Annotated in this window: 59 protein-coding genes and 5 pseudogenes (2 of these 64 only partly in view); 57 read left to right on the top strand and 7 right to left on the bottom strand. The window is 69.0% G+C overall.

What is annotated here, in order from left to right; translation table 11 throughout:
• The 40 genes and pseudogenes from OHT57_RS16625 to OHT57_RS16430 all read left to right on the top strand — a co-directional run.
• Nucleotides 1-160 carry the end of a nucleoside-diphosphate kinase gene (locus OHT57_RS16625; protein WP_328747187.1) on the top strand. Its footprint begins 890 nt before the window's first position, so 160 of the gene's 1,050 nt are visible here — the last part of the coding sequence; its start codon lies off the left edge, out of view; its stop codon occupies nt 158-160.
• Nucleotides 161-183: 23 nt separating this feature from the next.
• Nucleotides 184-1,377, top strand: a complete 1,194-nt coding sequence (locus OHT57_RS16620) for a radical SAM protein (RefSeq protein ID WP_328747186.1) — start codon at nt 184-186, stop codon at nt 1,375-1,377.
• The gene (locus tag OHT57_RS16615; protein ID WP_328747185.1) at nt 1,374-1,979 is read left to right on the top strand and encodes a 3'-5' exonuclease; all 606 of its coding nucleotides are present in this window, start codon (nt 1,374-1,376) and stop codon (nt 1,977-1,979) included. Before OHT57_RS16620 ends, OHT57_RS16615 begins: the two co-directional genes overlap by 4 nt.
• Entirely contained in the window at nt 1,976-2,572 is a 597-nt protein-coding gene (locus OHT57_RS16610) for an AAA family ATPase (protein ID WP_328747184.1), read from the top strand. Before OHT57_RS16615 ends, OHT57_RS16610 begins: the two co-directional genes overlap by 4 nt.
• The gene (locus tag OHT57_RS16605; RefSeq protein WP_328747183.1) at nt 2,569-3,345 is read left to right on the top strand and encodes an aldo/keto reductase; all 777 of its coding nucleotides are present in this window, start codon (nt 2,569-2,571) and stop codon (nt 3,343-3,345) included. Before OHT57_RS16610 ends, OHT57_RS16605 begins: the two co-directional genes overlap by 4 nt.
• A 697-nt stretch (nt 3,346-4,042) precedes the next feature.
• Nucleotides 4,043-4,420, top strand: a complete 378-nt coding sequence (locus tag OHT57_RS16600; RefSeq protein WP_328747182.1) for a hypothetical protein — start codon at nt 4,043-4,045, stop codon at nt 4,418-4,420.
• Nucleotides 4,410-4,841 (top strand): DUF6093 family protein, encoded by a 432-nt coding sequence (locus tag OHT57_RS16595; protein WP_328747181.1) that lies wholly within the window; start codon nt 4,410-4,412, stop codon nt 4,839-4,841. Before OHT57_RS16600 ends, OHT57_RS16595 begins: the two co-directional genes overlap by 11 nt.
• Nucleotides 4,841-5,269: an HK97 gp10 family phage protein gene (locus OHT57_RS16590; protein ID WP_328747180.1), complete on the top strand. Its 429-nt coding sequence runs from the start codon at nt 4,841-4,843 to the stop codon at nt 5,267-5,269. The genes OHT57_RS16595 and OHT57_RS16590 overlap by 1 nt, the downstream gene beginning before the upstream one ends.
• Nucleotides 5,266-5,709, top strand: a complete 444-nt coding sequence (locus OHT57_RS16585; RefSeq protein WP_328747179.1) for a hypothetical protein — start codon at nt 5,266-5,268, stop codon at nt 5,707-5,709. Before OHT57_RS16590 ends, OHT57_RS16585 begins: the two co-directional genes overlap by 4 nt.
• Before the next feature lie 125 nt (nt 5,710-5,834).
• The gene (locus OHT57_RS16580) at nt 5,835-6,509 is read left to right on the top strand and encodes a phage tail tube protein (RefSeq protein WP_328747178.1); all 675 of its coding nucleotides are present in this window, start codon (nt 5,835-5,837) and stop codon (nt 6,507-6,509) included.
• Between the two features lie 2 nt (nt 6,510-6,511).
• Nucleotides 6,512-7,066, top strand: coding sequence for a hypothetical protein (locus OHT57_RS16575; RefSeq protein WP_328747177.1), 555 nt, complete (start codon nt 6,512-6,514; stop codon nt 7,064-7,066).
• The gene (locus tag OHT57_RS16570; protein ID WP_328747176.1) at nt 7,009-7,407 is read left to right on the top strand and encodes a hypothetical protein; all 399 of its coding nucleotides are present in this window, start codon (nt 7,009-7,011) and stop codon (nt 7,405-7,407) included. Before OHT57_RS16575 ends, OHT57_RS16570 begins: the two co-directional genes overlap by 58 nt.
• Before the next feature lie 33 nt (nt 7,408-7,440).
• Nucleotides 7,441-11,709: a phage tail tape measure protein gene (locus OHT57_RS16565; RefSeq protein ID WP_328747175.1), complete on the top strand. Its 4,269-nt coding sequence runs from the start codon at nt 7,441-7,443 to the stop codon at nt 11,707-11,709.
• The gene (locus tag OHT57_RS16560; protein WP_328747174.1) at nt 11,709-12,665 is read left to right on the top strand and encodes a hypothetical protein; all 957 of its coding nucleotides are present in this window, start codon (nt 11,709-11,711) and stop codon (nt 12,663-12,665) included. Before OHT57_RS16565 ends, OHT57_RS16560 begins: the two co-directional genes overlap by 1 nt.
• A 13-nt stretch (nt 12,666-12,678) precedes the next feature.
• Nucleotides 12,679-13,605 carry a hypothetical protein gene (locus tag OHT57_RS16555; RefSeq protein WP_328747173.1) on the top strand — a complete coding sequence of 309 codons (927 nt, stop codon included), beginning with the start codon at nt 12,679-12,681 and terminating at the stop codon, nt 13,603-13,605.
• Entirely contained in the window at nt 13,602-14,708 is a 1,107-nt protein-coding gene (locus OHT57_RS16550) for a hypothetical protein (protein ID WP_328747172.1), read from the top strand. Before OHT57_RS16555 ends, OHT57_RS16550 begins: the two co-directional genes overlap by 4 nt.
• Nucleotides 14,709-15,146, top strand: a complete 438-nt coding sequence (locus OHT57_RS16545; protein WP_328747171.1) for a hypothetical protein — start codon at nt 14,709-14,711, stop codon at nt 15,144-15,146.
• 147 nt (nt 15,147-15,293) lie between these two features.
• Nucleotides 15,294-16,214, top strand: a pseudogene (locus OHT57_RS16540) (peptidoglycan-binding protein); the annotation flags it as partial.
• Between the two features lie 304 nt (nt 16,215-16,518).
• A complete protein-coding gene (locus OHT57_RS16535) occupies nt 16,519-16,785 on the top strand; it encodes a hypothetical protein (protein ID WP_328747170.1) in 267 nt (88 codons plus the stop codon).
• A gap of 170 nt (nt 16,786-16,955) precedes the next feature.
• A complete protein-coding gene (locus OHT57_RS16530) occupies nt 16,956-17,525 on the top strand; it encodes a hypothetical protein (protein ID WP_328747169.1) in 570 nt (189 codons plus the stop codon).
• A gap of 87 nt (nt 17,526-17,612) precedes the next feature.
• The gene (locus tag OHT57_RS16525; protein WP_328747168.1) at nt 17,613-17,816 is read left to right on the top strand and encodes a hypothetical protein; all 204 of its coding nucleotides are present in this window, start codon (nt 17,613-17,615) and stop codon (nt 17,814-17,816) included.
• Nucleotides 17,817-17,921: 105 nt separating this feature from the next.
• The gene (locus OHT57_RS16520) at nt 17,922-18,266 is read left to right on the top strand and encodes a hypothetical protein (RefSeq protein WP_328747167.1); all 345 of its coding nucleotides are present in this window, start codon (nt 17,922-17,924) and stop codon (nt 18,264-18,266) included.
• Nucleotides 18,267-18,281: 15 nt separating this feature from the next.
• A complete protein-coding gene (locus tag OHT57_RS16515; RefSeq protein ID WP_328747166.1) occupies nt 18,282-19,277 on the top strand; it encodes a recombinase RecT in 996 nt (331 codons plus the stop codon).
• Between the two features lie 68 nt (nt 19,278-19,345).
• Nucleotides 19,346-20,488: a PD-(D/E)XK nuclease family protein gene (locus tag OHT57_RS16510; RefSeq protein WP_328747165.1), complete on the top strand. Its 1,143-nt coding sequence runs from the start codon at nt 19,346-19,348 to the stop codon at nt 20,486-20,488.
• A gap of 83 nt (nt 20,489-20,571) precedes the next feature.
• The gene (locus OHT57_RS16505; protein WP_328747164.1) at nt 20,572-21,525 is read left to right on the top strand and encodes a helix-turn-helix domain-containing protein; all 954 of its coding nucleotides are present in this window, start codon (nt 20,572-20,574) and stop codon (nt 21,523-21,525) included.
• 76 nt (nt 21,526-21,601) lie between these two features.
• Nucleotides 21,602-21,880, top strand: a complete 279-nt coding sequence (locus OHT57_RS16500; protein ID WP_328747163.1) for a hypothetical protein — start codon at nt 21,602-21,604, stop codon at nt 21,878-21,880.
• A 92-nt stretch (nt 21,881-21,972) separates the two neighbouring features.
• Nucleotides 21,973-22,590, top strand: a complete 618-nt coding sequence (locus OHT57_RS16495; protein WP_328747162.1) for a hypothetical protein — start codon at nt 21,973-21,975, stop codon at nt 22,588-22,590.
• A gap of 204 nt (nt 22,591-22,794) precedes the next feature.
• Nucleotides 22,795-24,285 (top strand): DNA cytosine methyltransferase, encoded by a 1,491-nt coding sequence (locus OHT57_RS16490; RefSeq protein WP_328747161.1) that lies wholly within the window; start codon nt 22,795-22,797, stop codon nt 24,283-24,285.
• Between the two features lie 32 nt (nt 24,286-24,317).
• Nucleotides 24,318-25,049, top strand: coding sequence for a hypothetical protein (locus OHT57_RS16485; protein WP_328747160.1), 732 nt, complete (start codon nt 24,318-24,320; stop codon nt 25,047-25,049).
• Nucleotides 25,050-25,069: 20 nt separating this feature from the next.
• The gene (locus OHT57_RS16480) at nt 25,070-25,480 is read left to right on the top strand and encodes a hypothetical protein (protein ID WP_328747159.1); all 411 of its coding nucleotides are present in this window, start codon (nt 25,070-25,072) and stop codon (nt 25,478-25,480) included.
• Nucleotides 25,481-25,514: 34 nt separating this feature from the next.
• The gene (locus tag OHT57_RS16475) at nt 25,515-26,318 is read left to right on the top strand and encodes a hypothetical protein (protein WP_328747158.1); all 804 of its coding nucleotides are present in this window, start codon (nt 25,515-25,517) and stop codon (nt 26,316-26,318) included.
• A gap of 19 nt (nt 26,319-26,337) precedes the next feature.
• Nucleotides 26,338-26,817: an HU family DNA-binding protein gene (locus tag OHT57_RS16470; protein WP_328747157.1), complete on the top strand. Its 480-nt coding sequence runs from the start codon at nt 26,338-26,340 to the stop codon at nt 26,815-26,817.
• 61 nt (nt 26,818-26,878) lie between these two features.
• Nucleotides 26,879-27,379, top strand: a complete 501-nt coding sequence (locus OHT57_RS16465) for a hypothetical protein (RefSeq protein WP_328747156.1) — start codon at nt 26,879-26,881, stop codon at nt 27,377-27,379.
• The gene (locus OHT57_RS16460; protein WP_328747155.1) at nt 27,376-28,014 is read left to right on the top strand and encodes a hypothetical protein; all 639 of its coding nucleotides are present in this window, start codon (nt 27,376-27,378) and stop codon (nt 28,012-28,014) included. The genes OHT57_RS16465 and OHT57_RS16460 overlap by 4 nt, the downstream gene beginning before the upstream one ends.
• A 306-nt stretch (nt 28,015-28,320) precedes the next feature.
• Nucleotides 28,321-28,947: a hypothetical protein gene (locus OHT57_RS16455; protein WP_328747154.1), complete on the top strand. Its 627-nt coding sequence runs from the start codon at nt 28,321-28,323 to the stop codon at nt 28,945-28,947.
• A 68-nt stretch (nt 28,948-29,015) separates the two neighbouring features.
• A complete protein-coding gene (locus OHT57_RS16450) occupies nt 29,016-29,318 on the top strand; it encodes a hypothetical protein (RefSeq protein WP_328747153.1) in 303 nt (100 codons plus the stop codon).
• 82 nt (nt 29,319-29,400) lie between these two features.
• The gene (locus OHT57_RS16445) at nt 29,401-30,432 is read left to right on the top strand and encodes an N-6 DNA methylase (RefSeq protein ID WP_328747152.1); all 1,032 of its coding nucleotides are present in this window, start codon (nt 29,401-29,403) and stop codon (nt 30,430-30,432) included.
• Complete coding sequence (locus tag OHT57_RS16440) at nt 30,429-30,968, top strand: hypothetical protein (RefSeq protein ID WP_328747151.1); 540 nt, start codon at nt 30,429-30,431, stop codon at nt 30,966-30,968. The genes OHT57_RS16445 and OHT57_RS16440 overlap by 4 nt, the downstream gene beginning before the upstream one ends.
• Nucleotides 30,965-32,071, top strand: a complete 1,107-nt coding sequence (locus OHT57_RS16435; RefSeq protein ID WP_328747150.1) for a DUF4192 domain-containing protein — start codon at nt 30,965-30,967, stop codon at nt 32,069-32,071. The genes OHT57_RS16440 and OHT57_RS16435 overlap by 4 nt, the downstream gene beginning before the upstream one ends.
• Nucleotides 32,072-32,130: 59 nt before the next feature.
• Nucleotides 32,131-32,670 carry a hypothetical protein gene (locus tag OHT57_RS16430; RefSeq protein WP_328747149.1) on the top strand — a complete coding sequence of 180 codons (540 nt, stop codon included), beginning with the start codon at nt 32,131-32,133 and terminating at the stop codon, nt 32,668-32,670.
• Between the two features lie 1,274 nt (nt 32,671-33,944).
• Here OHT57_RS16430 and OHT57_RS16425 read toward each other — a convergent pair.
• On the bottom strand, nt 33,945-34,616 hold the full coding sequence (locus tag OHT57_RS16425; protein WP_143606564.1) for a recombinase family protein: 672 nt from the start codon (nt 34,614-34,616) through the stop codon (nt 33,945-33,947).
• Between the two features lie 277 nt (nt 34,617-34,893).
• Nucleotides 34,894-35,367 carry a MarR family winged helix-turn-helix transcriptional regulator gene (locus tag OHT57_RS16420; protein ID WP_328747148.1) on the bottom strand — a complete coding sequence of 158 codons (474 nt, stop codon included), beginning with the start codon at nt 35,365-35,367 and terminating at the stop codon, nt 34,894-34,896.
• 184 nt (nt 35,368-35,551) lie between these two features.
• Between OHT57_RS16420 and OHT57_RS16415 the strand changes: the two genes are divergently transcribed.
• From OHT57_RS16415 to OHT57_RS16375, 9 genes are all read left to right on the top strand, one after another.
• A complete protein-coding gene (locus OHT57_RS16415) occupies nt 35,552-36,163 on the top strand; it encodes an NADPH-dependent F420 reductase (RefSeq protein WP_319751767.1) in 612 nt (203 codons plus the stop codon).
• 263 nt (nt 36,164-36,426) lie between these two features.
• On the top strand, nt 36,427-36,798 hold the full coding sequence (locus OHT57_RS16410; RefSeq protein ID WP_057582123.1) for a DoxX family protein: 372 nt from the start codon (nt 36,427-36,429) through the stop codon (nt 36,796-36,798).
• 138 nt (nt 36,799-36,936) lie between these two features.
• Complete coding sequence (locus OHT57_RS16405; RefSeq protein WP_230193429.1) at nt 36,937-37,590, top strand: FMN-dependent NADH-azoreductase; 654 nt, start codon at nt 36,937-36,939, stop codon at nt 37,588-37,590.
• 364 nt (nt 37,591-37,954) lie between these two features.
• Nucleotides 37,955-38,236 carry a hypothetical protein gene (locus OHT57_RS16400; RefSeq protein WP_328747147.1) on the top strand — a complete coding sequence of 94 codons (282 nt, stop codon included), beginning with the start codon at nt 37,955-37,957 and terminating at the stop codon, nt 38,234-38,236.
• A gap of 24 nt (nt 38,237-38,260) precedes the next feature.
• Nucleotides 38,261-39,244 (top strand): LuxR C-terminal-related transcriptional regulator, encoded by a 984-nt coding sequence (locus OHT57_RS16395; protein ID WP_328747146.1) that lies wholly within the window; start codon nt 38,261-38,263, stop codon nt 39,242-39,244.
• 195 nt (nt 39,245-39,439) lie between these two features.
• Entirely contained in the window at nt 39,440-40,846 is a 1,407-nt protein-coding gene (locus tag OHT57_RS16390) for an APC family permease (protein WP_328747145.1), read from the top strand.
• Between the two features lie 185 nt (nt 40,847-41,031).
• Nucleotides 41,032-41,379 (top strand): hypothetical protein, encoded by a 348-nt coding sequence (locus OHT57_RS16385; RefSeq protein ID WP_328747144.1) that lies wholly within the window; start codon nt 41,032-41,034, stop codon nt 41,377-41,379.
• Nucleotides 41,380-41,396: 17 nt separating this feature from the next.
• Entirely contained in the window at nt 41,397-43,703 is a 2,307-nt protein-coding gene (locus tag OHT57_RS16380) for a N,N-dimethylformamidase beta subunit family domain-containing protein (RefSeq protein WP_328747143.1), read from the top strand.
• Nucleotides 43,704-43,979: 276 nt separating this feature from the next.
• The gene (locus OHT57_RS16375) at nt 43,980-45,419 is read left to right on the top strand and encodes a gamma-aminobutyraldehyde dehydrogenase (RefSeq protein ID WP_328747141.1); all 1,440 of its coding nucleotides are present in this window, start codon (nt 43,980-43,982) and stop codon (nt 45,417-45,419) included.
• Nucleotides 45,420-45,604: 185 nt separating this feature from the next.
• On the opposite strand, the pseudogene OHT57_RS16370 reads toward OHT57_RS16375, so the two are convergent.
• Together OHT57_RS16370 and OHT57_RS16360 are read right to left on the bottom strand one after the other, a co-directional pair.
• Nucleotides 45,605-46,249 (bottom strand): annotated as a pseudogene (locus tag OHT57_RS16370) (transposase); the annotation flags it as partial.
• A gap of 222 nt (nt 46,250-46,471) precedes the next feature.
• A complete protein-coding gene (locus tag OHT57_RS16360) occupies nt 46,472-46,672 on the bottom strand; it encodes a hypothetical protein (RefSeq protein WP_328747140.1) in 201 nt (66 codons plus the stop codon).
• Between the two features lie 864 nt (nt 46,673-47,536).
• Here OHT57_RS16360 and OHT57_RS16355 point away from each other — a divergent pair.
• Nucleotides 47,537-47,686, top strand: a complete 150-nt coding sequence (locus OHT57_RS16355; RefSeq protein WP_006379254.1) for a hypothetical protein — start codon at nt 47,537-47,539, stop codon at nt 47,684-47,686.
• Nucleotides 47,687-47,706: 20 nt separating this feature from the next.
• On the opposite strand, the gene OHT57_RS16350 is transcribed toward OHT57_RS16355, so the two are convergent.
• On the bottom strand, nt 47,707-48,399 hold the full coding sequence (locus OHT57_RS16350) for a TetR/AcrR family transcriptional regulator (protein ID WP_328747139.1): 693 nt from the start codon (nt 48,397-48,399) through the stop codon (nt 47,707-47,709).
• A 149-nt stretch (nt 48,400-48,548) separates the two neighbouring features.
• Here OHT57_RS16350 and OHT57_RS16345 point away from each other — a divergent pair, with 149 nt between their 5' ends.
• The 5 genes and pseudogenes from OHT57_RS16345 (at nt 48,549) to OHT57_RS16325 (ending at nt 52,992) form a co-directional block, all read left to right on the top strand.
• Entirely contained in the window at nt 48,549-49,220 is a 672-nt protein-coding gene (locus tag OHT57_RS16345; RefSeq protein WP_266727885.1) for an SDR family NAD(P)-dependent oxidoreductase, read from the top strand.
• Nucleotides 49,221-49,261: 41 nt separating this feature from the next.
• Entirely contained in the window at nt 49,262-49,735 is a 474-nt protein-coding gene (locus OHT57_RS16340) for a hypothetical protein (RefSeq protein ID WP_142270093.1), read from the top strand.
• A gap of 172 nt (nt 49,736-49,907) precedes the next feature.
• Nucleotides 49,908-51,026: pseudogene (locus OHT57_RS16335) on the top strand (IS630 family transposase); the annotation flags it as partial.
• Nucleotides 51,027-51,104: 78 nt separating this feature from the next.
• Nucleotides 51,105-52,244 (top strand): RHS repeat-associated core domain-containing protein, encoded by a 1,140-nt coding sequence (locus tag OHT57_RS16330; RefSeq protein WP_328753217.1) that lies wholly within the window; start codon nt 51,105-51,107, stop codon nt 52,242-52,244.
• 25 nt (nt 52,245-52,269) lie between these two features.
• A complete protein-coding gene (locus tag OHT57_RS16325; RefSeq protein WP_328747137.1) occupies nt 52,270-52,992 on the top strand; it encodes a hypothetical protein in 723 nt (240 codons plus the stop codon).
• 706 nt (nt 52,993-53,698) lie between these two features.
• Here OHT57_RS16325 and OHT57_RS16320 read toward each other — a convergent pair.
• Together OHT57_RS16320 and OHT57_RS16315 are read right to left on the bottom strand one after the other, a co-directional pair.
• Nucleotides 53,699-54,311: pseudogene (locus OHT57_RS16320) on the bottom strand (SDR family oxidoreductase); the annotation flags it as partial.
• 16 nt (nt 54,312-54,327) lie between these two features.
• Nucleotides 54,328-55,506, bottom strand: coding sequence for a phytanoyl-CoA dioxygenase family protein (locus tag OHT57_RS16315; RefSeq protein WP_328747136.1), 1,179 nt, complete (start codon nt 55,504-55,506; stop codon nt 54,328-54,330).
• Between the two features lie 109 nt (nt 55,507-55,615).
• Here OHT57_RS16315 and OHT57_RS16310 point away from each other — a divergent pair, with 109 nt between their 5' ends.
• Both OHT57_RS16310 and OHT57_RS16305 read left to right on the top strand, forming a co-directional pair.
• Entirely contained in the window at nt 55,616-56,638 is a 1,023-nt protein-coding gene (locus OHT57_RS16310; RefSeq protein WP_328747135.1) for a LacI family DNA-binding transcriptional regulator, read from the top strand.
• Between the two features lie 144 nt (nt 56,639-56,782).
• Nucleotides 56,783-56,981 (top strand): annotated as a pseudogene (locus tag OHT57_RS16305) (thiolase family protein); its annotated part runs 755 nt beyond the window's last position; the annotation flags it as partial.

Genomic DNA, 56,981 nt, shown 5'->3' with positions numbered 1-56,981 from the left:
CGCCCTTGACGAGAAGCGCCTCGTGCACAACCTCGTGCACACCTCGGACGACGCGGACGCCGCCCGCCGCGACTTCGGCACCTGGTTCGGCGCCAACCGCCGCGGCCTGCTCATCGCCCCCACACCCATTCCCGCTCAGCCCACACCCACCGACCGCTGAACAGTCCGCGCTTGGAGGTCCTGATGACCGTTCCCGTCGTACCGCGCCGCCGTCTGCTTCCGCTCCTGACCGTGGAGCAGATCGGTGAGTTGAAGCCCGCGCTTGCTGACGTGATCGAGTACCGCAAGTCGGGGTTGTCGCTCAACCACATCGTCGGCTGCCCGCTGGAGTGCGGTTACTGCGTCCGCCACCTGTTCGACAACTTCGGTATGAAGACGCCGAAGCGCCTGATGAGCGATGAAGCCGCCGTCGCCCTCCTGGTCGGCCACCCTTACTTCCGGCCGCACCTGACACCGATCCAGTTGTTCAACCGGGCCACGGACCCGATGCTGCCGGTGGTCAAACCGCACTTGTTCGCAGTGCTGCGCGACCTCGACGACCGGGGTCTGACCAACCACGTCCTGGTCATCACGCGGTGGCGCGTGAGCGCCGAGGACTGCGCCGTCCTCAACTCGTACACGAAACTGCGCCTGACCGTTCTGGTGACGCACTCCGGCATCGACGACCCGGCCATCGAGCCGGTCAACTCGACGTACGCGGCCGACAGCTTGCGCATGCTGTACGAGCACGCCGACCGCTACCGGACCGTCCTGTACTGGCGTCCGATCGTGCCGGGTCTCAATGACTCCGACGAGCACCTGGAGCGGGCCCGCGAACTGTCCCTGCACGCCCACGCCACGGTGTTCACGGGCCTGTTCTTCCGTGACGAGATCAGGGCCTACTACGAGGCGCACGGCCTGCCGACGCCGTACGACGGGACGGCGCGGCGGAAGATCATGCCGGAGCTGGCCGAGCAGCGGATCATGGAGGCGTACGCGTCCCGGAATGAGCCCGGCGGCGCCCCGTGGGGGGCCTTGTTCCTCAAGACGAGCTGCGGCGTCGCCTACGCACACGGTGAGGCCGACTACAACGGCCACTTCGGAATCGACGAGCTGTGCCGAATCTGCCCGCCCGGGCAGATCGCCTTGTGCAAAGAGGCTTGGGTCAGGCCGGATCTGGCGGAGGTCACCCGGCAGGCGCGCGCCCTCGGCGCGACCGGCGACGTTGAGATCAACGAGCGTGCCATCGTCGTGGAGGGACTGGACGAGCCGCCCCGCTACTTCCTCCAGCACGGGTTCGGCTACCAGTGCCACGACCGCGAGAAGCCCCACCTCCACCGCCAGCACGGCCGGGCCCCCATCGGCTGGGAGGCGGAGAACGGAACCACCACGCCATGAACTTCGCCTCCTGGCCCACGCTGTTCGTCGTCGATGTCGAGGGCAACGGCACCAACCCGCCCGACCTCGTCGAGATCGCCGCACTGCCCGTCCGTGCCGGAGTCCCCGACACCACCACGGCCGGGGCATGGCTGATCCGGCCCGAACGGCCGGTCACAGCACGCGCGGCCGGCATCCACGGCCTGACCAACGAAGTCCTCGCCGACCAGCCCGTCTGGGCGCAACTCGCGGACGCGGTGCACGACTTCCTCGGCCAGAACTGGATCAGTGCCCACAACGCCCACGTCGATTACCGGGAGTTGCACCGGCACCTCCCCACGTGGAAGCCGGCCGGGGTCATCGACACCCTGCGCCTCGCCAAGGCGACCTACACGGGCCTACCCTCCTACACCCTCGACGCCCTGATCAAGCACGTAGCACCAGACCTGTCGCAGGCCCCACGGGTCGGACGACACCGCGCGACCTACGACGCCTACGCCACGGCGCAGCTCCTGCTTGCCATGGCCGGCCACTACGAGACCTGGGACCAACTGGTCGCTGCGGCCGTGCCGCCCAGTCTGCCCGGAGCCCCCGAACCAGAAGAGGAACCAACCCTGTGGTGACCACTGACCAGCCCATCCGTATCGGCTTGCTCGGCACCCACTCCACCGGCAAGACCACGCTCCTGAAGCGCATAGAGATGGAACTGCGCGCCGAAGGAATCACCGTGGGACGCACCGGCCGACTCGGCAAGCGCGCGGCAGCGGCCGGCCTTCCCAAGATGCAGCACCACACCGCCCAGTCCACCGAGTGGATCATCGCCCAGGGCATCGCCGACGAGATCGCGGCGATGGCGCAGGGCGCCGAAGTCGTCCTGGTCGATCGAGCCGCTCACGACGCCGTCGCCTACTTCCACGCCGCGCTGGAGTACCGCAGAGAAACCGCTCCCCGGGTGGAACGCGAGCGCCTTCTCACGCTCGCCGCCACCCAACTGCCTAAGTACCACCTGCTGTTGGCAACGGTTCTCGACGAGAGCGTGCCCGTCGACACCAGCCATGACTACGACCCGCGCTACCGGCGCCTCGTCGACCAGCACGTGCACCAGCTCCTGGACCGCGACGACATCCCCCACCTGCGTGTCCACAGCGACCCCGACAGCCAGGCCCACATCGTCGACGAAGCCGTGCAGAGCTGCCTGAAGGAGGCCCTCGTATGACATCCGCGCTGCCCGGGGGCACCATCACCATCGCCGGGAAGACCGTATCCAGACTCGGCTTCGGCACCATGAGCCTGACCGGCCCCGGCACGTGGGGCGAGCCTTCAGACCGTGAGACCGCGCTCAGCATCCTGCGTCAAGCCGTGAACACGTACGGCATCAGCCACATCGATACCGCCGACGCCTACGGCCCCCACACCGCCGAGCAGTTGATCCGGGACGCGCTCTACCCGTACGCGGAGCACGTGCTGATCGCCACGAAGGTCGGCATGGTGCGCCCCGGACCAGGTCAGTGGATGTCCCTCGGTAGCCCCTACTACCTGCGGGCCTGTGCGGAAGCGAGCCTGCGCCGCCTGCGAGTCGAGCGGCTGGAGTTGTGCTACCTGCACCGCATCGATCCAGAGGTGGCCCTCGACGACCAGATCGCCGTCCTGCAGGCGCTGCAAGACGAGGGCAAGATCGGGCACATCGGCCTGTCCAAGGTCACCCCCGAGGTCATCCATCGTGTGGGCAAGGATCTGACCATCGCCGCGGTGCAGAACGTCCTCAACACCACCGACCGCTTCGATGACGCGGTAGAGGTGTGCGGCGAACTCGGCATTCCGTACGTGGCCTACCGACCGCTCGACGCCGGCCTCCTCGCCCGTACCAACGGGCCAGCCGCACCCCTGCAATGGCTCCTCGACCACGGCAGCCACATCGCTCCCATTCCCAGCACCAGTCAGCCGAGCCACCTCGAAGAGATCGTGGCTGCTGCGACGGGCGGAGCCTGATGACAACAGCCGTAGCGAGTACGTTGACCAGCCCCATAGCGAGGTGCGCCGAGCAGCCGCTGATACGTGGGCGAGCGCCCTACGAGAACTGGAGGCCCCCGATCGTCTGGGCTGCGGTCCTCGTACGAGTCGAACCGGACCACCTACTCTTCAACGACATCGGTCGCGGCATGTTCGTGCTGCCCGGCGCGACACCCGAGAACGACCGGGAAGCCGAGAGCGCGGCGAGTCACGCCATGAGCGGCGTGGAGCACGGCTTGCCGATCCGTCGCCAGGTCGGGATCGACGTGACTCAGATGCGCCGAAGGAAAGTCATCGTCCATCTCTTCGCGACGGAATGGCTCACACGCGCTGACGTCTCTCTGCTTCGCTCGCTGGATCCCCGAGCAGTTCCGTCCGTGCTTCCGGTGTCGAGCTGCCTTACAGACCTGCCCGACCGGGCTCTTGGGCGGGTGGCTCTAGGGTTGATCGCCTTTCAAACCGGGCTATTCGTCCGGCTTGAGGGCGGAGTGCTACGAGCCTTTGAACCTCCGGCAGCGAGCACCTGCCCGTCGGCTGGGCCCGTGAGCTGTTCGAGGAAACCGGCCTGACCGCCCACCTCGACTATCTGCGGCGTGTTCAAGTCGTCCGCGTTGCGGCCATGAGCTGAGGCGGTACTCGCATTCCGTTGTCCGACAGCTCTCCTAGCGTCGGTTGAATGGATCGGACGAACGACACAGCCGCCGCCCGGCGCGTAGAGATCACCGCGCAGGGCGGTCGGGCCGACATCGAGATCGACGGCAACCCGATCGAACCGAGTGCCGTCAAGGCGTACTCCGTCAGCCACTTTGCTGGTGAACGGCCGGAGGTCCTGCTGCACGTCGCGGACCGCGGCGACACCCGATGGTCCGGGATGGCCCGCGTCACGGTCGCCGACGTGCCTGACCCCGGCCCGGCGGCGGCCGTCTTCCTCGACTCGATCGACCCGGAGGCACTGGAGCGTGCCGCGCTCGCGCGCCCCGACCTTGGCACCGAGCCGTTCTCACTCACGACAGCGATGCTCACCCAACTCGGGGAGTGGGCGCGTGGCCTTTGACGTGGAAGGTGTGCGGCGGGTCGTCGACCGCATCCTCGACGACAAGCTGGAGGCGTGGCGCGACAGCGCGGGCCGCGTCGACGATGTCCTTGACGAGGCCACGGGCCAGCTGGTGCAGCCGGTACCGGACGAGGAGTTGGTGTGGGACGGCCTCGGCGCGGTGATGCCGTACGGTCGCCCCGCGATCACGCAGCCGGTCGCCGGATCGGCCTCCGTCGAGCCGCCGACCACCGAGTACCAGGCCGTGTTGCCCGTCGATGCGCCCGAGTTGCGGCGGGACGACGTAATCCGGGTCGCCGGGTCCGCCCGGCCCAAGGGCCCCCGTGACCCGCAGTTGGTTGGCCGCCGGTTTCGTGTCTCCGACGAAGCGGTGGGCACCTACAGCGTGGTGCGCATCGTCCGTGTCCAGGTGATCGACTGATGGCCACCGTGAACCCGCACCCCAATACGCACCCAGATGCGGCCGCGTTCCGCGACCCGATCGCGCTGGCCGCCGCGCTCGCCCGGATGGGCCCGGCCACCCGCGCTCGCACCAGGACGATCACCCGGCATCACGCGATGCTGCTGCGGGTCCGTATCCAGCGCAACGCCAGTGGTAGGCCCGGCCCGAACGTGATCACCGGGCACTACCGGGCCTCCTGGGACGTGAGGATGCGTACGGGCGGCGGTGAGGTCACCGCCGAGGTGTTCTCCGACGCCCCGCAGGCGCGACGGCTGGAGTACGGCTTCGTCGGCGTGGACTCGATCGGGCGGCACTACCGGCAACCGCCGTTCCCGCACGTCGAGCCCGCGTTCCGGCAGACCGAGCCGGAGTTCATCCAGGCCCTCGCGGCCGGGGTACTGCCGTGACCGCCCGTCTGCCGGTGACCCGCGCGCTGGCCGCACTCGTCGAGCAGACCACCGGCCGCCCCTGCGGGATGGGTGAACTCCCGCGCGTCCAGGGCAAGTCCGGCTGGGAGCCCGCCACCGCCCCGTACACGATCCTCGATTCCCTGCCTGCCGAGTTCTCAGGTCCGCCCCTGTGGGACTGGCACGCGGACGCGGCATGGTCGTATCAGGTCACCTCCGTCGGCGAACGGGCCGATCAGGTCGAGTGGCTGGCCGACCGCGTGCGTGCCGGCCTCGTCGGCCGCGACGACGAGGGCTGGACCCATGACCTGCGCATTCCTCAACTCCGGGTCATCGACCGTGAGTTGACCTATGACGCCGGAGGAGAGCCGTCGGTGTCGGCGGCAGGAGCTATCGTGTCCTATGTACAACGCGTCACGATCACCGTGACGCCCGCCTGAAGACTCTTCAGGTTCCTCACCGCGGAGGCCCGCGCGGACGCTAGGCCCCAGGCCAGGCGACCCCCTTGGAAGTCAAGGGGCAGGGCCTCGGTACGGGACGCTGCCCCGGAAGCGGGAGCGGACCTGTGTCCCCGAAGAAGCCCACCCAGACCCGATTCCTTCGGCGCGGTATCTCCAAGATCCTCTGGGCGACGGAGATCAACGACCCGAAGTACCCCAGCCGCCGGGAGATCACGAACGCGTTCGTCCTGACCGACGCCGTCTCGGACATCGAGGGCTGGGCGCTGGAGAACGAGCCGATCGAGACCCCCGACATGGGGAGCACCTTCAACTCGTCGATCCCCGGCAACGACAAGGCCGAGAGCAGCTCGCTGACCTTCTACGAGGACCGGTTCTCCGACGAGGTCGAGCAGCAGCTGCCCAAGGGCGCCGAAGGCTACGTGATCCTGCTGCGCAAGGGCGATCTGCCCGGCTCGCGCTCGGTCGACGTGTTCCCCGTCCAGGTCGCCACACGCGCCGCGACCTACTCCACCGGCAACGAGGCCGCCAAGTTCAAGGTCGACTACACGATCACCGACGAACCGTCGCTCGACCGGCCGGTACCGCCCGCCGCTCACCCACACCCGCTGCCGGAAGACGACTGCGACCCCGAGCACGCACACGACCACAGCGACGACCATGGTCACGGGCACGACCACGGTCACGGCCCGGACGGTGATGACCGCACGGTGACCCTGTCCGACATCGTCACCACCAAGACCGCTGTCACGGTCAGCGAGCACGACAGCGACGAGGGCTGATCGTGACGCGCCGCACCCCGGACAGCCGGCCGCCTTCCTCCGCCACGTCGGCGGAGGGGGCGTGGTCGGCCAAGATGGACCGTCTCCGCCGCAGGGCCCGCCCGCAGAACCGGCTGCGGATCTGCGACGACGATGACCTGCGTCAGCGGTACGAGGACGCCGAACAGCAGGCCCGCCGCGCTCGGTTCGTCGCCGAAGCGAACCCGGGTGACGAACCGGCCGCCCGGCAGTCGGCCGACGCTGACACTGCACGGGACGAGATCCGTCAACTCCTCGACGCTGCCTCGGAGTTCCTGACCTTCCGGGCCCTGCCCCGTCCCGTGCTGGAAGAGCTGATCTCCCAGCATCCGCCGACCGAACAGCAGGCGGAAGACGGGTCGATCTTCAACCCGGACACCTTCCCCGCCGCTCTGGTGGCGGCTGCCTCCGTGGACGGCATGAGCCGCGAGGAAGCCGAGGAACTGCTCGACGGCTGGTCGACGCCGGACGCGAACGCCCTGTGGGACGCGGCCTGGAAGGTTCAGCAGGAGAGCCGGGTCGAGCTGGGAAAAGGCTGAGCCGTGATGCCGGTCTGCGCGCCGAGCTGGAGCTGTGCGAGCAGTACCGCATCCCGCACTCGCAGTTCCTCGGTGGCGACGGCCGCTGGTCCGACCTCGACCGGGCCAAGGCGATGGCGTGGGCGCAGTGGCAGCGGTCGGTGTGCCCGGAGTGCCGTACCCGGCTGCAGGAGTGGGACCACCAGCGCGGCGGCGACCCGCACGCCTACGTCACCGACACCCTGCGCTGCCCCGGCTGCGAGCTGATCGAGCAGGAACGCGATCACGTCCCCACCGACCGGTCCGGCTACGGCGTGAAGATCCAGCTCCTCCCGCGCGAGCAGTACGAACAGCGCCCCTGAACACCCCCGCACCCTGTTAGGAGGCCGCCTGCGGTGGCCGGGTTCACCCTCACGGTCGCGATGCGCGCCGAGGTCCGCGACCTGATCGCGGGAACCCGTGCTGCCTCCGGACAGATGCGCACGTTCGCTGACCGGACCGACGCCGCGAACCGTTCCCTGGCCCAGCTGGACGCCAACGGGGCACGGCTGGCTACGCAGTTCGCCGCGCTGAACCGTTCCTCCCGCGCGGCTGTGGGGGAGTTGAACCGGATCACCGCCCGCGCCGGGGCCGCCCGTACGGCACTGCGCGCAGCCGGAAACGACGGAGCCCGGTCCATGTCCCGGCTCCAGCGGGCCACCGCCGGGGCCGGTCGGCGCGGCCTGTCCACCACGAACATGCTCGCCGGCGGCGCCCTCGTGCTGGGCACCGGAGAGATCATCGAGGAGGGCAACCGCTACCAGCGGCAGATGAACCTCTTCGGTGCGGTGACCGATGCGACCGCCGCACAGATGAAGCGGGCGGCCGCCGTTGCCGAGGAACTCGGCAACGACCTGACCCTGCCCACCACGACGTCGGCCGACGCCGCCGAGGGCATGGTCGAGCTGAGCAGGGCGGGTTTCCGCGCGGACCAGTCGATCGACGCCGTACGCGCCTCGCTCCAGCTCGCATCGGCGGCCGACGTCAACGCGGCCACATCCGCCCGCTACTTGGGCGACATCATGGATCAGTACGGCCTGGGTGCTGATCAGGCGGCCAAGGCGTCGGACACGCTCGCGGCCACGGCGAACAACGCGTCCGGCTCCATCACCGACATCTACTACTCGATGCGGTACGCGGGCCCGGTCGCGAACGCGCTCGGCGTCAGCCTCCAGGACACTGCGGCCGCCGTCGGCATGCTCGGCAAGAGCGGCATCCTCGGCCAGACCGCCGGCACGAGCCTGCGCGGGATCTTCGCCAACCTGGCGGCGCCGACGCCGACGATGAAGAAGGGCCTGAAGGACCTGGGGATCGAGGCCTGGGATGCCCAGGGGCGTTTCCGCGGGCTGCGCACGGTGATCGACGGCTTGTCGAAGGCCGAACACTCCATGTCCGAGCAGGATTTCACCGCCGCCGTCACCCGTGCCTTCGGCAAGCCCGCGCTCAGTGGTGCGGTCGCGCTTGCCCATCAGGGCACCGAGAGCTTCGACGCCTTGGCCATGGCGGTCGACCAGACCGGGTCGGCCGCGTCCATCACCGCCTCGCGCGGCCAGGGCCTCGCCGGTGCGATGACGCAGCTGCGCACCCAGGCCAGGCAGACCGGCATCGCCCTGTATGAGGGGATGGCGCCCGGCCTGGAATGGGTGACCCGCCTGCTCACCCGCGGGATGTCCGGGGCCACGCCCTACCTGACCACGGCCCTGGCCTACGGCCGCGACATCGCCACCCTGTACGGCCCGGACCTGAAGGAGTCCACGAAGAACGGGATCGGGTCGCTCATCGATGAGGCCCAGCGGCTCATCGGGCCGCTCAAGGACATCGGCGAGCACACGCTGGCCACCGGACTCAACCTGCTGATCAACGCCGCGAGCACGCTGGGCGACGTCCTGGACAACGCCGCTGACGGCGCGGAACCGCTCCTGAAGGCGATCGCCGGGCTCGGTGACGATGGAGGCGCGGCGGCCGGAACGCTCGACATCATCGCCACCGTCGCGAACGTGGCGATGGACGCGGTCTCCGGGCTCTCCCTGGTTCTGGTGCCCGTCGGTCACCTCGTCGGGGGACTGGTCAGCGCGTTCGGCGCGCTGCCCGCGCCGATCCAGTCCGCCGCCCTGGCGATGCTCCTGTTCCGCCGCGTCCAGCCGACCCTGACGGGCATCGCGAACACCGTCAGTGGCCCGGTCCGCTCCGGCTTCGCCTCGGCCAACGAACAGATGCGCCTCCAGCAGTCCCTGGCGGCCGCATCCGGCGTCACCCTGTCCCGGTACGGGGCCGCCTGGGCCGCCCTCCAGGCCCGGGTCGGCTTCCTCGGCACCATGACCGCCGCCTTCCGCAGCGCGAACGGCGCCGGGGCCACGTTCACCGGCACCCTCAACGGCGTCGGCCGGGCCGCCGGTTCGGGACTGCGCTCGGCGCTCGGCGGCGTGACGAACGCGCTCGGCGGCCCGTTCGGCGTCGTCATGGCCGGGGTGTCGGTCGGCCTGGGGCTGTTGGCCGCCCGCCAGCAGAAGGCCGCGCAGGCCGCCGCCGAACACCAGCAGCGCATCTCCACCCTCACCTCGGCGTTGCGTGAGTCCGGCGGACAGATCGACTCCAACGTCCGCAACCAGGCGGCCCAGGCCCTGCTGGACACCAAGACCGGGCAGGGCCAGTTGACCAAGGTCATGGAGCAGGCCGGCGTGCCGCTGGCCAGCCTCACCGACGCGTACCTCGGACAGGGCACGAGCCTGGACGCGCTGCAGAAGCAGCTCCTCACGACCGCGAACGCCCACCGGGAGTACAGGGACCAGGCGGGTGGCAAGGTGTCCGTCCTCGACTACACCGACGTCGGTCAGCAGTACAAGGACGCCGCCGACGCGCTCGGCAGCGTCAAGGGCGAGATGGCCGAGTCGGTGAAGAACGCGCGCGACCTCGCGGCGGCGACGAAGGGGGCTGGGGACGGTACGTCGGCGTACGACCGGTTGAAGGCTGCCGTCGGGGGCCTGGCCGACCAGACGGCCGACGCCGACACCCGCACCCGGTCCCTGAAGTCGGCGCTCGACCTGCTCTCGGGCGGCCAGATCTCCCTCCAGGCCGCCGAGGCCAAGGTCAACAGCGCGGTCCTCGACCTCCAGGAGGGCGGCAAGGGCGTCAACCGCGGCCAGGGCTACGGCGGGCGACAGCTCGTCAACGAGGACAAGACCCTCAACACCACGACGAGGAACGGCCAGCAGCTCTACACCCAGCTCACCGCCCTGTCCGACGCGGCGGCCGACGCCTCCGTGGCCACCTTCGATCTCGCCCAGCGCAACGGCGAGACGCTGCCCGCCGCGCTCGCGAAGGCACGTGAGCAGATGAGCCGTGCCCGTACGGAGGCGATCGCGGCCGCGCGCGGCTATGGCCTGACCAAGACCCAGGCCGAAGGTGTCGCCGACACGCTCGGCCTGCTGCCGTCGAAGGTGTCGCTGCTGCTCCAGACGAAGGGCATGGACAGCACGTTGGCGAACCTGATCGCCGTCCAGGCGGAGTTCCAGCGGCTCCCCAACGCCAAGACGATCAAGGTGGATTCGCTCAGCGACGGTGCGCAGCAGAAGCTCCGCGATCTCGGGTTCACCGTGAAGACCGTTCCGGGCACCCGGCAGATCAGGATCACCGCGCCGACGCAGGGAGCGAAGAAGAACCTCGACACCCTGATCGACACCTTGGGTCGGACTCCGAACAGCAAGAACATCCCGGTGTCCGCGCCGACGGGCGCCGCGATCAAGAGCCTTCAGGCCGTCCAGGCGAAGCTCCGGGCCACACCGGGCGCCAAGTCCGTCATCGTCCGCGCGCCAACAGCCCAGGCGCGCAAGGAACTTGAAGCCTTGGGTTTCCGGGTGGAGAAGGTTCCCGGCACGAAGAACGTCAAGGTCACCGTCCCGACCTCGGGGCCGCGCAAGGCGGCGGACTCGATCCAGCGGCGCATCGACGCACTGCGCGGCAAGGAACTGACGGTCACCACCCGCCAAGTCACGGTCTTCGACCAGCTCACCAAGCAGACCGGAAGCACCGCCGACGCGATCGAGAAGCAGGCCGAGAACCTGCGCAAGAACGCCAACCGGCATGCCGACGGCGCCGTGGTCGACTACTTCGCCGACGGCGGCCTCACCGGCAGCACGCGCCGTGAACAGCACGTCGCGCAGATCGCACCGGCCGGGAGCTACCGCATATGGGGTGAGCTGGAGACCGGCGGCGAGGCCTATGTGCCGCTGGCGGCTTCGAAGCGTGAGCGGAGCAAGGCCATCGTGGAGACCGTCGTCGACCGGTTCGGCGGCCAGGTCGAATGGTTCGCCGACGGCGGCGTCGGCAGTGCCCGCAGCCGTGACTACAACCCGCTGCTCGCCAACTCCTTCAAGCAGGCCCGCAGCGCCGCGGCGATAGCCGGTGTCGTGCGCTCCTTCGACATCCGTACCGGCAGCGACCAGGCACGTACCCGCGTGGTCGACGCCCGTGCTGGCGGCCGCGTCCAAGTCGTCGTCGTGCGCGAACAGCAGCCGCTGATCGGCTCCATGCCGGTCACCGTCACCGACAGCGCCGCCACCCCCGAACAGATCGGCAACGAGATGATGCGCACCCTGCGCAACGCGCAGCGGGGCGGGAGAGTGTGATGACCAGAGCCCCCCACACCAGCAGCCGCCCCGAACTGGCCCCCTGGCAGTACGAGATCGGAGGCGTCGTCCTCGGCAGGGGCAGCTACGTCCCGGTCGGGGACATCGAAGGCCTCGGTGCGCCCGCCACCCGACCCCAGGACGCCGACAACCCGAACAGCGAAGGCACCACTCCCGGCCGGGACTTCTACGGCCCGCGCACCCTGCGCTTCGAGGCCGGCATCAAGACCCCCGGCGACCCGGAGAAGGCCGCCGCCATCCTCGCCCGGCTGGAACTGGCCCTCGACGACCCCGAAGCCCGCACCAGCCCGGACGGCCGTCACATCCTGCGCGGCCGGTGGCCCGGACACACAACTCGCCGTATGTACGGGCGACTTCGGCGGATGGAAGCCACCAGCACGGCAACCGCCGTGCACGGATGGATCCCGCTGGACATCGAGTTCGCGGGCCTGGACGACCCGCGCTGGTACGACGACGAACTGTCGGCGCTGACCCTCGGCCTCGACCAGGCGCCGCGCGCCCAGCGCCCGGACCGCACTGTCGACGAGACGCTGGGCCGCGGTGCCGAGTGCCGCCGCCCGGCCGACCCGGAGTACCGCCCGGCCGACGACCGGCCCGGCTGGATCACCAACCGCGGTGACGTGTCGACGTACCCCAGCCTGCGCGTGCACGGCCCGGTCGCCGGGCCGCGGATCTGGAACGCGCGCACCGGTCGCGTCCTCGACCTCGACGTGACGCTGCGCGAGGGCGAATGGGTGGAGCTGGAGACCCGGCCCGGCACGCGCTGGGCCCTGCGCAACGGCACCATCAACGTCGCCAACGACCTGAGCCCCGCATCACGTCTCGACCTGTTCACCCTCCCGCCCGGACGGTCCGAGATCGCCTGGAGCGCGAACGACCCGTCCGCCACCGCGCGCCTCGAGGTGGCGTGGCGGTCGGCGTACACCACCCTGTGAACGGAGAGCACTCGTGACGCTGCAACCCCCGATGATGGTGCGCGGGGCCGACCACTCCGCCCGGGCCATGCGCCTGATGATCCGCGACCTCGCCCGCGGCCGGCAGGGCATCGCGGAGAGCGAGGACCTGAAGGTCCGGCCGCTTCCCACACCCGGCCCCGGCATCCGGGTCGGTGACGGCTCGGCCCTCATCCACGGTGCCCGCCCCTGGCAAGGGGCCTACACCCAGAGCAACATCGGCGACGCCGAGGTCACCATCTCACCGACTGGGCCGGTCGCCCGCACCGACCTGATCGTCCTGCGGATCGAGGACCCCGAGTGGGAAGGCGAACGCGACCCCCGCACACAGGAGATCGGCTACTTCCACGTCGTCGAGGCAGTGGCCGACGATGCCTCCGCCGTGCCCGACGGGATGACCGGGATCGCCCTGGCCCGCATCACCCTGCCGCGCAACACCGCGGCGATCACCGCCGACATGATCACCGACCTGCGGCAGATCGCGAACCCGCGCACCGAACGCCTCCTACGCACCGTGCACCCGACCGCCACCGAGAAGGTGCCCGCCAAGCACGGCCAGTGGGCGGCCTGGCCCAAGGAAGCCGCCTGGGACCTCGACATCCCCACCTGGGCGACACGGGCCACCATCGTCGTCACGCTCTCCGGACTGCGCGCTGAGGCAGGCCCCGTCTACGCCGAGCTGCGCACCCGGCTGGGGGAGCGGGCCGCCAAGGCAACGGTGGTGGACGACGACGGCACGACCACCCGCCGCTCCGGAGTCACCCTGGCCGACGACATCGCCGTACCCCCTGCCTACCGGGGCAGCCGCCAGCACCTGACCGTCGAGATCAACCAGAACGACCAGTACGGCGACGGGAAGTTGGCCGTCGCGAAGGGCACGACGGCCACGCTCGACGTCGCGTTCACGGAAGGACCCGCGTGACGATGGCCGACTACCGCTACATCGCCGTACGGGCCGCGACCGGCGATGTCCTGCACTGGAACCTGCCGCTGAGCGAGGTCGAGTACGGCCCGGAGGTATCCGGGCCCGGCTCGCTCAAGGCGACCGTGCCGACCACGTTCCGCCACTCGCTGTCCCAACTGCTCGACGCCGGCGACACCGTCCTCCTGGTCGAGCGCGACGCCCGCCTCGACTGGGGCGGGCTGCTGTGGCGCGCCGAGCCGGAGGGCAACGCGCTGCCCGTCGAGGCCTCCGGGTTCGGCAGCTACCTCCACCGGCGCTTCGACCTCCACGGCAACCTCGACGGCCGCGGCCCCTACATCGAAGCCGACCCCTGCCAGGTGATCCGAGACGTGTGGGCGTACTGCCAAGCCCAGCCAGACGGCGACCTCGGCGTGGTTGTCGACGACACGAAGTCGACCGCCAAGACCGGCACCGCGAAGGACCCTTACACCACGTCCAGGACCGACCCGCGAAACCTCGGCGAGATGGTCGACGAGATGGCCGAGATCGACGACGGCCTGGAGTGGTCGGAGACCGTGACCTGGCGCGGGCGCCGCGCCGAGCGGCGCATCCTCCTTGGAGCCCCACGGCTCGGCCGGCGCCGCGAGGACCTGACCTTCACCACCGGCGCGAACATCGTCGGCACCCCCCACGTCATCAAGGACGCCGACTCCTACGCCCAGTGGGCCATCGGACTCGGCGCGGGCGAGGGCAAGAAGCGCACGGTCGTCGTCGACGGCGTACGCAATGGCCGTCTGCGCCTGGAACACCGGCTGGAGACGAGCGAGAAGGACGCTGCCAAGCTGAAGCAGCGCACCCGCCGCGAACGTCTGGCACGCCAAGTCCTGCCCTCGCTCACCGAGTTGGACATCATCGACCACCCGGCCGCCCCCATCGACGCGCTCCGGATCGGAGACGACGTCCGTATCCGGCTGTTCGAGCCGCACACCGCATACGACGGCTGGTGCCGGATCGTCGGCTGGACCGTGAAGCCCGGCGAAGGAGAGAGCGCCGACCGCGTCGCGCTGAAGCTGGAGCGCACCAACAAGCCCGAGGACGACACGGGCGAGGAGGAGCAGTAGATGCCGGACACGATCGCCGACCTCGGCCGCCGACTGGCCCGGCTGGAGAAGAGGGTCACCAACCTCGAACGCGCCCGCCGCGCTCCCTACCCGGAGTGGCACGACCTCCCGCTGACCGGCGACACAACGGTCCCGGACGAGGAGCAGCCGCCCCAGTTCCGCGCCAACCCCTGGGACACCACGGAGTTCTGCGGCCGCATCGGCCTCGTCGGCGGGCGAGCCACCGACGACCAGCTGATCGCGCTGCTGCCCGAGGGCTACTGGCCAGAAGCGCCGCGCACGGTCGACGTCTCCTCCGACGCCGCCCGCCGCACCCTCCAGCTCGACATCACCCCCAAGGGCCTGGTCCGACTGCGAGTCCAGGGCGGCGGCAGCGTCCGCGCCACCTGGATCAGCCTCGACAGCACGTCCATCAGAACCGACCGGGACGACGTCTGACCGTCCCGCGCCACCGACACCGGTCCCAAGGCCGCCGGTACCATGACGCTCAGGTGACCCTCCACCCGCTTCGCACTCCCGAGGGACCGGACCGCTGCGGCGGCCACGGCCGACTGCCATCCGGCGCAGGGGAGAAGGACGGAGCGCGTGGCTACACCGCTGAGCGCGGACAGATTCCTGTCCGTCTTGAAGGGTGCAGGGCTCGGCGTGGTCGAGCACGGCACATGGCGCACCCACAACCGCAACACCCACGGCAACTGGGGCCCCGTGAACGGGGTCATGATCCACCACACCGGTCCGTACAGCTCCGAGAAGGACATGGTGGAGCTGTGTCGCACCGGCTACCAGGACCTGCCCGGACCCCTGTGCCACGGCGTGATCGACCGTTCAGGCACCGTGCACATGGTCGGCTACGGACGCTGCAACCACGCCGGGATGGGCGACACAGACGTCCTGCTCGCGGTCATCGCGGAGAAGAAGACCCTCCCGCGCGACAACGAGGCCGACACCGACGGCAACCGGCACTTCTACGGCTTCGAGTGCATCAACACCGGCAGCCAGCCATGGCCGTCCGCACAGCTCGACGCCATGGCGCGTGCGGCGGCGGCGGTCTGCCGCGCGCACGGGTGGAACGAACGCAGCGTCATCGGCCACAAGGAGTGGCAGCCGGGCAAGCCGGACCCCGGCGGCATCGACATGGGCGACTTCCGGGCCCGAGTGGCCCGCCATCTCAAGGCCACAGACAAGCCCAAACCGACACCCAAGCCCACCCCAAAACCAAAGCCGAAGCCCACGCCGGCCCCGACGCCCAAGCCGACCCCGAAGTACGCGGCATACCCGGGCGCTCAGTTCTTCCGCGTGGGGCGTTCCTCACCGGTGATCGCCGCGATGGCGAAGCGTCTGATCGCCGAAGGCTGCGACTCCTACGACACGCCGTCCGGTCAGGTCTGGAACGAGGCGCACCGCCGCTCGTACGCCGTCTTCCAGATCAAACGCGGCTTCCACGGCGCCGACGCCGACGGCATCCCCGGACCCCAGACCTGGACTGCCCTGCACGTCCCCCACCAGGCCGGCACCACCGAACAGACGTCGACCGTCCCGTCCCAGGAGAACGACCCGATGCCGCAGGCCCTCGCCGACATAGCCGAGCGCACGCTCGCCACCTACGTGCAGTCGCTGCTGGGCCTGATGGCTGCTTCCAGCACGACTGATCTGGTGTCCCTGTCGGCCTGGCAGGCCGCTGCGGTCGCCTCGATGCCCGCCGCGCTCAGCGCCCTGAAGTCCACCGTCGGCACGGTCCTGGGCAGGCAGGGAACAGCATCGTGGCTGACGGCGAAGCGCGATCCGGCCACACCGGAGTAGTGACCGGCCCATGACGAGAGAAGAGGAGGACGACGTGCCCGAGGGAGAGGTGGCTCTCGCCCTGGCCGAACTCCGGGCGACGGTGGAGGTCGGATTCGCCCGTATCGACGGTCAGTTGGCGCTGCTCGTCCAGCGCAGCGACCAGACGGACAAGGCTTTGGAGGAGTTGGAGGAACGGGTCAGCGCGCTGGAGAAGACCCGCTGGCCGATGCCCACTCTCGCCGTGCTGGCCAGCATCACCTCAGTGGCGCTCACCATCGTGAGCCTGCTGCGCTGAGGCGGACACGGTGGAACGCCACGTGAACGCACACGGCCCCCACCGGAGTGGGGGCCGCTGGGTCCTCTTGGAAAGACCGCCGTCACCATAGCAGCGACCGTCGGGCACGCCGGCGCCCCCGTACGGCTACGCTGACGTGCTGCATTCGCACGGACAGCGGAGGACGGGGCATGAGCCGGCGCAAGCCGTATCTGGTCGGGCATCAGGAGTTCGCCGCCCTGTACCGCGTCGATTCGAAGATGGTCGCGCAGTGGCTGGCCCCGAGCCGGAGTGTGCTGGACCCGTCGACGGCCCTGGTCGTCAGCGGGGTGCGCTACTGGCCGCTCGGCTTCGCGGCCCGGTTCGGCACGACGGCTGCGCGGTTCCGCCAGGTCGACTTGGACGTGAAGGCCCGGATCGTCGAGGAGCAGGGCGCGGGCTGGGAGCCGGACCTGGGCGACGAACTCCCCCCGATCGTCGGCCAGCAGGAGATCATCGCGATGTTCCACCTGCCCGCGCAGGGGAACCTCGCCACGACCATCGCGACAGGACGCTTCCCGCAGCACGACTGGGTGCTGTCCGGGTCGATGCTCTGGCTGCTGGAGACCGTGCTCGATGCCGTTCCGGAACTGCGCCAGAGCGGGCGGAGCGTGCCGTGGGACGCGGACGGGGAGGTCGTGGCCGCCCTGCGGGGCGGCACCTACGACGGGCCGGGCAGCCGGGTCCTGACCCGAGGACGTCACGCCACAAAGGGTCTCTGACCTGCGCAAATACTGTACATGGCCTCGGATTGCGAATAAGATATATGTAATCCCCTTGGGGGGCCGCAATTCGCTAAGGAGGCAGCAGTGCAGCTCATCGCCACGCCCGGCGGCGACGAAGTCGCCGTCATGGACGCCCGTGAGACTCTGGTCGTCGAAGGCGCGCTCTCGCTCTACGTACTCAAGCACCCCGACTCCAACGTCGCCGTCAATGCCCTGCGTGATGTCTCGCGGGCCAACGAGGTGCGCGAGGCCCGCATGGACGACCAGGCCGAGCGGGCCTCCGCCTGATCCGGTCCGGGGTGTGAAGTCCGGTCTGCCTCCGGGGGGTTGATCATCCGCGCCTCAACCCTCAAGATAGGTGACATTCTTCGAACGTGTCATCAGGGGGTGGGTATGGAAGGCGTCCAGGGCGAGACACCGGGCCTGGTCATCCACACCGTGCGGCAGCCCGAAGGGCAACCGGAGTCGATCCAGGCGCAGTTCGAGACGTTCCACCGGCTCAACCCCTGGGTGCTTCGCGCCCTGGAGACCCTGACCGCCGACTACCTGAAGCGCGGCGCGCGCCGCATCGGCATCGGGATGCTCTTCGAGGTCCCGCGCTGGCACTACGTCACGGCGACCGAGGGCGACGACTTCCGCCTCAACAACAACTTCCGCAGCCGGTACGTCCGGCTCCTCATCGAACGCCATCCCGAATGGGAGAGGGCCTTCGAGGTCCGCAGCCTGCGGACCGACTGACCTCTTGGAGAGAGCGTGACCGACGAACCATCCGCCGAACCCGCCGTAGTGGAGGGCGAGTTGGCCGAACCAACCGCGACGGCGCCCCAGCCCGTCCCTGCGAGCGCCATCACCCTGCGCGCCGACCAGGACGAGTTCGACCACAAGCAGCTCTCGACGCTGGCCCTGATAAGCCCCGGCCTGGCCGCCGCCCCGCGCGGCCACCTGGCCATGTTCTTCCACTACTGCGTACGGACCGGCCTCGACCCGTTCGCACGGCAGATCTACATGATCGGCCGCACCAACTGGAAGGCGGCCGACAACCCCGACGAGCCCGAGAAGACATGGACGATCCAGACCGGCATCGACGGCTTCCGCACGGTCGCCCACCGGGCGGCGGCGAAGGCCGGGGAGTCCATCTCCTACGAGGACACCGTCTACTACGACTCCGAGGGCAACGCCCACGACGTGTGGCTGTCGAAGGCGTACCCGGCCGCGGTCAAGGTCACCGTCCTGCGGGGCACCAGCCGCTTCCCCATGATCGCCCGCTGGGACGAGTTCGCCCCGACGTACTACGACCGCAAGCAGAGCGCGTACGTCGTGGCGAAGATGTGGCAGCAGATGCCCGCCCACATGCTGCGCAAGTGCGCCGAGGCCGGCTCGCTGCGCATGGCCGCACCGCAGGACCTCTCCGGCGTCTACGTCGACGAGGAGATGGAGCGTGCCGACGCCGAAGCCGTCGTCCGTGAGGCGCAGGAGGCGACCCGACGCCTGCGGGTGGCGGCCGGACTCGAAGCGGGCGACTCCACGGGCGGCACGTCGAGTGGCGAGTCCGGCGGCGACCCCGAGACGGGGGAGCGGAACACGAGCGCGGCGATGGCGGAGCCGAAGAAGCGGTCACGTGCCGCGAAGAACCCGGCCAAGACCACGGCCCCGGAACAGGACACCGCCACCCGCGCCGACGAGCCCCCAACTCCGGCCAAGCGTGCCCCGCGCAAGCGGACCGCCCCCGCTCGCCGCACCGCCTCCTGACCCCTGCCGACACCGGGTGCCGCCCGTCGACGGCGGCGAGGCACCCCGCATCCTCTTGGAGAAAGACCATGACCACTGTGGTCATCGCGCCCCAGCGGCCCGTCAGTCTGTGGCCCGCCGCCCACGCGGCGGACGCCCGCCGCCCCCGCTCCCAGCAGACCAAACTCGGCGCCAGCGACACCGTGTGCGCGCGCCGGGCCGGATACCTCCTGCACGGCCGCACCCCCACTGACACGGGCGAGAAGCGCAAGGCGATCCTCGGCACCTGGCTGCACGCCGGGATACTCGATGCCGCCCGCGAGGAGTACGGCTGGCTCGTCGAGCGCCGCGTCGAGGATGAGACCGTTCGGGGGCACATCGACGCCGTCCAGCTCGACAGCACGACTGCCGCACGGCTCCCGAAGCGGCTGCGCCCCACGCTCCCGGCTGAACAGACGACTGTCGAGGACGTGAAGACGAAGGGCACCTACCAGTGGGACAACGTCCTGCGGTACGGGGCGAGCGAAGCCGAGATGCGGCAGGTGTACCTGTACGCCGACCTGCTCGCCGCCGAGGGATTCGCGCGCGTGAGCGGTCAGCGCCAGCTCGCCCGGATCGGCCCCGTGCCCGTGGCCCGCATCCGCTTCCGGTTCATCAACCGCGACAACGGCGACGACCACGTACAGGAGATCGCCTACGAGGCCGACCGGGCCCGCCGCGCCCGCTGGTGGGTCCAACAGGTCCGCGCCGCCGCCACCCCGGAAGAACTCCCGCGCACGTTCCAGGGACCGGGCCTGTCCGCGATCTGCGACCACTGCCCCTTCCGCACCGCGTGCTGGGGGCCGCTCGCCACTGGGCGCTCCCCGCAGAGTCGGCTCGTCCACGACGACGAGGAACGCGCCACGGCGCTGGCCGAGTACGTCGCCGTCACCGAGCAGATCAAGCCCCTCAAGGAGCGTCAGAAGTTCCTGCGGGCCCAGCTCGACGGCTCCGAGCCGGGCACCTACGGAGGCAACGTCCTGGGTTGGAGCGGCGGCAACCCGACCAAGGTCGACGACGTCGAGGCCATGGTCGGCCTCTACCGCCGCGCGGGCCTGGAGGTGCCCATGGCGCCGGACACGGGCGCCATGAAAGCCAGGCTCAAGGAGGTGGGCATCCCCGTGCCCACCCGCCTCGACCTCGACCGGCGGACCGCGGTGAGCATCAACGTCACCGCGAGCAAGCAGTCCTGACCACCACACCAGGCCGGGGCGGTACCCGCGCGGGCCCGCCCCGGCCCCGGCGCGGCGGCGGGACGCAACACGGAGAGGTGCCGGTGAGCATCCAACTGATGGTGGTGGCCGCCTACTTGCCGAAGGAGGTGATCAACACAACGCAGAAGCTGGTACTCATGAAGATCGCGGACTCGGCCGACGACCAGACCAGGCTGGCCAGGCCCGGACTGGAGCGGATGATGGCCTGGTCCGGCGTGGGGGAGAAGCAGGTCATCACGGTCGTCACGCAACTCGTCGGCCTCGGCCTGGTCGAACGGGTCACGATCGGCCGTGTCGGCCACCGCGCCGAGTACCGCGTCTTCCCGTACGGCGTGCCGCCCATCCCCTCCACGGAGGAGCTGGCCGAGCGGCGCCGTGCGGCGCAGCAGGCCCCGACCAACCCTCGATTGGCGCGCAGCAGCACGCCGCGCCGCAGACCGTCGTCGGCAGCCCGCACCCAGCAGGACGTGACTGCTCGGCAGGAAGTTCGGGCCGCCGAGGAAGATGCGCGGGAGGCAGGGTTGCCGCAGGGGAACCCTGACGGGGCCACGGGCAGGGTCGCCCTGGGGGAACCCAGTGGGTTGCCGCAGGGAAACCGGGCGGGTTCCCCCAGGGAAACCCCTTCTCTTCCCCCTTCTTCCTCTTCTCTTCCTAACCCCCCTACCCCCACGGCCGAGGTTGTCGGGGACGCGGAGACGCATCGCGGACAGCAGAGGGCGCGCTGTGCCAAACACGCCGAGCCGGTGGGCAACTGCCGGGGATGCGGCACCAATCCGCGTGCCGAGCGGGAAGAGGAACGCCGGGAGGCAGCCGACCGTGAGCACCGTGTCCAGCAGGACTGGCTGCGGGAGTTCTTCGCCGAGCAGGAGCGCCGGGTGGCGCAGAGCGACCCGCAGGCGCTGGAGATGGCCCGTCAGCGAACGCGGGAACTGGCCCGCATGGGGAGGGAGAGGGGACGACAGACGGCGGCCAAGTCCCGCCAGGGACCGGGGCGTTCGCAAGATCGACCACATTGACGCCCCGATGTATGCCATTAAGATATAAGTATAAGTTCGGAACTCGCCGACCCCGCCCACCACTTGGAGATCACCCGTGACCATCACTCTTAGCCCAGCCCCCGACGCCTACATCGTGGTCGCCGAAGTCATCCATGGCCCTCACCTCGCCCCGCGGCTCGGTGGTCACCTGTACTGCTCGCCTGAGTGCGCCGAGGACGGTGTCCGCGAACTCGTCGACACCCTGACGCAGGAGGAGGGTGGCAGCGGATTCGTCCTGCCCTACCGGGGGCGCGCGATCGGCTGCGTCGTCACGCGCGGCGGCCGGATGTGGGCGGTGCAGATCCTCGCCCGCAGTGAACTGCCCGCCGCCTGAAGCTCTTCGCTTTCACCTGAGATAGGTGACATTTCTCAACGGTGTGCGTGCATTTCCTGCGCGCCCGCCGAGCGCACCCTCTTGGAGACCATATGACCGTCATTGCGGCACTGCCCGACCACAACCGCACCAACGACCCGCTGTGGAACCAGCTGTTCTTCAGCTACAGCCGGATCATCACCCCGCTGCGCTACGCCCGCTGGGTCACCGACGTCGAGACTGGCGGTGGCGAGTTCTTCGTGCGCGCCGACCTCACGGACGGCACGGAACTGATCATCGTCTCCGAACACAGCCTGCCCGCCGACTGCGCGGACGCGAACGGCTGGATTGCCATCCGCCGGGACGTGGAGAACCCGGACCGGCACACCGTGCTGTACGACTCCACGCCCAACGGCCCCCAGCGCCACCATCACAACAGCCTCATCCCGCTGATGGCCCGCATCGACGACCTCGACGTCCCCCGCCCTGCGCCCCGGCTGATGGTCTCGTCCACGCACACCGCGCCGTACGGCGCCAGCCACAACCAGAGCGCCGGGATCGAAGGAGCGGCCACCGCCATCGCCCGGTTCTCGGAATGGTCCCTGCGCCTCACCGATCACGAGGGCTACCGCCGGGTCTGGCAGCGGCCCGAGCCCACGACCTATCCGCTGGCGCTGTTCGAGAACGCCGGACACATCACCACCGTCCGAGTCACCCGCAGCGATGACTGACCGGCCGGGCCGCGTACCGCGCGCCACCTCGGGCGCGGACCGGTGACCTGGCTGCTGCTCGTGGGCGTCATCGGCCTGGTGGCGTTCGCGGCCCTCGGTGTCGAGGACAGCCGCCACCACCGCGCGACGCGACCCCGCCACAAGTCCTGACCGACGGCCGCCCGGCCCACCGGGCCGGGCGGCCACCTCTGGGAGACCATCACCGTGCCCCGATCCGTCCACCTGCTCTGCGGAGCGGGCGGAGACGCCACCGGCCTGCTCGAAGCCGGATTCGACCCCATCCTCGGCATCAATCACTGGCAGACCGCGGTCGACACCTTCGCGCTCAACCACCCCACGGCCGCCGCCCGGCGTGCCGACATCCAGAACTACCCCATGCGCTGGCTCCCCAAGGCCCTCGTGCTGTGGGCCTCGGTCATCTGCTGGGAGCTCAGCCCCGCCGGCGGGAGGAAGCGCCCCGACCCCGTACAAGACGCCCTGTTCGAAGAGGAGGAGCAGTGGCGTGAACTTCCCCCGGAAGCCTTCGAGTTGACGCGGGTGACCGCCTGGTGCGTGCTGCGCGCCGCCGAGGCAAAACGGTTCCCCTGCGTCGTCGTGGAGAACGTCGTCGAGTTCATCACCGGCTGGGGCCTGTTCCCGGAGTGGATCCGGTGCATGAAGAAGCTGGGCTACCGCGTCCAGATCGTCTCGGTGTCCTCCGCGCACATCGGCTCGGAGACCAACCCGTACGCCCCGCAGTGGCGCGACCGGGTCTACCTGGTCTTCACCCTCGCCGGGATTCGCCGCCCCGACCTTGCCCCACGTCCGTTGGCGTACTGCCTTCACTGCGGGCGCGACGTCCGCGCCCGCCAGAGCTGGCGCGACCCGAAGGTCAAGGTCGGCAAGTACGGCCAGCAGTACGACTACCGGTGCCCGAACACGCGCTGCGGCCATGCCCTGGTGGAGCCGTACGTCCGCCCGGCCTCCGACGTGATCATGTGGGACGACATCGGCCAGCGAATTGGAGACCGCGACCGTCCGCTGGTGCCGAACACCATGCGGCGCATCGAGGCGGGACTGGCCAAGTTCCCCCACCAGCCGTCCGTCGTCACCCTCACGCACGGCAAGGACGGAACCGACCGCGCGTTCGCTCCGGACACCAGGCCGCTGCCCGTCCGCACGGTCAAGGTGGGCGAAGCACTCCTGGTGCCGGTCGGCGGTTCGTGGAACGACACGGCCTCCTCGGCAGCCGAACCGATGCGCACCCGCATGACTCGCGAGAGCGAAGCCCTGGTCACCGTCGACCCGTTCATTGTGGAGTTCCGCAACAACTGCGACGTCGCGCCCGTGGACAACCCGCTCAGCACGCTGGCCGGGGCCCGGCACCACGGCTTGGTGGTACCCGATGGCGTTGCCGGTGACCGGGCCCGCAACACCCTGGTCATCCCGTACCGCAAAGCCGCCCCGAAGACGGCGGCCGAGCCGTTGCACACCCTGTCGACCCGGGCCTCGGCGGCCGTGGTGCGCAGCGCGCCCGACATCAAAGAGTGCTACTTCCGCATGCTCCAACCCCGCGAGCACCTGTCGGCCCAGCGGTTCCCCGAGACGTACCAGGTCGTCGGGAGCAAGGCCGCCCAGACACAGCAGGCCGGCAATGCCGTGTCCGTCAACGTCGCCCGCTGGATCGGCGAACGCCTCATGCCCGTCCTCGCCTGACCCACTCCCAACAAGAAAGAGACACCCCTGCCATGACACCCACCGCACACGACCAACTGACACTTCTCGCCGAGCAGCGCCACGAACTGGACGCCCAGGGCAAGCGCACTGCACAGGCGTACTGCCTCGCGGTGCTCGACCACATCAGCGCGAAGATCCGTACCGCCTGCCCCGAGGCGGTCTACGTGACGTTCGCCTTCTACAGCACGCGCACCCTCGACCTGCACGCCGTATTGGGCGCACAGACCAGCCCGTTGGGAACGTGCCCCGAACTGTGGAACAACCGCGAGGGCACCCAGGAGCATCCGCTCGACTACATCGCGCACGAGATCGAGTCCGACGTGCAGACCGCGCTCGCTCCCTACATCTCTCCGGCATGGGCCTCGGTCCACCACAACTCGGCCGCCGAGGGGAACTCCTGGTTGCTGGAGCTGCCTCCGGCCGATCGGGTCGCCCGCGTGGCCGAACTGGTGCGTGAGCGCCACCCGGAGGCAACCGCGGTCGTCGTCGACGGCCGCAGTGCGGGAGGCCGGATCATCGAGGTCCTCGAAGGCGTCGACGACAACGGCATGCAGGTCCGCGCCCCCCGTCCCAAGTGGTCGCCCGCCTGCGACACCGCCCTCACGCGCCTTCTCGGCCAGGTATTCGCCCTCCCGGCCCTAGCCGACCGGCACTTGATGCCCCTGCCCGGCGACTACGTCCACCCGCGCGGCGTCAGCACCAGTGATCAGGTGCGCCTGCTGCTGCTGCCGCCGACCGCCTAGCCCCGCGGGAGGCGGAGCAGATGAGTGGCATCGGGTGGGTCGCTGAGGCCCCCTGCGCCGGGGATGCCCGCTTCACGTCCGAGAAGACGGAAGCCAAAGCCCCGTCGTCGCCGCTGGTCCTCTCGCTCCTCTCCGTCTGCCGGAGCTGTCCGTTCCGAGCACGCTGCGTCGAGCTGGTCCTGCCGAAAGCAAGCCTGTTCGACGGTGTGTGCGGCGGCCGGTTCTGGCGCAACGGGCAGATCCTCGCCACCTGCGAAGGCGCGAGCCTGGGCGAGCTGTACGAGCGCGCGCGGCGCCCGATACGTCACGGCACCGAAGCCGGAGCCCGTGCCCACAACCGGCGCGGGGAGCGCGCCTGCTCCCTGTGCAGAGAGGCCGGACGGCTCGCCCAGCGGGCGCGGCGAGCCCGCAAACGCGCTTCAACGACCTGAACACCAACCCCTACAACTCCCGCGGAGACCCCTCATGTTCACCCTTCGGGCCGAGACCCTGGCGGCCATCCTCGACCAGGCCGCCCCACACCGTTTCCCCGTTGGCGACGACGCCCACGACCACGACGTCCTGGTCCTCGACTCCACCCCCGGCTACCTCCACGCGGTCGCGTGCAGCGACCGGGCCCTCGCGGTCGCCCGGACCGCGGTCGCGGGCGACGTGTGGACGGCGCCCATCGCTTATGAGGACGCCGCTGCTCTGCGCGGCTGGCTGGAGTCGTCGGACACCGTCACCGTCGAGCACGTCACGGCCGACGGCCACCACCAGCTGAGGTTCACCGAAGGCAGCGCCCAGATCACGGTCCCGGCTGCTTCCTACGTCAGCCGCCCGCCGTGGCGCTCGTTGCTGCGCATCGTGCTCGGAGCCCGTGATGGCGTCTCGGCGTACGGCCGGCCTGTCCAGCTCAGTGCCGACGACCTCTCCCGGTGGCTGAAGGCAGGCGAGCGTGGCGAGGCCATCGAGTTCCGTTCCCTGGGACCCATCGGCACCCTGGTGACGGCCGGACCCGACTTCCTCGGCCTCCAGGTGCCGCACACCGGGGACGGTCCGGTACCCGGCGAGGGATGGTCCCCGTCGCTGCGCACCCGCCGGTTCCTCTTCGCGGGACGCCTCCTTGAGGTGGGGGCTCGGTACGCGGACCTCACGGGAACGGTATGGACGGTGCCCGCGCGCCCCGGTGCTGGCGAGGAGCCCTATCTGGTCTCCGCCGACGCTGAGGTCCTGCCGATCTCCCAGGTGCTCGCGACCGGAAAGTTCCTGATCCGTCTCCCCGACTAACAAAAGATAGGTGACATCTATGAATCATGTATCGCGCATCTATGGAGGCGCGTGTGACGACACGGACCCCGGCCTCGGGCTGGGGCCTCTTCCCGCCGCGTGGCGGGCCCGCCCCTCGACTGCCGTGCTCCAGCCCGTGAATCGAAAGGAATCCGAAGTGAACAAGGCCCAACTCGTCGACGCGGTCACGCAGGCCACCGGCGACCGCGCTCACGCGACCGTCGCCGTCGAAGCCGTCCTCGACGCCATGGTCCGCGCCGTCGTCGCTGGTGAAACCGTCTCCGTCACCGGCTTCGGCAGCCTCACCCCCGAGGTGCGCCCCGCCCGCACCGCCCGAAACCCGCAGACCGGGCAGCCCGTGGAGCTCACCGCCCGCCAAATCGTGAAGTTCCGCCCCGGTGCGCGCTTCAAGCAACTCGTCGCGGGCCGCCGGGCGATGCCCGACTCCGGCATCTGCATCCGGAAGGACCCGAAGACCCCCAAGCCCGCTCGCCCGTAACCACCGTGCACCAAGGCCGCCCCGGCCCGTGCCAGGGCGGCCCCGCGAAGGAGTCCGACCGATGAACGACCGATCCGTAGGGGTCGAGATCGACGCCACCGCAAGGTGGCTCGAAGAACGAGGTATGCACGGCGCCGCCCGCCTGCTGCTCCGCGTCGCCCGCCAGAGGGACGACGCCGTGCAGCAACTCGGCCTGCACCCCACATCACCCGCACACCGGACCGGCCATGCCGAACGTGCCACCCCGCGAGACCTGGACGCCGCAGCCGAATCGGCCATGCTGCGCACCGAGTTGGCCCGCCTCCAGGCCCTGGCCGAGCGCGCAGGTTGGGTACGCGACGCGGACGCGAATCGCCTGTGGCGCTGGCGTGACGGCTGGTGGGAGCTGGGCCACCGCCGCAGGAACCCGAACGACGGCTACCACGACACCGGCTGGTACCTGTGGGGCCCGGCCGGCAGCTACGACGGCGAGTGGACCGACCGGCGCAGGGAACCGGCGATCGCCGAGGCCGAGCGACTGATCACCAAGCACCGCGCGGCGACCGGTGGGGGCTCTCGGTGACCGCCGAGCTCCAGAGCGCCCCGGTGACCCTGCCCAGCGTTCAGGCGACGGGGGAGTGGCAGCCGTGCGTCGTCGGTCTTGACCTGTCGCTGGCCTCGACGGGCATCGCCGGAAGTGATTGGGCGCGTGCGTTCCGGCCCGGGCGTCGCCGCAGCCACGAACGGCTGGACTGGCTGCTGGCGGCGGTCGCGCTCAACGTCAAGGTCGGCACGGACGGCGCGGACCTCGTGGTGGTCGAGGGGGCCGCGTACGCCCAGGGCGGGCAGGCCGGCCATCACGAGCTGGCCGGACTCTGGTGGCTGGTCACCCAGTACCTGTGGCGGTGCCGCATCCCGTACGCCGTCGTGACCCCGCACGGCCGCACGATCTACGCGACCGGCCGCGCCAACCCCGCCCAGGACTACCCGCGCAAGGACCGTGCCCGGGTAGCGAAGGGCATGGTGCGCGCGGTGGCCGTCGAGCGGTACGGCGTCGCATGCGACGGGCCCGGCCGCTACGACCAGGCCGACGCCACGATCCTCGCCGCCATGGGTCTCGACTGGCTCGGCTATCCCACCGTGCCAGTGCCCGACTCTCATCGCCGCGCCCTGGAGGCAGTGCGCTGGCCCGACCTCATTCCCGCATCGGCGAATTAGGAATTGAATTGCGGAAATTAAATTCTAATTCGAATGGGTGGATATTGCTTTTGGGGTATCTGCCATTAAGATATAACTAAGGAATTCGGGAATCGCCCGAATTGGAAAGGGATTGGAAATGCGAATCCAGAACAACGGCTGCGGCTGCGAGTGCAACCGGCCCGGCGGCTTCTGCGGAGGCTGCGGCCACGCCGGATGCGGCGGTCGACGCCGCTAGGCGGCACCAGCCCCCAGATCACTCCGCGCCCCCGGCCTCATGGCCGGGGGCGCACCCATACGCGCAAGCGTCCTCTTGGAGACCACCGCATGACCTTCACCCGAGGAATTCAGACCCTCGCCAACCACATCGGCACCGAACCCGAATATGTCGCCCGCGCCCTGCGCACGGCATCCCGCTCCCACGCGGTCATACGCGCCAACCAGTTCCAGCACATGACCGACGAGCAATTTCGGCGCCTCATAGGCAGCGACCGCCATGTCGTTGCCGTCGTCGCCAACCTCGCCCTGCGCTTCGCCGGGCGCATCGAGGACGCGTTGCTCCTCATGGACATCTACCACGCCAGCCAAGGCGCAAAGCCGCCCCGGCAGATCATCCGCAAGGGCGTCGGAACGCTCCCCGAGCACCACGACCACCCCCACGTCCAGCAGGCCATCCGCATCCTCGACGCCGCCGGACTGCCGCCCATCGTCACCGACGGCACACGCGAGCTGCGCCCCGGCTTCCAGGTCTTGCCTGCATGCGACGCGTTGCCCGGCTGGATTTTCATCGCGCCCGACCCGGACTGCGGCGACCGCACCGGCTTCGCCGGCGGACCGCTCGGCTACCTCGCCGTCATGCGCTGGGCCGGATGGGGCGTCATCACCGAACCCATGCCCTCCGGGCTGTGGGCCGTCGTCCACCCCGACCACCGCAACGACCCCTTCTCCTCCTGACCGCACCCGACCCGCTCCAGGCCGGCGTACGCGGGCCGGGGCGGCCGACCCAGAAAGGCCAACTGCACGTGAAGTTCCCGGCAGACGACGACACGCTCGCCGCATGGTCCTCCCTCCTAGACCTCACCGAAGAACAGAGGGCCAACACCCTCACGGAGATCGAGAAGACCCTGCGCCTCGGCTACGACCACCGCCCCGCCGCGCTCAGGCACTTCAGCTTCGAGGAGCTGATCGCCGACATGGGCGTCGACGAGCTGGCCCTGATGTTCCTGGTCACCGGCCTGCGCCAGACCGGTCACCCCGAAGCGGCCGAAGCCGTCGAGATACGCGCCGCCGTGGCCCAACTCCAGGCCCATCACGAGGCCGACTGAAACCCGACACCGCAGCCCCACCGCCGCCCCGGCCGCGCACCGCGCACCGGGGCGGCCCCATGCGCGCACCCAGAGGACCCCCATGCCAGACGACGACATATTCCTGCCGCGAGCTGCCACCCCCGCCGCGGCCCGGCCCGCACCCAGCTGGGCGAAGAAGGCCCCGCCCAAATCGAAGGCCGCCGTACGCCCCGCCAAGACCACCTGGCGCAAGGCCTTTGCCCCGCGCGACCCCCACGACCACGCCCGAAAGATCGCCGAGAACGTCATGGACGCTTGGTATCAGAGCCACGGCGGGAGCAGCATCGACGTCCCCCTCGGCACCGTCGCCGCGCTCGCGCTCCTGCGCCAGCCGCCGGACACCGGCACCGGCCTCGCGGACTGGATCCTGGGCCGCCAGCCGCACGAACTGCCCCAGTTCTTCAAGGAGATCTACCTCGGCCACTGGATCGAGCGCCCCGACCTGATCGACCGCGCCGTGCGCCTGCACGACTGGGCCTGGAACCCCGACCCCGACCCCCACCAGCTCCGTGCCGTCCAGGCCGTCACCCAACGCGCCGTCAACCAGGGCCTGTTGGACCTGACCGGCCACGACGACCCCTACATGCGCGCCGAGACCGACGTCCTCAGCCCGCTCCTGACCGGCCTACGCCACAAGAGCGACAAGAAGTGGCGCGGCGAGTACCACACACCGCCATGCGTCACCGACCTGCTGGCCCGCATGCTCGTCGACAAGGACTTCGCCCAGCCCGACATGGCCATCCGCGAACCCGCCGTCGGCTCCGGCACCATGCTCCGCTCTGTCGCCCAACGGCTGCGCGACCTCGGCCTCAACCCGCACGACTACCTCTGGTACGGCAACGACGTCGACGCACTCGCCGCGGCCTGCGCCGCCGTCAACACGATCGTCTGGGACCTCGGCCCGCGCGCCTACATCGGCTGCGCCGACTCCCTCGCCCTCGAAGACGGCGGCTACGCCAAGACACTCGCCGAAGCCAAGGACTCCTTCGAGCAACGCGACAAGTACCTCGACACCGCGACCACCATCGCCGCACACCGCCGCGCCTTCCGCCTCGTGGACAAGCTCACCGCCAACGAACCGGCCGCCGTATGAGCGCCGAGCACGACCTCGCACACCCCCGGGCCGCCCCCACGCAACGAAGGCGCCGACCTGCCTTCACACAGCCCCAACCCACCGGCACCGCCCACCCGATCCACCAACTCGCCCCCGACCTCGACGAGCCGTGGACCAAGGAGGACACCGACACCCCCGACCGCACCGCCACCTACACCCACCCCGAAGGCCACCGCATTGGCCTGCGCCTCCAAGGCAACGACCTGATCATCCAGACCTGGATCACCGCAGGACCCCAACTGCCACCGATCTCTGTCGGCACCGCGGAGGAGGAAGCCGAGAGCCAGGCCGCCAACGACGCGCGCCTTCAACCCGGCCGCACCTGGCACCGCATCGTCGCCCTCCGGCACACCAGCGACATCACGGCGGCCATCGACACGGTCCTGCGCGACGGGCTCATCCGCTCGCTCACCACCAAACCCAAACGCATGCACGCCGCCACGTACGGGCCCACCCCAGAGGCCGGCACCCACGCCCGGCAGACCCACACCACGAAGGAAGGAACCCAGAAGTGACCACCTCCGACCCCCGCATCGAGGTCAACGGCCCCAGCGACTATGCCGAACTCCTGCCGTTCCTCATCGGCCACCAACCCGAAGACACCATCGCCGTCCACGGCCGCATCGCCACGGGCGTCGGCACCGGGCCAACCATGACCCTGCCGCTCCCCGAGGACCCCGCCACCTGGCAGTCCACCGCCGAAGCCTTCGCGACTCAGTTTCACCACATCACCCACGACCACGGACGCCACGACGTCCTAGACATCATCGTCTTCCTCTGCGGCACCCCCCGACCCGGCCAGAGCTCCGCCGAGGCCGCCGAATCCATGCGGCCCCTGGCCGACTACTTCGTTGACGCCTTCAACAAGGCTCGCCGAGCCCCCGTCATGTCGGTCATCGCCCTCATCGACAACCACTGGTGGGCCTACGAGTGCTACCTCCCCGGATGCTGCGAGGGCGAGCCGCTCCCCGGCCCCGACGACCCCAACAGCGTGACCGCACAGCTGATCCGCCTCGACCGCACCCCCGGCCGCCGCGCCAGCGACATCACCCAGGAGTTCCTGCCCACCGAGCCGGAAGACGCCGCAGACCTGCTCCGCGCCCTCGACAACGAAGGCGCCGCCTGGGCCCAGCACTGCGCCACGTCATCCGACGACGGCACAGTGCTGCAGGCCACCCACACGCTCCTGGAGACCGCGATACGCGACTTCCGCAACGGCGCCACCGAACTCGCCCACGACATCACCGCCCGACTCATCTACGGCCTCAACGACGAATGGGCCCAAGACCACGGCCTCGAACACATCGAGGACGACGACCTCCCCCACACCCGCCGCCTGTGGGCCTTCCTCGCCCGCCACTCCCTCCCCCCGTACGAGGCCGCAGCCGTCCCCGCACTCAGCCTCCTCGCCGCCGTCGCCTGGCGCCAGGACGACCAATCCACCGCACGCTTCGCCCTCCAGCGCGCCTTGACCCTCGATCCCAACGACGAATTCGCCGACGCCATCCACGGCGCGATCAACCACGGACTCGACGCCACGACACTCCTGCCCATCGCCCGCAAGGCGAAGGCTGAACGCCAAGCCCGCGCCTGCAGCAACGACGCCCACAAGAACTGAACTACTAGCCCCCGCGGCCCCGGCCCCGCCGGGGCCGCGCCGAGGAGAAAGACCCGCGCATGACCACACCGGCCGAATCCGTCGTCTGGCTCCGCCCCGAATTCCAAGGCCGTGAAGGCGAGTTGGTCCACCTCTCCAGCGCAGCCGCCCTCGTTGGCGTCACACGCTCTACCGTCAGCAACTGGGCCAAGCGCCATGCCAACTTCCCCAAGATCGCGCTGCTGATGGGCATCGGCGCCGGACGCGCGAAGTACGTGCCCCGCAACGAGCTCCTCGACTTCGCACACGCCCAGCTGAACAAGGAGCGCGGCACCGCCCGAAAGACGGGACCCCACCGGCCCTCAGCCGTCATCCGATCCGAACAGATCTCCCACCACGAACGGCAGATCACCCGACTCACGGAACTGGAGAAGCGACAGAAGAAGGTCCTCGCGGACACGAGGCGCGCCTTGCGCAAACACCGTGCGCGCCTCGCACGGGCTCGTCAGGGACTGGAGGCCGAGATAGCGGCAGTCCACAGTCTCGACCTTGCAGAGACCACGGCGGACATAGATCGCACCGCATCACCGGACGGGCGCGTGGCGCGAGATATTCTGTGAGAACACGGCTGGCCTGCAGAAAGCCGCGCGGCTCGACCCTCGGGCGAAGAGGGCTAGTTCTTTCCCATCGGTAAGGCACTCCGCTGCTCGCGAGTTCAATCCTCCCGACTCGTCGCCACTGTGACCTGCGTTTCCGAACTCGTGGCCGTGCCATTGGTGCTCGCCGACGATGCCGCACGGGCGGCTAGTGGACACGTAGTGGACAGAAGGACCGGGAAGGATCAGGAAGGCCAAAGCAAGGGTCGATCACTCTCGGCCTCCTGGCCTGCGAAAAAGGGAAGAATGAAGCAAGATCAGGGCAGGGACTGAAAGACCTAAAAGGACTCATAATCCGTCGGCCGTGGGTTCGAGTCCCACCCGCCCCACCTGCGCAGGTTTCTGACCTGCGGAAACGTTCATTTTGTCCTGTCGGGGTGTCAACTTTCCCTGAACGGACTGAATCCGCTGCTCGTGAGTTTGATGCCACGTTGGTCTGCTTCGGCTGATGACTCTCTGACCTGCATGGACGTGCAATCGCTGAGACGGGTTCTGCTCGGCTCTGCTGCGGCAAAGCATGTATTGAGGCCCTCCTGAGGCCGGAGGTGCCCGTGAAGTGCGCCGGATGCGTTGTCCGACAAGTCGTCTGCGGGTGACTCAGGGCGTTTTGTGTGACGGCCGGGGCCTGCGGCTTCCGGGCAGTAGGTCTGGCGAGGGTCCAAGGAAACTGCCCCAACAGGAAACGGCCCGGAACGCAGGTGTAGCGGCCTTAGCCTCGATCTTGCATGACGGTCCGTCGGTTTCTCCGGCGGGCCGTTTCTCTGTTGTCGGTTGGTCGTGGGCAGGTTGATGGCCCGGCTGTCGCGTCGGGGGGCGCCGGGTTCCACTGCTCCGGTGGGGTGATGCTGTCCGCCGGGTTGATCTTGCTACGTTCGCCTACAACTCAAACGTCAGCTGCCCGCCGTTTCGAGCGCGATATGCCGGGTCTGGGCCCGGGTGCGGGTGTGGTGGTTACGGTCGTAGTGCAGGTGGCAGCCCTGGCATGGCTTTGAGGTTGGCCGGGTGACAGTTCTCCGGCGTGTGGTCGAGGTGCGCGCTCTCGTCGTCAGGATGACCCGCGAACCGGTGCCGTACACGGGCTGTCCGTGCCGGTTGGGACACCGGCCGGGGTGACTGCCGCGTCCGCACTCGCCTTCACACTCGCACCGCCAGCCGGCGCGTTCGTTGATGGCGTTGGAGATGTCCGGCCAGTCGGCGGGACAACGCTCGCGGTTCTAGGGACGGAGCGGCACGTGGGGTCACCGTTCCGCAGCGTCGAGCTGGTGGGGGACGGCGGAGGCGCGCAGGTCTTGGAGGTCGGGGATGTGGTTGTAGAGGGTGCCCGGGGAGATGCCCAGCATTTTGGCGATCGAGGTGATGGAGCGGCCGGGGTCGGGCAGCAGGTCGCGGGCGGCGCGGATGACTTCCTCGGTAGCGACGGTGGGGCGCCCGCCGACCCGGCCGCGGGCGCGGGCGGCGGCCAGGCCCTCGCGGGTGCCCTGGACGATGAGTTCGCGGATGAACTCCGCCAGAGCGGCGAAGACGTGGAAGACGAGTCGGCCGCCGGGGGTGGTGGTGTCGAGGTTCTCGTGCAGCGAGGTGAAGCCGATCCCGCGCGTCCGGAGTTCGGCGACCATGTTGATGAGGTCCTGGAGGCTGCGGCCGTAGCGGTCGAGCGACGGGACGACGAGGGTGTCGCCAGCGTCGAGAAAGGCGTGGCACGCCTTCAATTCCGGGCGGAGGGCGTTCTTTCCGGACTTCTTGTCCGAGAAGATCTTCCGGCATCCGGCGGTGGTGAGGGCGTCGATCTGCCGGTCGAGCTTCTGTCCGCCGCTGGACACCCGCGCGTACCCGATCTTGATCTCGGTGCAGACAAGCGGTTCGGCAACGAGGAGTTCGGGGTGGCCGGACGGCTCCGGAGTGTCACTCATGACCCCGGATCATGTCAGAAAACGGTGGTCGAGGGTTCTTGAATGACCCAGGTTTTTGAAGGGTTTTTTGAAGGGGCTGCGGGGTGTGCGGACCCCCGCACGGTGATCTTCAGAAAACGTTCGTTTTTTGAAGGCGAGGCTCGTCGACCCGCATCGTCTTCTTTGTTGGATGGGAGTGTCGCAGTAAGGGCGGTTGGTGCGATGCCGGGCCCTCATCAGCACCCCGGGCGAGACTCTGACGGCACGGTCGGCGGCAGCCCGGCGGGGACGCAAGGGGTCATCCCGGTTTCTGATCGATCTCGGCGAGTCGCGCCTCCACCTGGTCTCCCAATTCGATCAGCAGGTCCATCTGCGCAGGGGTCACGTGGTCGATCAGCACATTGCGCACGTCGGCCAGGTGGAGCGGGGCGGCCGCCTCGACGAGGGTGCGGCCCTGTTCGGTGATGACCACGACGGCCCCTCGCTGGTCGGTCGCACATCGCTCGCGGCGGATGAGGTTGCGGTTCTGCATGCGGGTCAGATGCTGCGACAGACGGCTCTTCTCCCATTGCAGCGCATCTCCGAGTGCGAACGACCGCAGGCGTCCCTCGGGCGCCTCGGACAGGTGTGCCAGCACCTGGTAGTCGGCGGTGGACAGCCCGCTGTGGGTGCGCAGCTGCCGCTCGACGTATTCGGACAGGCCAGCCTGCATCTTCATGAGGCTGCGCCAAGCCCGCTGTTCACGCTCGTCCAGCCATCGCGGTTCATCCATGAAGCCCACCCTACCGCTTTGGTTGACATGTTAACCAGTCCGTCGTACGGTTTGGTTAACACCTCAACCAAATGGACTTGCGGAGGTCGGAGCCGCCTACAGAAACGCGGCGACGACAGGCCGGACGTCGAAGCTGCTCTGCCGCCTCGACAGCCTTCAGCAATTACTGGAACAGGGAGCACTCATGTCTGCAGACACCCGCTACGCCATCGTGGGCACCGGAAACATCGGTTCGGCGCTGGCGCGCGTCTTCGCCCGGGCCGGAGTCGAGGTCAGCATCGCCAACACCCGCGGACCGGGCTCGATCAGCGAACTCGCCGCCTCCTGGGGTTCCACGGTCCGGGCCGTGACGCTCACCGAGGCACTGGCGAGCGACGTCATCTTCATGGCCATCCCGTTCGGCGCAGTCGAGACGTTCGGCAACGCCCTGCCCGACTGGAACGGGAAGATCGTCGTCGACACCACCAACGCGCACTACGCGCCCAACGCGGGCGACGTCCTCAAGGGTCGGCTCTCCTCGCAGTACGCGGCCGAGGTCCTGCCCGGCGCCCAGATCGTGAAGGGCTTCAACCACCTTCCCGCCCAGACGCTCGCCGCCGAAGTGCCCTCCGGCCAGGGCAAGCGCGTGGTCTTCGTCTCCAGCGACTCCGGGGAGGCCAGCTCCCAGATCGCCGAGCTCGCCCGCACGCTCGGCCTGTCGCCGGTGGAACTCGGCAGGATCGACGAAGGCGGACGCCTCATCGAGGTTCCCGGCGCACTGGTGCTCAGGAACTTCACCGAACAGCCCCTCACCTGATCGGCCGCATTCCGCCTTCCACAGGCGGTGCGGCCGGCGCCGACGAGCCGTCCCGCCTCAGCGTCTGCCGTCACCGGCCGGACCGCGGCGGCCGGCGCCCGGCCCGCGGCCGGGTTGCCGCGCAGCAGCGCTCTCCATCGATGAGACCGCACTTCAGCAACGCTCACGCGTGAACAGCAAAACCCCTGGCACACCCATCCTCCACGGATGCCGCTCCCTCACAGCTCGGGCGGTCCGAATCACTCTCCAGAAAGGCATGACCCGTGTTTGTCTTCGCCGCCGTACTGAGCGTTCTGCTCGCCGTTGTCGGGCTGGCCGCCGGACTACCGAAAGCCCTGCTCAAGGGCAGCATTCCAGCCCAGTTGCAGTCTCCCGGAGGCTTCAGCGCCCCGCTGGTCCGGTTCATCGGGCTGGCCGAGCTGGCCGCAGCCGCAGGGCTCATCGCCGGTCTCTTCTGGCAGCCCATCGGCGTTGCCGCCGCCCTGGGATTCGCAGTCCTGCTCGTCGGAGCCGTCGGCTTCCACGCCAAGTCCGGCGACTACGCCAACCCCGAGACCCGCGGCAACGCGATGGCACCCATCATCCTCACCGTCATCGCGATCGCTGCCGCCGCCACGCTCGTCCTCGCCTCCTGACCAGCGCCTGAATCCGAGGCGCCACAGCTCACCTTCCGCCCGGCAAACCCGGCCGGGTGATCGCGAGACCGCCCTCGCCACGCGGACCGCCACCGATCATCCGCATTCCCGACCACTGCTACACCTGAGGAACATCCCATGACCACTCTTCTGCACCTCGATTCCTCGCTGTTTTCCGGCGACGCCTCCTCCTCCCGCGCCGTGACCGCCGCCTTCCGCCGGACCTGGCAGGAGCACCACCCCGAGGGCACGGTCATCTACCGTGACCTCGCCACGAACCCCGTACCGCACCTCACCGCCGACGCCCACACCGCCGGCCAGACCGACCCGGCCACGCACACCCCCGCCCAGGCCGCCGCCCTCGCCCACCGGCTGACGCTGATCGACGAGCTGGAGAACGCCGACGCCATACTGATCGGCGCTCCGATGTACAACTACTCGATTCCCTCGACCCTCAAGGCGTGGCTCGACAACATCGTCCTCGTCGGCCGCACCGCCGGCGTGGAAAGCTCCAGGCTCAAGGGCACCCCCGTCACCGTCGTCGCCAGCCGCGGCGGCTCCTACGCCCCGGGCACGCCCCGCGAGGGCTACGAATACGTGCAGAACTACCTCACGGCCGTTCTGGCCGACGCGCTCGCCCTGGACGTGAACTTCATCGTCCCGGAACTCACGATGGCCGTACACAACCCGGCGATGTCCCAGCTGATCCCCCTCTTCGAAGCCTCCCGCCAGCAGGCACTGGACGACGCAGCCTCCACGGCCAAGGCGATAGCCCACCGCATCGCCGCCTAGAAACAGCGCCCTCCGGACGGCGGCCGTGAAGCACGCTTCACGGCCGCCGTGGGCGAACTCCAGCGGGGACAGGCAGTTGGCTGCCCTCGTAGGAATTTCTCGCCCCGGAGGAGCTGGACGACGCGAACCGGCGAATCGGCGAGGCGGCCGGCGCTGCCGGGCGGGACCCGAGCCGGACCAACCGGGTCTACAACCTGGTCGGTGACCGTTCGACTACGCAGAGGGTCGACCTGCTGACGAGCTGGCCGGTCGAGCACGGCATGAACGGCTACATCTTCAGCGGCCCGGTCGACGAGTCCGCGCTGCGCCCCATCATCGAGAAGGTCGCGCCCGCCGTGCGCGAGGCAGTCGCAAAGGAGCATCGATGATGACACAGCCGCAGGCGGGAACTGTCGCCGGCCGCCAGATGGTGCAGCAGCTGCTGATGGCGCATGCGCCGCTGCGCAGCGACGTCGCCGCCCTGCGCAAGGGGCTTGAGGTGCTCGATGCGGCGACCACACGCGCAGAGGACATTGAGGAGCTGCTAAGGGATCAGAAGCAGGACCGGCCAGGCTCATTCTCCCAGGCGGTCACCCCGAGTGCGATGTGCAACCGCAGCTCTCACCCTCAGATCCTTGAAGGCCGTTGCTATCGTGGGGTTGGGTAGTCCGGCTTCGAGAGGGATTCGCTGATGGAGCCATCCCACACCCGGGTCCTGGTCGAGGCGGCCTACGCAGCCGGAGCCGGTGACCGGCGCGAGGCCGCGATGACGGTGCTGAGCCTGCTTGAGCCGGTGACCCATCACGACGCCGGCGCCCTCATGCTCTGGGACCCGATGGCCCGTGCGCACCGCGCACTCGCTGTGGTCACCTACGGTGATGAAACGGTTGCCGCGCTGGGTGACCGCTATGCGGCAAGTGCCGAGAACCGGCTGGTCCGGGAGCGGCGCCTGCCGATGCGAATCGACGACGTGCCGGGCGACTACCGACGGTCCCCGATGTACCGAGAGGTGCTCGGACCTGCCGGCTTCGCAGACGGCATGACCACCTGCCTCTTCTCGGACAGCGGTGTGTACACGGGCATGCTGCACTTCTCCGCGGCGGGGCGCGGCGCGTTCCGTGATGACGCGGCCGAACTCCTCAAGGCCCTGGTACCCGCGCTGGCGCGGATGTGCGACGTGGCTCGACGGCAGACCACCGGATGCGCCATACCGCCGGGAGCGAACGCCACCCTGATCGACTACACCGGCCGTGCCTGGGCCGTCGAGTCGTGCGCCCCGGCGCTCGCGCCCACGCAGCCCGAGTTCACCGGCTTTCTGCGTCGCTTCATGGCCTCGGCGCAGGTTGCCGCGACCGGGCTGCAGGCGTCGAGCGAAGGGTGGCTCGCGCTGCAGGTCCTGAAGGTGGCCGATCCGCTGGGACGGCCGGAACCGGCCGCACTGGTGCAGGAGCTTCCGACGGCCGGCCTGCCCTATTCACTCTCGCCGCGCGAGTACGACATCCTGAACGGGATGGCGGCGGGGTTCTCGAACCAGCAGCTGGCATCGCAGCGAGACGTCTCCCTGCGCACGGTGACCACGCACGTGGAGCGGATCCTCCACAAGATGGAGCAGCCGTCGCGAGCCGGCGCGGTGGCGTCGGCGCTGCGCGACGGGATTCTCAGCTTGAACCGCTGACCGCCGCTGTCGGTAGGAATGCGTATTGAGGCGCAAGGTGGCCGAGCGCCATATTCGAGGTGAAGACAAGCCCGCGCTGTAGGCGGTCCTCACCCGCCGAGCCGGCTGTTGCCGACCCCCGCGTTCTCCCCCGCTGTCGTCGCCCACCGCGCCGACAGCCGACCGGGGCTCGTTCATCCCTCAGGAGGCCCGGCCATGAACGCTTCAGAAGCTCCCCGAACAGTGCCCGAAAGACCCGGCGGCACGGATGACGACCGCGACCGGCTGCATGAGCTCGGTTACGAGCAGGAGCTCGCACGCACGCTCAGCCTGGCCGACGTCGTCATCTACGGCCTGATCTACATGGTGCCGCTCGCCCCCGTCGCGGTGTTCGGCGTCGTCTACAACATGTCCGCCGGCGCCGTCGCCTCGGTCTACGTGGTGGCCGCGATCGCGATGCTGTTCAGTGCCGTCAGCTACAAGGAGATGGCGGTCCGGTTCCCGGTCGCCGGCTCGGTCTACAGCTACGTACGGATGGGCAGCAACCGCTTCCTCGGGTTCGTCTCCGGGTGGGCCATCCTGCTCGACTACCTGCTGCTGCCCGCGCTGCTGTGCGTCTTCGCGGCCAGCGCGATGACCGGAGTGGTTTCCTGGGTGCCCGCCTGGATCTGGGTGGTGATCTTCGTCGCCGCGACCGCCCTGATCAACATCATGGGCATCAGCGTCACCGCGACAATGAACAAGATCTTCCTCTACATCCAGCTGGTCGTGCTGGCCGTGTTCCTGGTCTGGGCAGCCGTGCTCATCCTCCAGGACCGGGCCCATCTGTCGCTCAACCCGTTCGTTCCCGCCGACGGCGGCTCCTGGTCCCTGGTCCTCGGTGCGGTTCCGGTCGCCGCCCTGAGTTACATCGGGTTCGACGCGATCTCGACACTGAACGAGGAAGCCGAGGGCGGTGGCAAAACCGTCTCCAAGGCCACCATGATCGTCCTCTACCAGGTGACCGCGCTGTTCGTCGTGCAGGTCTTCGTGGCGGGCATCCTCGTCCCGAGCGGGACGGAATTCGCCGACGGCGACCCGGTCAACAACGCCTTCTACAACGTGGTGGGCACGGCCATGGCGGGCTGGTTCAAGACTGTCCTCCTGCTGACCGCCGCCCTGATCGCGATCTTCGCTAACACCATCGCCTCCAACGCCACCTCCGCCCGCCTGGTCTTCAGCATGGCCCGCGACGGGCAGTTGCCGAAGTTCCTGTCACGGGTCAGCGACAAGCACCAGGTCCCCCTCAACGCGATGATCTTCATCGCAGTCCTGTCGGTGGGGGTCGGCATCCTCGGCGTGGAGCAGTCGGGACTGCTGATCACCCTGGTGACCTTCGGCGCGATCACCGCCTACGTCCTCCTCCACGTCAGCGTCTTCACCCACTTCGTCGTCCGAGGCCGCAGCCGCCGCTTCTTCGTCCACTGGGTCTCCCCGATCCTCGGCGCTGCGCTCCTCCTGGTCGCGCTGTGGAACGCGGACCCCAACGCCAAGATCGTCGGCTCGTGCTGGCTCGTCATCGGCCTCGGCGTGGCGGCGTACTTCAAGCTCACCGGCCGTTCGCTCGCCAGCTCCGACGCCTGACGTCGCTCCCGCTCACCGCCGGGCAGCACTCGGCATCGGCCCGAGACACCGTCGCCTGAGGCGCAGTCCCCAGCCGCCGCCCGGCGCTCGCGAGCCCCTTCAACATGAGAGAGGCACCCTCCCGTGAGCCCATCGTCCTTGTCCCGCCGCACCGCAACGGTGTCCCAGCAGCAAGAGGTGCACTGATGCGCACCAGTGCAGACCGCTCATCCGAGCTGCTCGAAGTGTTCCGTCTGCGCAGCGAAGAACGCCTGCGCAAGGAGTGCACCGACGAGGTCGTCGCTGCCCATGACGCGGCTCCGCTGGGACTGCACGACGACCGCACTCAACGCGTGCTGCGGGCGCTGCGCAGCCTGCCCGTCTCCGGCAAGCACATCGTCTTCTCCGAAGGCCCCGACGGCCCGTGGCGCGTGTCGCAGATCGTCCTGGGCATGCCCGGCAATCTGCTCCTGACCGAGCAGTCCTTCGAGGACTACGAAGACGCCATGCGGTACATCTTCACCGCGCGCCGCGCGCAACTGCTGCAGAACTAGAAAGAAACGAGGAGCTCATGGCACTCTCGAGCGGCCGCACGACGACCCAGAACGTCTTCGGCTACACCGATCGCTTCTCCGCCCGTCCCGGCGAGCAGCTGTCGTTCCACATCAGTTGCGAAGGCCCGCCGGCCTACGACGCCGCGTTGGTGCGCCTGCGACACGGCTACGACGGACAGGCAGGGCCGGGCTTCCTGGAAGCCGAGGTCTCCTCCACCATCGACGGGACGTACCCGGGGCAGTACTACACCTGTCAGCCCGGCTCCTACGTCGAGGTCCCCGACCCCAACGGCCTGCTGGCGAACCCCGACGCGCTGGTCATCCGCGCCGCCGTCTTCCCGACACTCCCGCGTGACAACCGCTCGGGAAGCCTGGGCGCCTATCGGGTCAGCCAGAGCTCGGTCGGCTTCACCGGCGAGCGCCAGGCGGTCATGGGCACCTGGGACGAGGCGACCATGACCGGCTGGGTCCTGCTGCTTGATGACGGCAAGCCGTCCTTCGTATGGAGCGAGGGCGGTCAGCGGCGGACCCTCACCCTGGAAGAGGAGCTGACGGCCCACCAGTGGTACCGGCTGGAGGTCGAACTGCCGAGTTCGGCGGGGCAGATCACCCTGCGGCAGACCCCGCTGGACCACTGCGCGGACCGGGTGGCACCGGCCGCCGCAGCCGCCGTACCCGAACAGGCGAGCGTAACCGCCTCGGGAGTCTGGACGGCTTCCTCGATGCCGTTCCGTATCGGCGCGCTGGCTCGGGCGGACGGTGACCGGCTGCTCGCGGCCACCGCGTTCAACGGGAAGATCGGTGGCGTCCGTGTCGAACGCGCCACCGACGACGCGCCCGAACCGGTGGCTGCCTGGCACTTCGGCCGCAGCCTGCGCCCCGACGGGCTGCTGCTGTGGGACGTGGTCGACGAAGGGCCGCACGCGCTGCACGGCCGCTGCGTCAACGCGCCCGTCCGGGGCGTCAGCGGGCCCACGTTCCAAGGTGTCGTGGAGGACTTCCGGCTTGCGCCCAACGAGTTCGACGCCATCCACTTCCACGACGACGACATCGCTGACGCCCAGTGGCCTGCGGCGTTCACCTTCGAGGTGCCCGAGGACCTGCCCAGCGGCGTCTACGCGGTGCGGCTGCGCGCCGAGGGCATCGAGCAGCACGTGCCCTTCCTCGTCGGGCCGGGCCGCCGGCGCAAGGACGTCGCCGTCCTGTTCCCCACGGCCACCTACCTGGCGTACGCCAACGACCGGATCGCGTTCGAGGCGGACGGCATGGAGATGCTCCTCGGGCACACGCCCATCGTCCACAAGGAAGACCTGGTACTGCAGGACCACCCCGAGTTCGGCCGCTCCCTGTACGAAATCCACAATGACGGGTCCGGCGTGGTGTTCGGCAGCGTCCGCCGCCCGCTGATCAGCCTGCAACCGCGGTACCGCGCCTCGTTCATGAGCGAAGGCCCTTGGGGCCTGCCCGCCGACCTGTCCCTCGTGCACTGGCTGGAGACCGCTGAGTGCGAATTCGACGCCCTCACCGACGAGGACCTCGACCGGGAAGGCCACGACCTGCTGCGCGACTACCGCGTCGTGATCTCCGGAAGCCACCCCGAGTACGTCACGCGGCGCGAGCTCGACGCCCTAGAGGAGTTCACCGCGAACGGCGGCAGGCTGATGTACCTGGGCGGCAACGGGTTCTTCGCGACCGTCTCCTACGACCCCGACGCCCCGCACCTGATGGAGCTGCGTCGGGCCGACGGCGGCACCCGCCCCCACCAGTCCCCCTTCGCCGAACGCCGTCACACCACCTCGGGCGAGGCCAGCGGCCTGTGGCGCAACAAGGGCAAGGCTCCGCAGCGTCTGGTGGGAGTCGGCATGGCGGCCCAGGGCTTCGACCGCTGCACCTACTACGAGCGCCTTGCGGACAGCCAAGATCCGCGGGCGGCCTTCGTCTTCGAAGGTGTCGGCGAGAACGAGGTCCTGGGCGACTTCGGCATCATCGGTGGTGGCGCGGCCGGTGCCGAGATCGACTGCTGGAACCCGGCGCTCGGCTCGCCGCCAGGAACCCTGGTCCTGGCCACCTCCGGGCCCTTCTCCGACAACTACCTGCTGGTGACCGAGGAGATCTTCGAGATGCTCCCGGGGATGGGTGGAACCGAGCAGCCGGCGGTCCGCTCGGACATGGTCTACTGCGCGCTGGAGGGCGGCGGCGGATTCTTCTCGGTCGGCTCCATCGCCTGGACCGGATCGCTTTCCCATAACGGGTACGACAACAACATCGCCAAGATCACAGGCAACGTACTGCGGCGCTTCCGCGACGAGAAGCCGCTGGAGTAAGCCGCCCTGCTCGCCTTACGTCATCTGGCTGTGCGGACCAGCACGTGGCCCAGGGGCGTAGGCCACGCTCTGGGCCGGCTTTCGCGCACCCCGGTACCCGGCACCGAGTCGGTGCCCGATTGGAGTCGGGGCACGTGGGAATTCACGGCACTGGCAGCCGGTCAATGTCGGCACCGTGCTGGTGTTGCTGTCCTCATCCCTGTCCACGTGGCCCAGCGGCTGCCGTCCGACATCGCCCTCGGCAACCGGACCACCTATGTGCCAACTGGAGACCCAGTGACCACCGTTCTGCGCACGCTGCGAAACTACATCGGCGGCGAGACCTTGGACGCCGCCGACGGGCGGACCATCGAGATCGTCAACCCGGTGACCGGCGAGCCCTACGCGACCTCGCCGCTGTCCGGCCGGGCGGACGTCGACGCCGCCATGGGCGCGGCCGCGGCCGCGTTTCCGGCCTGGCGCGACACCACCCCGGCCGAGCGACAGCGCCTGCTGCTGAGGATCGCGGACGCTTTCGAGGCGAGGACCGGGGAACTCGTCGCCGTCGAGTCCGAGAACACCGGCAAGCCGCTGGGGCTGACGGCGAGCGAGGAGGTGGCGCCGATGGTGGACCAGATCCGCTTCTTCGCCGGCGCCGCCCGACTACTGGAGGGCCGCTCGGCCGGTGAGTACATGGACGGCATGACCTCCATCGTCCGGCGTGAGCCCGTCGGGGTCTGCGCGCAGGTCGCACCGTGGAACTACCCGATGCTGATGGCGGTCTGGAAGTTCGCCCCGGCGCTGGCCGCGGGCAACACCGTGGTCCTGAAGCCGTCGGACACCACCCCGGCCTCCACCCTGCTGATGGCCGAGATCGTCGGATCCATCCTGCCCAAGGGCGTCTTCAACGTCGTCTGCGGCGACCGCGACACCGGGCGCCTGATGGTCGAACACCCCACTACGGCAATGGCCTCCATCACCGGCTCCGTACGGGCCGGCAAGCAAGTCGCTGGGTCCGCGGCCAAAGACGTCAAGCGCGTCCACCTGGAGTTGGGCGGCAAGGCCCCCGTCGTCGTCTTCGCCGACGCCGACATAACCCACGCCGTCGAGGGCATCTCGGTGGCCGGCTTCTTCAACGCCGGCCAGGACTGCACGGCCGCGACCCGCGTCCTCGTACAGGAGTCGGTCCACGACGAGTTCGTGACGGCGCTGGCAAGGGCCGCCACCGGCACGAAGACCGGTCGGCCCGACGACCCGGACGTTCTTTACGGACCGCTCAACAACGCCAACCAGCTCACGCAGGTCTCCGGCTTCATCGAGCGCCTGCCCGCCCACGCCATAGTTCAGGCAGGCGGCCACCGCGTCGGCGACAAGGGTTACTTCTACGCCCCCACCGTCGTCTCCGGCCTCAAACAGGACGACGAGATCATCCAGAACGAGGTGTTCGGCCCGGTCATCACCGTCCAGCCCTTCCGCGACGAGGCACAGGCCCTGGAATTCGCCAACGGCGTGGACTACGCCCTGGCCTCGTCGGTGTGGACCAAGGACCACGCACGCGCGATGCGCATGTCCAAGAAGCTGGACTTCGGCTGCGTGTGGATCAACACCCACATTCCGCTGGTCGCCGAGATGCCCCACGGCGGCTTCAAACAATCCGGCTACGGCAAGGATCTGTCCGCGTACGGCTTCGAGGACTACACCCGCATCAAGCACGTCATGACGTCACTGGACGCGTGACGCTCGCGCCGACGCCGCCAGTGCCAGTGGGATCGCCCCGCAGGGGCCCCGACATCCGCCCGAAGTGAGGAAGGGATCCGCTGCGGAGGAGTTCGAGAACCCCTCTGAACTGGAGCAGTATCCGGGGAAGCGGGTTCTCCTCGTCCATCCTGGACGCGTTCGGGACGCAAGGATAGAAGCAGACCGATCTCCAGCCAGATCTGGTTCGGGGCGAAGTTGTGCAGGGGGAGGTTGCGCAGCTCGGTGGCACGGGCGTTGCGGATGCGGTCCTCGCAGCGGGTGCGCTGGCGGTGGCTCAGTTTGAGGCCGGTATCGCCCCGGGGATGTTGGTAGCAACAGGCGATGGGCATGCCGTCGGCGTCGGTGACGCGGAGTTGGGCGCCGGAGTATGGGTTCCTTGCGGACGATCAGGCGCATCCCCATCCGCCAGCCCGTCAGGCAGTCCCCGGCGAGTTCGGCGACCCAGGCGCCATCGCGGATCTCGCAGCCCGGTTCGACGGAGGGTGTCCAGGCCGATGCCTGGATCTTCAGTACGGCATGGTGGACGGTGTCGGTGATGGTCATGCCGACCGCGTTGGACGGCCACCGGCCGCGCGGGGTGAGCCAGTTGAGGAACTCGCGGGTGCCGCAGCCGGAGTCGGTGCGGATCAAGGTGCGGCACCCGCGCCGGTAGGTCTTGGGGCGTTGGCCAGGGCCAGTTGAGTGGCGGTGATGTGGTCGGCGGCGGTGTTGCCGCCCGCCTTCCCCGCCCTGAGCAGGCCGACGACCGGCTCACCGGCGCCGCCCGGCCCATGGTCGACGAACCCCGTGATCGGATGGTGGCCGCTGGTCGTAGGACCGTGCCCAGTGTGGGCTTGACGCTGACGATGCCGTTGAGCGCGGCCGGAGCCTACGGTGTCGGTGCCGAGGACGATGTCTGCGATATCCACGGCGACCGCTGAGCCGGAGCCACCGGAGATCTTCTCGGGGAGGAGTGCGTAGCGGACCGGGCCGTGGGTGTCGGCGTCGTTTGAACCCAAGTTCAGGCGCCCCCGACGTGTCACACCGACAGCTCAGTCGTTGCCGTAGTCCGGTTCATAGGTGTCGAGGTATCGAGCCTCGATGCTGTCCGCTTCCTCATGCGTGAACTGCTGGGGCAAGCCGGCGCTCTTCATCTCTGCGGGCCCACTGAGAGCGAGCCCGCACACGGAGCAGGTGAGGCTCTTGGCGATCGAGATGACATCTGCATAGATTGCGCCGTCTTCGAAACGCATACGCTTGGCTGCAGCGGCACCCCGTCGAAGCGGCCGAGCTGGACGCGGACTGATTCCGGTCCTGTAGCTCGGGCTCTGTGTATACGCGTTGCTCGGTGAAAGTGCTCCCAGAGGCTCCGCCCTGGCGCCCTGGGGTGGAGTCTCTGTGCGTTGGAAGGGGAATCCGCTGCGCGCGGGTTCGATCCCCGCCTTGAGCTGGCGCGATCGTTCCCTATGCCTTCAGCACGACCCTGTCGGGCCTCATTGAGGCCGAGTTGAGGCCGTAAGGACAGGAACAGACTGACAAGGGCTGACTAGCCCCAACACGGATAACCGCATCTGACCTGCGAAAACGTCAAGAATGAGCGTTGATCGACAAGGACCGCCAAGATCCTCAAAGGACTCATAATCCGTCGGCCGTGGGTTCGAGTCCCACCCGCCCCACCTGCGCAGACTTCTGACCTGCGGAAACGTTCAATTTGTCCTGTCGGATCAGCAACTTTGCCTCAACGGACTGAATCCGCTGCTCACGAGTTCCACGGTGTCTGTGTCGCCTGTGGTTGATGCTGCCCTGACCTGCGAGAACGAGGCGGACCTTGGTTCGCGTGGGCCGTAACGGCGGCCTGCGCGAGAGGTCGAGGGCGGGGTTGAGGCCGCATTGGGGCCGAAGGTATGCGGAAAGTCGACCGCGAGGCGCGCTGCTGTGGGTGGTGGATGGCGCCGATGCGGCTGGGGACGTCTGCAGCGCAGGCGTGGAATTGCCGCCCTCTCGTAGGGCCTGTTCTGAGTTGAGGTCACGGGAGGGCTGGAAGGCTGCGTAACCAGAGGATGGACCCGCGCAGGTGGAGTCCTGCGGCATAGCTCTCGGGTGTCTTGTCATAGCGAGTGGCCAGCCCTGAGGCGGCCTTCGAGGCGCACGCCGTGTCGCCGGTGCACGCGGAGGTCACCAAACGCCTCCGCGAACTCTGCGTCGCGGGGACGGAGGCGTACCGGCTCGGCCTGGTCGCCGGGAAGGGGCTCCCCGCGGCGTCTTGAGACAACGCGCGTCTCGACGGTCAGGTGCCGCAGGCCCCGTTTCCGCCGAGGCTGATCATGGCGCGGTACAGCTGCTCCCCGGTGAGCGGCGGCGCCGGCAGCGGGTGGGCGCGGTCGGTTCGGAAGCCGTCGAGCAGAAGGTAGAGGTGGCGGCGCCAGGCGTCCGGGGCGATGGCGTGGGTGGCCTCGGTGACGCGGCTGTGCGACCAGATGACGAAGGCAAGGTCCTCGGGGGTGAGGTCGGGGCGCAGGCTGCCCTGCTCCTGCGCACGCTCGACGATGTGTACACCGAGTTCGCGGATGCGGGTCTGGGCGCCCGCCAGGCAGGCGCTCTCCGGCAACCGTATGGAGGCCAGGTCGTTGAACCCCCGGTCCTGTGACTGGAGTTCGCACATGGTCTCCAGAAAATGGCACAGCCCCGCCCAGGCGTCGTCCATGGTGACGGCCTTCTCGGCGGCCTCCTGCCAGGCGGCCAGCTTCCCGGCGAAGGTCGCCTGCACCAGGTCCAGCCGGGTGGGGAAGTGCCGGTACAGCGTGCCGATGGCCACCCCGGCCCGCTTGGCCACCTGCTCCAGGGGTGCCTCCAGGCCCTGCTCGGCGAAGCAGGAGCGGGCCGCGGTGAGCAGGGCCTCGCGATTGCGCTGCGCGTCGCGCCGCAGGGGGCGGACAGGGGCCGGGTTCCCGGCGGAGGCGGACGGACGGTCGATGGCCATGTCACTCAGCCTACCAACCGGAGGGATGCCTCATGTTCTCTGCTACAATCCAAGAACATGAGGCTACCCTCGACTTTCAGTCCTGACCGCTGTCGTGGCGGGAGATGCCCCTCATCGATCCGACCCGTCCGACCACAGGAGCACCACCCATGCCCGTCATCGCCGTCATCGGGGCAGGCCCCGGCCTGGGCCTGTCCATCGCCCGCCGCTTCGGAAAGGAGGGGTTCCAGGTCGCCCTGGTCTCCCGGACCCAGGACAAGCTCGACGCGCTCGCCGCGCGGCTCGCCGAGGACGGCATCGAGGCCGCAGGCTTCGCCGCGGACGTGACGCGTCCCGACTCGCTCCAGTCGGCGCTCGCCGCGGTCGCCGACCGGTTCGGGGCCGTCGACGTACTGGAGTACTCGCCCGCCGACCCCACGTTCGCCGGCGCTGCCGCCGTCGACGCCACGGCGCAGGACCTCCACAAGCAGCTCGACTACTACCTGTACGGAGCGGTCGCCGCGGTCCGTCAGGTGCTGCCCGCCATGCTCGAACGCGGCAGCGGCACCCTGCTGTTCTCCACGGGCGCCTCCTCGGTCCGGCCGAGCGGCGGCGCGTTCGGCAGCATCGGCGTCGCGGCGGCGGCCCTGCGCAACTACGCCATGGCCCTGGGCATCGACCTCGCCGAGCACGGGGTGCACGCCGCGCACGTGGCGATCGGGGTGTACATCGGCAGCGGTCCCGGCACCGAGCCCGAGACCATCGCCGAGCACTACTGGGACGCGTACACCAAGCGCGACCAGGCCGAGATCGTCCACACCGTCCCCGGCGGCATCAGGTGAGCACCTCCGGCACACCCGCGGCGAACACGGCCAGGCCACCCATGGTGAAAATCTTCCGGGCCGCCAACAAGGTCGTCCGGCCGCTGCTCGCCTCCCGCTTCCACAAGCCGCTGAGCGGGCGCCTGATGCTGCTCACGTACAAGGGGCACAGGACGGGCCGCGAATTCACGGTCCCCATCGGCTACTTCGACTGGGATCCCGGCACGGTGCTCGCCATGTCCTCCCAGCTCGGCTGGATCCCCAGCATGCGCCAAGGGTCCGCCGTCCGGCTGCGCATCCGGGGCCAGGACCACGGCGCTGTCCCGACGGTCGTCGAAGACCCTGAGGAAGTCGCCGCCCTGCTGGGTGAGTTCGGCCGGCGCAAAGGGCCCAAGGCCGCCAAGGGGCTGATGCTCGGCCTCCCGGGCGACCGGCAGCCCACCGACGACGAGCTGCGCACGGCCGCCGCCAAGACCCGCTTGGTCTGCTTCCGGATGGAGCCCGAGCGGCCGGGCCGGCAGCACTCGACCGGCTGATGCGGTCGACGGAGGCCCTTCTCGCCCGCAAGCACTCCAACTATGAGCGCCAGGAGTGGATCATCACCGAGGCCCTGGCCGACCGCTAGTGCTGTGACCGCATCGGTTGGCCGGGTTGGTGGTCGTGGCGGTTGGATGTGCGGTGACGTCCGATCCGATCGCTGGAGGTGCGGTGGCCGAGCCTGTGCGTGTGCGCAGACTGACCGACCAGGAGGGGCAGAAGCTGCAGCAGATCGTGCGCCGCGGCAGCACCAGCACGGTGCGCTACCGGCGCGCGATGATGCTACTGGCCTCGGCCGGCGGGAACCGGGTGCCGGTGATCGCCCAACTCGTGGCGGCCGACGAGGACACCGTCCGGGATGTGATCCACCGCTTCAACGAGATCGGCCTGGCCTGCCTGGACCCTCAATGGGCGGGAGGCCGTCCCCGCCAACTCAGCGATGACGACGAGGACTTCGTCATCGCGACGGCCACCACCCGCCCGGTCAAGGTCGGCCAGCCCTTCACCCGCTGGTCACTGCGCAAGCTCGTCGCCTACCTGCGCAAAGTCCACGGCCGGGTGATCCGCATCGGCCGCGAGGCATTACGGTGCCTGCTCGCCCGCCGTGGCATCACCTTCCAGCGCACCAAGACCTGGAAGGAGTCCCCGGACCCCGAGCGCGACCCCAAGCTCGACCGCATCGAGCACGTCCTGGACCGCTTCCCGGACCGGGTCTTCGCCTTCGACGAGTTCGGCCCGCTCGGGATCCGGCCCACCGGCGGCAACTGCTGGGCCGAACAGACCCGGCCCGACCGGCTGCCGGCCACCTACCACCGCACCCACGGAGTCCGGTATTTCCACGGCTGCTACTCGGTCGGCGACGACACGTTATGGGGCGTGAACCGCCGCAAGAAGGGCGCCATGAACACATTGGCCGCGCTGAAATCGATCCGCGCTGCCCGCCCGGACGGCGCCCCGATCTACGTGATCATGGACAACCTGTCCGCCCACAAGGGCACCGACATCCGCCGCTGGGCGAAGAAGAACAAGGTCGAGCTGTGCTTCACCCCGACCTACGCCTCCTGGGCAAACCCCATCGAGGCCCACTTCGGCCCGCTGAGGCAGTTCACCATCGCCAACTCCCACCACCCCAACCACATCGTGCAGACCCGGGCCCTGCACGCCTACCTGCGCTGGCGCAACGCCAACGCCCGCCATCGCGACGTCCTGGCCGCCGAACGCAAGGAACGCGCCCGCATCCGCAGCGAGAAAGGCATCCGCTGGGGCGGACGCCCCCTCACCACCGCAGCCAGACCAACCCGGCGAACCAACACGGTCACAGCACTAGGCACCTCCACCACCTCGGTCGACGAGACGAGCGCGCAGACTGTGAGCCGCCGCTTCGTCAAGCCCTTCGGCGAGACACGTGGCTCCCAGCCCTCCAGCTGGCCGGACCGGCGCTCCTACCTGCGCACCGGCATCGACGACACGGCCACGGGCCTGACTCACCTCGGCGCCCGCGAGTACGACCAGTGGACCGGCCGCTTCCTGTCCGCCGACCCGGTCATCGACCCGTCCGACCCCCTGCAGATCAACGGCTACGCCTACGCCGACAACAACCCGGTCACCAAGAGCGACCCGGACGGCCTGCAGGTCGCCGAGTGCTGGGAGGGCACGGCGGTGTGCCGCGGGGGAGTGCCCGTCGCGGCGAGCCGCCCGACCGAGATCAGGAAGACCCGGGCACTCACCCAGCGCACGGTCAGCGGCCGCCAGGTCATCTACGACGAGCGTGGCGTCCCGCACACACTTGGCGGGCCGTCGAATATCGCCTCGGAGAAGGTCGCGTTCGACTACATGAACGAAGACCTGCGCAACGGCGGCAAGTACTACGACGGTTCCAGGAACGGCAGCGGCACCCGGTACCTGTGGCAGGACGAAAATGGCGTACTGCCCAGGAAGGGATTGATGCACGGTCCCAACGGCGACCATGTCGCGGCCGGCGCCACGGCGGACTTCATTAAGGTCACCTGGAAGAACGGCAAGATCGTGGCCGTCGACACCTGGGACGCCAACGAGAGCAACGCCAGGGTGTTCAACGCGGACAACGTCGCCAAAACGGTGTCCAACAAGATGAACACCAGCGCCACCGGCAAGGGCCAGACCCAGAACGCCGTCTACGTTGCGCAGAGCCAGGCCGAGGCGGAGGCGATCCGGGACAAGTTCGTCGGCAACAAGCACGTTCGCGTGATCTGGCCGGACGGCGCCTTCGACACGCAACGTGTGCAGCCGCTGGTCCGCAACATCAACGGTGGGACCATCCGAATCACCCCCGGCGAGGTCACCGGGAGGGCTCCCAGCGTGCCCGATGTGCCGTCCGAGCCCAGGTCGGGCGGGGGAAGCAGAGCCGGTAGGCTCATGGGCGGTCTTGGCGTCGTCGGCGATCTGTACATGATCTGGGACGCGACACGCTCATGGCAGCGGGGCTGTGACGGGTGGCTCGTTTCCTGCGATCCGCAGCCGATGGCATGAGTGTGAACGGACCGAGGAAAGAGCTATGGCAAAAGAGCGAGTGACGGTGTGCGTTCCCCCGTGCGACCCGGGGGACGTCGTCCAGGCCATCACCGCGGTGATGGCGCCGTTCGACTACAACCGGGACGTCGGGGTTGGCGATCCGGATGTCGAGACCTGGTGGGACTACTGGCAGATCGACGGTCGGGGTTGCGAGTTCCTGGTCGTCCCGGGGCACGAGGACGACCCGCGTCTCATCCGGGGTGCCAAGGCCCTGTCCGGAGAGCCGCGCAACGTGCCGCATTCACTGTGCGACGGCGGGCCACGCGCGCTGCTGGACCTCGAAACGCCGCGTGCGCGGGCAGCCGCCGAAGCACGCCGAGCCTTCGAAGCATGGCGGGATTTCGCCAAGGCCTACCCGCCCGCCCGCTCCGCGAATGAATTCTGGGCCAGACACTTCGCTGACCCCGAGAACTATCCGAGTGCCCAGGCGTTGGAGGACTTCCGTACACAGCCGGCCATCGCGGCGCTCCTGGACACCCCGGAGTTGGAGGACCTCGTGGGCGACGACCCGGTCGCCAACCTGGGCGACGACCTCGGCATTCTGGTGCGGCACGCCGTGGACGAAGTCTTGCCCTCGAACGCCCTGCTGACTTTGGACGGACACTGGCTGGACGTCGCCAACGCCGAGCGGCGCCGCTACTTCAGCGACTACCTGATCGCCCTTCCGGCCGACGCGTACGCCGTCCGCGTGCTGTACCACGGATGAGGTGCGCTTCCGCGATGATGTCTCTGCAGGGAATATCTCTTTACGCTGGCTGAGCCCGTGTTCTGCTTGCTCAGCTGTTGAGGCTCCGGTCCGGCGACTTGGACCGGAGCCTCAAGGCGTTGGAAGGGAAATCAGTTGCGCGCAGGTTCGACTCCGGTCCTTGGGCTGGCGAGATTGCCCCCTCCTCGCGGGCCTCTTTGAGGCCGAGTTGAGGCCGCAAGGACAGGAACAGACTGACAAGGGCTGAGGGACACCCGCATGGATAACCGCACCTGATCTGCAAAGACGTCAAAAATGAGCATGGATCGACAAGGACCGCCAAGATCCTCAAAGGACTCATAATCCGTCGGCCGTGGGTTCGAGTCCCACCCGCCCCACCTGTGCATGGTCCTGACCTGCGGAAACGTTCATTTTTGGGTGGCGGATCGTCAACTTTGCCTGGACGGACTGAATCCGCTGCTCGTGAGTTCGGCCTCGTTGTCGGTGTCGGTAGTGCGGATGCCGCTGACCTGCGCGGATGTTCCAGTTCGCGGCGGTTGAACTTGCGGTACATGGCTCCTGCGGCTGGGTGGGCACTGGATTCTGGACGCCGGCTGGACGCGGGGAAACCGGAAGTGGCCGCTCCGGTGCCGAGTCATCCACTCTGCGCAGGGGTGTAGCGGAGTCGGCGCGGTGCGGTGGCAACTGGCCTCGCCTGGATCGTGCACCGCCAGTCGTCACCTGCGTCGTGGAAGGCTCGCTGGGTCGCGTCCTCGCCCTCGGTGTCCGTCCAGCCGATGTTGAGGCCGTTGACGCGGATGCGGTCCCAGCGGTGGGCGTGGGCGGCGTTGCGGGTCAGTCCGGCCAGCCCGGCCTTGGCCGCGGAGTAGGGGGCCAAGTAGGGCGGTCCGCCATGGGCGCAGTTGGAGCCGATGTTGACGATGGTCCCCGGCGCTTGACGGGTCTTCATGTCGGCCACTGCTACCTGCATCGCGAAGAACGGCGCCCGCAGGTTGATCGCCATGTGCTGGTCGAACAGCTCCGGCGTGGTGTCCAGGAGCGAGCCGCGTGACGTCAGCCCGGCCGCGTTGACCAGGCAGTCAACGCGACCACGCGCGTCCACGGTCCGTGCGACGGAGGCGCCTGCCTGCGCCGGATCGGCGAGGTCCGCCTGCACGAAAAGCGCACCCGTGTCCGCAGCGAGCTTCTCGCCCACCTCGACCCGGCGGCCGGTGAAGGCGACGGTCGTGCCCTCCCTCACAGCAGCCTGCACGATGCCGGCCCCGACGCCCTGGCTGGGCACCGTTCACCAGAACGATCTTGTCCTGAAGAAGTGCCATGAGTGCTGTGACTCTTTCAGCCGCGGCGGCGCTCGGCGCCGGCCTGCAGTTCCTGGCGTAGTCGGTCGTGGGTCCAGCCCTCGGTTAGGGCTTGCCAGACGGTGTCAGCCTGGGAGGGCGGTGCGAGACCTCCGACCGGGGGGTCGAGGTCCAGGTTGGTCGGGAAGGGGTAGCCGTCAGCAGTGGCGGCGACCACGCGGCGAAGCCAGTCCTGCGAAACCCCCTCGGCCTTGCGGCGCAGCAGCACCGGGAAGAGCGCGTTCGCCATCGCCTCGCGGTCCACTGTCTCCATGGCGCGGCCGAATGCGGAGGAGATCTGCAGCAGGTTGGCCATGCGCCGGATGTCGGCCGAGCGGTTGTGTCCGGCAGCGTGGAAGAGCGCGGGGTTGAAGAAGGCCGCATCCCCCTTGGCCAAGGGGAGCTGGACATGGTGGGCGTCGAAGTACTCGACGAACTGCGGGAGTCGCCAGGCGAGGTAGCCGGGTTCGTACTTCTGCGAGTGCGGCAGGTAGAGCGTCGGGCCGGACTCGACGGGCATGTCGCAGTGGGCGACGGCGCCCTGGAGGGTGAGCACGGGCGACAGGCGGTGGACATGCGCCGGATAGGCCGCGGCGCGTTCCTGGGTGAGGAAACCGAGGTGGTAGTCGCGGTGCACGCTTTGCGCGGCGCCGCCCGGGTTGACGACGTTGACCTGGGAGGTCACCTGGTAGGCAGGGCCCAGCCAGGCCTCGGAGATCAGCGCCAGCATGTCGTTGGCGTAGTAGTCGGCGAACACCTCGGGGGTCCGTACGGCCACCTTGTCCAGGGCGTTCCAGACTCGGTCGTTGGCGCCCGGCTTGGCGAAGTGATCGCCGCGGGCGGTCCCGTCCGCGCGCTCCTCCTCAATCAGCGCGGTGAAGGCCTCGGAAGCCCGGTCCACGACCGTCGCGTCGGGGAAAACGCCCTTGAGGACCACGATGCCGGGTCCGTCGAGGAGCGCCCGGATCAGCTCGGTCTGTACCTCGCGTCGACCGTCGGCGGTGGCCGTAAGGCTACGGAGCCGGTCGCTGTCGTAGAGGGGAACATTCTGCTCGACCCGCTCGGCCGAAGGATGATCGGCCGGGTCGGTGTCCTGCTCGACGAGCAAGCGGAACCCGTCGAGATCGCAGTCGTCCTCGGTCAGCCAAGTCCGTGATCGCGCAGCGGTGAGGGACATGCGGGGTCCTTTCGCGGTGCCTTCATTTCTGCCAGTCTTGAGGGATCACGCCCATCAATCAATCCTCTGAAATAAATCAAAAGTCCATCATCGTCTTCAGGGAACCGTCATGCGCCACCCCTACCCCATCAGGGAAATCGCCCGGCAGGCCGGACTGAGCACCGCGACGGTCGACCGGGTCCTCAACAGCCGGGGCAGCGTCACCGAAAGCACGATCAGGGAAGTGCATCAAGCGATCAAAGACCTGGACCGTCAGCAGGCCCAGGTCCGCATCGGGGGCCACACCTTCATGATCGACATCGTGATGCAGGCACCGGAGCGGTTCTCCGCCGCCGTACGCGAGGCGCTCGAGGCCGAACTGCCTGCCCTGCACCCCGCCGTCGTCCGCTCGCGTTTCCACTTCCGCGAGACCTGCCCGCCCGTCGAGATGACCGGCATCCTCGACAAGATCGCCAAGCGTGGCACGCAGGGCGTGATCCTCAAGGCTCCCGACGTGCCTGAGGTCGCCGCCGCCGTAGGGCGACTGGCCGCGGCCGGCATCCCTGTTGTCACCTTGGTGACAGACCTGCCCCACAGCGCGCGCCTGGCCTACGTCGGCATCGACAACCGCGCGGCAGGCGCCACCGCCGCCTACCTTCTCGAACAGTGGCTCGGCGATCGCCCCGGCAATGTGCTCACCACCATCAGCCGGGGCTCCTTCCGAGGCGAGGAGGAACGCGAAATGGGATTCCGCAGCGAGATGCGCCTCGCGCAGCCCAGGCGTTCCCTGGTGGAGGTCACCGACAGCGACGGTCTGGACGCCACCCAGCGCGACCTGGTGATCGAGGCGCTCAAGCGCGACGAGGACATCGTCGCGGTCTACTCGATGGGAGGGGGCAACTTTGCCACGCTGGACGCGTTCGACGCGCTGGGCAGGCCGTGTGCCGTTTTCATCGCCCACGATCTCGATCACGACAACATCAGTCTCCTGCGCGAGCGCCGCCTCTCTGCGGTGCTCCACCACGACCTGCGCCAGGACGTGCGCCGCGCCTGCCAGACCATCATGCGCGCCCACAAGGCACTGCCGGAGGACGGCCCGCCCCCGCCCTCGGCGATCCAGGTGGTCACGCCGCTCAACCTGCCGCCCGTGTGACGGCCGCATCGTTCCTCGGATGAATCCGCTGGCGCCGCCAGAACTCGGTAGTGGGTGCCACGGAGCCCTGCGGAGTTCGCGGCGGCCCGGCTGCCATGCGGCAAGGCCCTCGGGGTCGTCGAGGACCATCACAGTGGCCGTCACAGCGTGCCCGGCGTGACGGTCAACCGCCTGTGCGCCTCCGGCTTCGAAGCCGTGATCCAGGCGGCTCGGGCCATCGCTCTCGGGGGCGCCTCCATCGCCATGGCCGGTGGCGTGGAGTCCATGACGCGGGCGCCGTATGTGCTGCCCAAGTCCGACAAGCCGTTCCCGGCCGGGCACGCCGAGCTGTACTCGACCACGC

The organism is Streptomyces sp. NBC_00285 (assembly GCF_036174265.1).
Taxonomy (GTDB): Bacteria; Actinomycetota; Actinomycetes; order Streptomycetales; family Streptomycetaceae; genus Streptomyces.
The sequence above is the reverse complement of the archived record's forward strand: the minus strand, read 5'-3'. Positions and strand labels throughout refer to the sequence as shown.

Coding starts and splice junctions, on each gene's coding strand:
- OHT57_RS16590 (WP_328747180.1), top strand. CDS start 4,841: ATGGCCACCGTGAACCCGCACCCCAATACGCACCCAGATGCGGCCGCG.
- OHT57_RS16315 (WP_328747136.1), bottom strand. CDS start 55,506: ATGTCCCTCACCGCTGCGCGATCACGGACTTGGCTGACCGAGGACGAC.
- OHT57_RS16425 (WP_143606564.1), bottom strand. CDS start 34,616: ATGAGTGACACTCCGGAGCCGTCCGGCCACCCCGAACTCCTCGTTGCC.
- OHT57_RS16430 (WP_328747149.1), top strand. CDS start 32,131: ATGACCACACCGGCCGAATCCGTCGTCTGGCTCCGCCCCGAATTCCAA.
- OHT57_RS16340 (WP_142270093.1), top strand. CDS start 49,262: ATGGTGAAAATCTTCCGGGCCGCCAACAAGGTCGTCCGGCCGCTGCTC.
- OHT57_RS16600 (WP_328747182.1), top strand. CDS start 4,043: ATGGATCGGACGAACGACACAGCCGCCGCCCGGCGCGTAGAGATCACC.
- OHT57_RS16615 (WP_328747185.1), top strand. CDS start 1,374: ATGAACTTCGCCTCCTGGCCCACGCTGTTCGTCGTCGATGTCGAGGGC.
- OHT57_RS16395 (WP_328747146.1), top strand. CDS start 38,261: ATGGAGCCATCCCACACCCGGGTCCTGGTCGAGGCGGCCTACGCAGCC.
- OHT57_RS16560 (WP_328747174.1), top strand. CDS start 11,709: ATGACCAGAGCCCCCCACACCAGCAGCCGCCCCGAACTGGCCCCCTGG.
- OHT57_RS16520 (WP_328747167.1), top strand. CDS start 17,922: ATGGAAGGCGTCCAGGGCGAGACACCGGGCCTGGTCATCCACACCGTG.
- OHT57_RS16400 (WP_328747147.1), top strand. CDS start 37,955: ATGATGACACAGCCGCAGGCGGGAACTGTCGCCGGCCGCCAGATGGTG.
- OHT57_RS16605 (WP_328747183.1), top strand. CDS start 2,569: ATGACATCCGCGCTGCCCGGGGGCACCATCACCATCGCCGGGAAGACC.
- OHT57_RS16445 (WP_328747152.1), top strand. CDS start 29,401: ATGCCAGACGACGACATATTCCTGCCGCGAGCTGCCACCCCCGCCGCG.
- OHT57_RS16620 (WP_328747186.1), top strand. CDS start 184: ATGACCGTTCCCGTCGTACCGCGCCGCCGTCTGCTTCCGCTCCTGACC.
- OHT57_RS16390 (WP_328747145.1), top strand. CDS start 39,440: ATGAACGCTTCAGAAGCTCCCCGAACAGTGCCCGAAAGACCCGGCGGC.
- OHT57_RS16485 (WP_328747160.1), top strand. CDS start 24,318: ATGACACCCACCGCACACGACCAACTGACACTTCTCGCCGAGCAGCGC.
- OHT57_RS16440 (WP_328747151.1), top strand. CDS start 30,429: ATGAGCGCCGAGCACGACCTCGCACACCCCCGGGCCGCCCCCACGCAA.
- OHT57_RS16495 (WP_328747162.1), top strand. CDS start 21,973: ATGACCGTCATTGCGGCACTGCCCGACCACAACCGCACCAACGACCCG.
- OHT57_RS16510 (WP_328747165.1), top strand. CDS start 19,346: ATGACCACTGTGGTCATCGCGCCCCAGCGGCCCGTCAGTCTGTGGCCC.
- OHT57_RS16475 (WP_328747158.1), top strand. CDS start 25,515: ATGTTCACCCTTCGGGCCGAGACCCTGGCGGCCATCCTCGACCAGGCC.
- OHT57_RS16420 (WP_328747148.1), bottom strand. CDS start 35,367: ATGGATGAACCGCGATGGCTGGACGAGCGTGAACAGCGGGCTTGGCGC.
- OHT57_RS16470 (WP_328747157.1), top strand. CDS start 26,338: ATGAATCATGTATCGCGCATCTATGGAGGCGCGTGTGACGACACGGAC.
- OHT57_RS16455 (WP_328747154.1), top strand. CDS start 28,321: ATGACCTTCACCCGAGGAATTCAGACCCTCGCCAACCACATCGGCACC.
- OHT57_RS16535 (WP_328747170.1), top strand. CDS start 16,519: ATGACGAGAGAAGAGGAGGACGACGTGCCCGAGGGAGAGGTGGCTCTC.
- OHT57_RS16545 (WP_328747171.1), top strand. CDS start 14,709: ATGCCGGACACGATCGCCGACCTCGGCCGCCGACTGGCCCGGCTGGAG.
- OHT57_RS16350 (WP_328747139.1), bottom strand. CDS start 48,399: ATGGCCATCGACCGTCCGTCCGCCTCCGCCGGGAACCCGGCCCCTGTC.
- OHT57_RS16530 (WP_328747169.1), top strand. CDS start 16,956: ATGAGCCGGCGCAAGCCGTATCTGGTCGGGCATCAGGAGTTCGCCGCC.
- OHT57_RS16345 (WP_266727885.1), top strand. CDS start 48,549: ATGCCCGTCATCGCCGTCATCGGGGCAGGCCCCGGCCTGGGCCTGTCC.
- OHT57_RS16380 (WP_328747143.1), top strand. CDS start 41,397: ATGGCACTCTCGAGCGGCCGCACGACGACCCAGAACGTCTTCGGCTAC.
- OHT57_RS16325 (WP_328747137.1), top strand. CDS start 52,270: ATGGCAAAAGAGCGAGTGACGGTGTGCGTTCCCCCGTGCGACCCGGGG.
- OHT57_RS16480 (WP_328747159.1), top strand. CDS start 25,070: ATGAGTGGCATCGGGTGGGTCGCTGAGGCCCCCTGCGCCGGGGATGCC.
- OHT57_RS16405 (WP_230193429.1), top strand. CDS start 36,937: ATGACCACTCTTCTGCACCTCGATTCCTCGCTGTTTTCCGGCGACGCC.
- OHT57_RS16415 (WP_319751767.1), top strand. CDS start 35,552: ATGTCTGCAGACACCCGCTACGCCATCGTGGGCACCGGAAACATCGGT.
- OHT57_RS16465 (WP_328747156.1), top strand. CDS start 26,879: ATGAACGACCGATCCGTAGGGGTCGAGATCGACGCCACCGCAAGGTGG.
- OHT57_RS16360 (WP_328747140.1), bottom strand. CDS start 46,672: ATGCGTTTCGAAGACGGCGCAATCTATGCAGATGTCATCTCGATCGCC.
- OHT57_RS16310 (WP_328747135.1), top strand. CDS start 55,616: ATGCGCCACCCCTACCCCATCAGGGAAATCGCCCGGCAGGCCGGACTG.
- OHT57_RS16385 (WP_328747144.1), top strand. CDS start 41,032: ATGCGCACCAGTGCAGACCGCTCATCCGAGCTGCTCGAAGTGTTCCGT.